Raw genomic sequence first — 48,160 nt, forward strand, 5'->3', positions numbered from 1 at the left:
GCCGCGTCGGAGTCGACCGCGCCGGTGCAGGACATGTCGCCGACCGTGCGGTAGCGCACCAGGCGCCGCTCCACCGGCTCGCCCTCCCGGGGGCCGCCCCACTCGCCCGCCGTCAGCCACATGCCGGCCCGCTCGAACACCTCGCGCTCGTGGGCGAAGTAGATCTGGGGCAGGTCGATGTGCTCGCGTGCGATGTACTGCCACACGTCCAGCTCGGTCCAGTTGGACAGCGGGAACACCCGCACGTGCTCGCCGGGGGCGTGCCGGCCGTTGTACAGCTGCCACAGCTCGGGGCGCTGGCGGCGCGGGTCCCACTGCGAGAACTCGTCGCGCAGCGAGAACACCCGCTCCTTCGCGCGGGCCTTCTCCTCGTCGCGCCGCCCGCCGCCGAACACCGCGTCGAACCGCTCCGACTGGATGCGCTCGGTCAGCGGCAGCGTCTGGAGCGGGTTGCGGGTGCCGTCGGGGCGCTCGCGCAGGGTGCCGGCGTCGATGTACTCCTGCACGGAGGCGACATGCAGCCGCAGCCCGTGCTCGGCGACCACCCGGTCCCTGAAGTCGAGCACCTCGGGGAAGTTGTGCCCGGTGTCGACGTGCAGCAGTGCGAACGGCACGGGGGCGGGCGTGAACGCCTTCAGCGCCAGATGCAGCATGACGATCGAGTCCTTGCCGCCGGAGAAGAGGATCACCGGCCGCTCGAACTCGCCCGCGACCTCGCGGATGATGTGCACCGCCTCGGACTCCAGCGCGTCCAGGTGGCTGAGTGCGTACGGCGCGCCGGTCTCCTCCTGCGCGCCTCGTACGGTCGTCGTCACGCGAGACCCCTCTCGGTGAGCAGCGTGTGCAGTGCCGTCGCCGACTCCTGCACGGACTGGGTGTGGGACGCGAGGCGCAGATCCGGTGCCGCGGGCTCCTCGTACGGGTCGTCGACCCCGGTGAGGCCCGCTATCTCGCCCGCCGCCTGCTTCGCGTACAGGCCCTTCACGTCGCGTGCCGAGCAGACCTCGACGGGCGTGGCGACGTGCACCTCCAGATAGGCGGTGCCCTCGGACTCGTGCCGCTTGCGCACCGCTTCGCGGCTGTCCGCGTACGGCGCGATCACCGGCACCAGCGCCTTCACGCCGTGCGAGGCGAGGAGTTCGGCGACGAACCCGATGCGCTGCACGTTCGTGTGCCGGTCCGCGCGGCTGAAGCCGAGGCCCGCGGAGAGGAACTCGCGGATCTCGTCGCCGTCCAGCACCTCGACGCGGTGCCCGTCGTCGGCGAGCCGCGCGGCGAGCTCTCTCGCGATGGTGGTCTTGCCCGCGCTGGGCAGGCCGGTGAGCCAGACCGTGGCGCCCTGGTCCGTCACGCTCAACTGGGTCTCCTGGTGGTGGTCGGTTTCGTCGGTGCGGTGGCCGGTGCGCTCGCCGGTCATCCGTGGATGCCGCATTCCGTCTTGCCGCGGCCCGACCAGCGTCCGGCGCGGCTGTCCTCGCCTTCGAGCAGCCGGCGGGTGCAGGGGGCACAGCCGATCGAGCCGTAGCCGTCCATGAGCAGCGGGTTGGTCAGCACCCCGTGCTCGGCCACGTACTGTTCCACGTCTTCCTGTGTCCACCGTGCGATCGGGGCGATCTTGACCTTGCCCCGCTTCTCGTCGAAGCCGACGACCGGGGTGCCTGCGCGGGTCGGGGACTCGTCGCGGCGCAGTCCTGTGGCCCAGGCGTCGTATCCCGCGAGGCCCCGGTCGAGGGGCGCCACCTTGCGCAGCGCGCAGCACAGGTCGGGTTCGCGGTCGTGCAGCCGGGGCCCGTACTCGGCGTCCTGTTCCGCGACGCTCTGGCGCGGGGTCAGCGTGACGACGTTCACGTCCAGCACGGCGGCGACCGCGTCCCGGGTGCCGATCGTCTCGGGGAAGTGGTAACCGGTGTCGAGGAAGACCACGTCGACGCCGGGCAGGGCGCGGGACGCCAGGTGGGCGACGACGGCGTCCTCCATCGACGAGGTCACGCAGAAGCGCCTGCCGAAGGTGGCGGCCGCCCAGTCGAGGATCTCGGAGGCTGGCGCGTCCTCCAGGTCGCGTGCCGCCCGCTCGGCGAGGTCCCTGAGCCGGTCGGCCCCGGTCGCCGTGGTCATGTCCGCTCCCCTCCGCTCGTTTTGCGTCCTTCGCGCGCCGCCGCCCCGCGGGCGAGCAGCCCGGTGAAGCTGAGCCGGAACGCGCGGCTGCACGCCACGCACTCCCAGGCCCCGTGGCCCTCCTCGCCCGGGCGCAGGTCCTCGTCGCCGCAGTAGGGGCAGTAGAACGGCGCGGCGCGGCCCGTCACGACAGGGCTTCCTCGCCGGCCCGGGCCGCCCAGGCGGCGAAGCGCTCGCCGTTCTCGCGCTCCTTCGTGTAGCGGGTCAGCACCCGCTCGACGTAGTCGGGCAGTTCGGACGCGGTGACCTTGAGCCCCCGCACCTTGCGGCCGAAGCCCGGCTGGAGGCCGAGCGCGCCGCCGAGGTGGACCTGGAAGCCCTCGACCTGGTTGCCGTCGTCGTCCAGCACCAGCTGGCCCTTGAGGCCGATGTCCGCGACCTGGATGCGGGCGCAGGCGTTGGGGCAGCCGTTCACGTTGATGCTGATGGGCTCGTCGAAGTCCGGGAGCCTGCGCTCCAGCTCCTCCACGAGGTCCATGCCGCGCTGTTTCGTCTCGACGATCGCGAGCTTGCAGAACTCGATGCCCGTGCAGGCCATCACGCCGCGCCTGAAGGGCGAGGGGCGCACCTGGAGGCCGAGCGCGTCGAGCCCGTCGACCAGCGACTCGACCCGGTCCTCGGCGACGTCGAGGATGAGCATCTTCTGCTCGACCGTGGTGCGCAGCCGGTCGGAGCCGTGTGCGGCCGCCAGGTCGGCGACCTTTGACAGGGTCGCGCCGTCGACGCGGCCCACGCGCGGCGCGAAACCGACGTAGAAGCGGCCGTCCTTCTGCGGGTGCACGCCGATGTGGTCGCGCCAGCGGGAGACGGGCTCGGCGGGGGCGGGGCCGTCGAGCAGCGCGCGCCCGAGGTACTCCTCCTCCAGCACGCGGCGGAACTCCTCGGAGCCCCAGTCGGCGACCAGGAACTTCAGGCGGGCGCGGGTGCGCAGCCTGCGGTAGCCGTAGTCGCGGAAGATGCCGACGACGCCGGCCCAGACCTCGGGCACCTCGGCGAGCGGCACCCAGGCGCCGAGCCGTACGCCGATGCGCGGGTTGGTGGAAAGGCCGCCGCCGACCCACAGGTCGAAGCCGGGGCCGTGCTCGGGGTGCTCGACGCCCACGAAGGCGATGTCGTTGATCTCGTGGACCACGTCGAGTACGGGCGAGCCGGAGATCGCGGTCTTGAACTTGCGGGGGAGGTTCGAGAACTCCTTGGAGCCGATGTACCGCTCGGTGATCTCGTCGATCGCGGGCGTGCCGTCGATGATCTCGTCCCGCGCGACCCCGGCGACCGGGGAGCCGAGGATCACCCGGGGCACGTCGCCGCACGCCTCGGTGGTGCTCAGGCCGACGCCTTCGAGGCGGCGCCAGATCTCCGGCACGTTCTCGATCTCGATCCAGTGCAGCTGGATGTTCTGCCGGTCGGTGAGGTCGGCGGTGCCCCGCGCGAACTCCTCGGAGATCCCGCCGATGACGCGCAGCTGCTCGGCCGTCAGGCGCCCGCCGTCGATCCGGACGCGCATCATGAAGTAGCGGTCGTCCAGCTCCTCCGGTTCGAGGATCGCGGTCTTGCCGCCGTCGATGCCGGGTTTGCGCTGGGTGTACAGGCCCCACCAGCGCATCCGGCCGCGCAGGTCCGCGGGGTCGATCGAGTCGAACCCGGCATGGGCGTAGATCGTCTCAATGCGTGTCCGCACATTGAGACCGTCGTCGTCCTTCTTGCTCTGCTCGTTGCCGTTGAGCGGAGTGAAGTGGCCCTTGGCCCACTGGCCCTCGCCGCGGTGGCGGCTCACCTTGCGGCGCGGGCGTGCTGGGGCGGGCTTTTCCGGCATGGCGGCCATGGCGATTACGTCCTTCGGGACTGCGGGAGGGCGGCTCTCGGCCGCACGCGTGCGCGGGTGCGGCGCTGCGCGCGGCCGGGGAACGCGTGGTGATCGAAAGCGGGTGCGCTGGGACTCTCAGCCCGCCGAACAGATGGCGCTGGACATGCGTCCGAGGTCGACGTGGAGCCGACTCACCAGGGCGGTACCAGCACGAGACATGGAGAAAGCGTGTCATGGCGCGATCCGGCGAGTCCACCATTATCCGAGATGTGGACTCACGGGTATCGTATGGTGAGACACTATGATCCGGGTCACGCACCGTCCGACGGCCGCGCGAAGGCGCCGGGCCACGGTCCGGGAGTGACCGCGTCCCGCTCCTCGGCGACCCGGGTGTCGTACACGGAGAAGCCGCGCCGCAGGTAGTTGGCCTTCGCGTGGGGGCCGTCCTGCGAGCAGGTGTGGAGCCACACCGTCCGGGTGGCGCCGAGCCCCGGCCACCGTTCGCCCAGGTCCCAGGCGCGCGCCGTCGCGTACGACAGGAGGTGGCCGCCGATGCGCCGGCCGCGGAACGCGGGCAGCAGCCCGAAGTAGACGATCTCCACCGCCCCCTCGGCCCCGGCCGCGAGCTCCGCGTACCCGGCGGGCGTGCCGTCCTCGTAGGCGACCCAGGTCTCCGTGCCGGGCGCCGAGAGCAGCGCGCGCCACTCCTCGTGGCCGAGCCCGAGGCGGTCGGTCCAGCGCACGTCGCCGCCGACCGCCGTGTAGAGGAAGCGGCTGAACTCCGGCGACGGCACGCCCGCGCGCGCGATCCGCACGTCCCCCGCGGGCGCCGCCGCTCTGCGCAGGTCGGCGGGGGCGGTCTGCCGCAGGAACCAGGTGGTCACGGTGGTCGTGCTCATGGCGCAAGACAATCACGCCGCGCGCCGAGCACCGCGGGTGCCGTCGAGTGCGGCAGCAGGTCCGAGGGGTCGGCGGGCGCCACCACCTCCACCTCGACCTCCTCGCGGAAGCGGTACGGGCGGTGGTCGAGCACCCCCGAGAGGTGCCTGCGCACCCGCGACATCTCCGCCCGCACCGTCACCGCGCGCGAGGGGTCCCCGAACACGTCGGCCGCCAGCTCGGCCGCCGTACGGCCCGTCCGGTGCACCGCGAGCACGTACAGCAGCTCCGCGTGGCGCGGCGTGAGCTCCTTGCGCCAGCCGCCCGCCGACCCCGACACCGCGACCCAGCAGCGCCGCGCCCCGCTCACGTCGAGCACCACCCGGCTCGCCGCCTCCGGCGGCCGCTCGGCCGCCACCCGCAGCAGCCAGCCGCCCGGCAGCGGCTCGGCCGTGCACACCCCGAGCACCGGGTGCCACAGCCGCCCCGCTCCGAACGACTTCGGCAGCACGACCCGGTCGACCGGGGCCATGCCCGTCACCGCGGCCGTCCAGCCGTGCGGGTCCACCACGACGGCGCGCCCGCGCACCCGGCTCAGCAGCGGCGCGGCCACCGACCGCAGCCGCTCCACCGCTGCCCTGTGCCGCTCCCGCAGATCGCTCTCGGCGAGCCGCGCCACCGAGGCGACGAGCGGCAGCGTCGACGGATGGAAGCCCCGCGCGGGACCGGACACGTCGACCGTGCCGAGCAGCCGCCCGTCCCGCGGGTCGCGCACCGGCGCGGCCGCGCACGTCCAGCCGGCCAGCGCTCCGACGAAGTGCTCGGCCGCGTGCACCTGGAGCGCCTTGCGGGCGGCGATCGCCGTGCCGATCGCGTTGGTGCCCGTGGCGTGCTCGCCCCACACCACGCCCTCTTCGAGACGTATCCCCTCGGCCCTGCGCAGCACGCCCGCGTCGCCGGTGCGCCACAGCACCGTGCCGTCGGCGTCGGTGACCGCGACCATCTGCGCCGTCGTCTCCGCCAGTCGGGTCAGGGCCGACTCCACGGTCGGCTTCGCCCCGCCGAGCGACGAGGAGCGCCTGCGGTGCTCCAGTTCCTCGATCCCCACCTCGAGCCGCTCGCCCTGCCGGTCGGGCAGCACGCCGAGCCGCGCCATGCGCTCCCACGAGGCGCCGATCTCCGGCCGGGGGGCCACCGGCGGGCGCCCGCCGGTGAGTTCGGCCTCCCGCACCCGGTGCAGCAGGCGCAGGGCCTGCTCCGCGTCCTGGGCGACGAGCCTGGCCAGATCGAGCGGTGCGTCCTTCATCATGTCCCCTCGGCGACGACGGCACGGCCGGGCGGCGGGCCGCGGAGCACCTCCGCGGCGCACCCGTACGTACCGGCAACGATTTCCATGCTGCAACGGTGTGCAACCCTGGCGTACCCGGGCTCCCGTGTAAGAGAGTTGAGGGTGCGTCAGGGGTGGTGCCGTGTCGGCGCGGCACCACCCCTGACGTCTCTCTCGCCCCCCTGCCGTGCCCGGCCGCTCAACCGGCCGCGGGAGCCGCCCGGTCCACCACCGGCGCCAGGTCGAGGCCGTGCGGCAGCGTGCCGAACGCCGCGCCCCCCTCGCCGCCGAGGCGCGCGGCGCAGAACGCGTCGGAGACCGCCGCGGGCGCCCACCGCACGAGCAGCGAGCCCTGGAGAACCAGCGCCATCCGCTCCACCACGCGCCGCGCCCGGCCCTCCACGCCCTCCAGATCCCCGAGTTCACCGAGGATGCCCTTGACCGCGGCGTCCAGCCGGTGGTCGCCGCCGCGCGCCGCGCCCAGCTCCGTCAGGAACGCGTCGAGCGCCCCGGGCTCCCGCTGCACCGCGCGCAGCACGTCGAGCGCCTGCACATTGCCCGAGCCCTCCCAGATCGAGTTGAGCGGCGACTCGCGCAGCAGCCGCGGCATGCCCGACTCCTCCACGTACCCGTTGCCGCCCAGGCATTCGAGGGCCTCGGCGACCAGCGGCGTACAGCGCTTCGTCACCCAGTACTTGGCGACCGGCACCGCGATCCGCAGGAACGCGCGCGCCCCGGCCGCCCCAGGGCCGCCGGAGTGCGCCGTGTCGTAGGCGGCCGCGAGCCGCAGCGCGAGCGCCGTCGCCGCCTCCGACTCGACCGCGAGGTCCGCGAGCACGTTGCGCATCAGCGGCTTGTCGATCAGCTCGCCGCCGAACGCCCGCCGGTGGGCGGCGTGGTGGACGGCCTGCGCGACCGCCTGCCGCATCACCGCCGCCGAGCCCAGCACGCAGTCGAGCCGGGTGGCCGCCACCATCTCGATGATGGTGCGCACGCCCCGGCCCTCCTCGCCGACCCGGCGCGCCCAGGTGTCCTCGAACTCGACCTCCGACGAGGCGTTGGACCGGTTGCCCAGCTTGTCCTTGAGCCGCTGGATGCGGAACACGTTGCGCGCCCCGTCCGGCAGGACCCGGGGCACCAGGAAGCACGTCAGGCCGTCGGCGGCCTGCGCGAGCACCAGGAACCCGTCGCTCATCGGCGCCGAGCAGAACCACTTGTGGCCCGTGAGCAGGTACGCGCCCGCCTCGTCCAGCCCTCTGGCCGCCGTGGTGTTCGCCCGGACGTCGCTGCCGCCCTGCTTCTCCGTCATCCCCATGCCGAACAGCGCGCCCGGCTTGCGCTCGGCGGGCACGAGCCCCGGCTCGTACGCGTGGGCCGTCAGCCGCGGCTCCCACACCGCCGCGAGCTCGGGCTCGGCGCGCAGCGCGGGCACCGCCGCGTGCGTCATCGACACCGGGCAGCCGTGGCCCTGCTCGGCCTGCGACCAGACGAAGAACCCGGCCGCGCGCCGCACATGCCCCGCGGGCCTGCCCCAGGCGTCGGTGAGCCCGGCGGAGACCGCGTGCCCGAGCAGCCGGTGGTACGAGGGGTGGTAGGCAACCTCGTCGATCCGGTTGCCCCAGCGGTCGTGGGTGCGCAGCACAGGCGGGCTGCCGTTCGCCTCCGCCGCCCACTCCTGGGCCTGCGCGGAACCCGCGGCGGCGCCGAGCGCTCCGAGCTCCTCGCGCACCTCGCCGAGGAGCTCCGCAGGGGTGTGCCGCTCGACCGCGTCGGCCAGCGCGCGGTCCGTGCCGAACACGTCGTACCCCACCAGGAGCGGAACCTGGTTGGTCACTGTGTGGGTGCTGGGTGCCATACGGATACGGTAAGTAGGTGCAGGCAGCAAAAGAAACACCCGAGCCGCCATCCGGGCGGCTGCGCCGGGCCCGTGTGCTCTACCGCAATGTGCCGAAGCGGAAGATGGCCTGGCATCTCCTCAAGGACACGGTCAACTCCTGTATGGAGTACCGGATCCTGGGGCTCGCGGCGGAGGCGGCGTTCTGGACGCTGCTGTCGTTGCCGCCGCTGTTGCTGGCGCTGATCGGTCTGCTCGGCTACGTCGACGCGTGGACCGACACCCACACCGTGGCGTCGATCGACAAGAACATCCTCACCGCCGTCGGCACGGTCCTCTCCGACCGGGGCGTCAACCAGATCGCCAAGCCGCTGCTCCAGGACGTCACCGAGGGCGGCAGACCGGACGTCGTCTCGATCGGCTTCGCGATCTCCCTGTGGTCGGGCTCCCGCGCGGTGAACGTCTTCGTCGACACCATCACCGTCATGTACGGCCTCGACGGCAGGCGCGGCATCGTCGCGACCCGCATCCTCTCCTTCCTGCTCTATCTGGCGGGACTGGTCATCGGCGCGATCGTGCTGCCGCTCGCCGTGGTCGGCCCCGACCGGCTCGTGGAGCTGCTGCCGTGGGGCACCGAGGTCGTCAGCGTTCTGTACTGGCCCGTGGTGATCGTCCTGTCGATCGCCTTCCTGACCACGCTCTACCACGTGTCCGTGCCGGTCAGGGCGCCGTGGATCGAGGACGTGCCGGGCGCGCTGATCGCGCTCGCCATGTGGGTGCTCGGCAGCTTCGTGCTGCGGATCTACGTCACCAGCCAGATCGAGGGCCCCACCATCTACGGCTCGCTCGCCGCGCCCATCGCGGTGCTCCTGTGGATCGGCGTGTCCGCGTTCGCCGTCCTGGTGGGGGCCGCCGTGAACGCGGCGATCGACCGGGTCTGGCCGTCCCTGGCCACCGCCGCGGCCCGCGCCTCGAACGAGCGGCTGCGCGCCGCCCACTCCGCGGAGCTGATCTCCCGGGCCGCCGCCGCCTCGGCCCGCGCCCAGGACGCGAGCGACCCCGACATGCCGTCGGAGTTCCCCGAGCGCTGGTCGCGCTTCCTGCCGCCCGACGACCTCAAGAGCCGGCTGCGCGCCCAGGACAGGGACAAGGACCGCGACCGGGACAGGCCGCACGGCCGCCACCGGGACCGCGGCGACTTCGACGGCTGACCGCTTCGACGGCCGACCGCGGAGTCCCCGCGGGCGCCGGGCGCCCGCGGGGACGCACGTCACCGATACGTAAGGGGCGGCGCGGCCCGGCAGGACCCCGCGTGCGGGGACACTGGAGGGATGCACACCATCCTCGTCGTCGACGACGACCCGACCGTCGCCGAGGTCGTCACCGCCTACCTGGAGCGCGCCGGGTTCCTCGTCGACCGCGCGGCCGACGGCCCCGAGGCGCTGCGCCTGGCCGCGGCACACGAGCCCGCGCTCGTCGTCCTCGACCTGATGCTGCCGGGCATGGACGGCCTCGACGTCTGCCGCAGGCTGCGCGAGCGCGGCCCGGTGCCGGTGATCATGCTGACCGCGCGCGGCGACGAGGACGACCGGATCCTGGGCCTCGAGATCGGCGCCGACGACTACGTCACCAAGCCGTTCAGCCCGCGCGAGCTGGTCCTGCGGGTCGAGTCGGTCCTGCGCAGGCGCCTCGGCGAGCCACCGCAGGGGGCCGAGGGCGTGCTGCGCCTCGCCGGCCTCACCCTCGACAGGTCCGCGCGCAGCGCCGCCAAGAACGGCCGCCCGCTCACGCTGACCCTGCGCGAGTTCGACCTGCTCGCGCACCTGATGCGCCACCCCGGCGTCGCCATCGGCCGGGAGCAGCTGATGCACGACGTCTGGGGCTGGGAGTTCGGGGACCTGTCCACCGTCACGGTCCATGTCCGCAGGCTGCGCGGCAAGATCGAGGACGACCCGGCGAGCCCCCGGCTGATCAGGACGGTCTGGGGCGTGGGCTACCGCTTCGACGTGCCCGACGACACGGTCGGGAACGCCGGGCAGGGCGCGGGGCCGCTGGAGGCGGGGTCGTCATGAGCATGTTGGTGATCGCCGCCTACGCCTTCTGCGGCGCGGCGGCGGCGGGGCTGCTGGGGGCGCTCGCGCTGCGGCTGCTGCGCGGCCGCAGCGTCGCGGTCGCGCTCACCGTCGTCGCCGCTGTCGCCGTCACGGCCATGCTGGCGGGCACGCTCGCCGTGGCGGAGGCGATGTTCCTCTCCGGGCACGACCTGTCCGTGGTCACCACCGTGGTGGCGATGGCCGCCGTCGTGTCGATGGCGACGGCGCTGCTCCTCGGCCGCTGGGTGGTCGCCCGCAGCCGTGAACTCACGCTCGCCGCCCGGTCCTTCGGGGAGGGCGGCTCCTTCGCCGCGCCCGGCGGCGCGTCCACGGCCGAGCTCACCGCGCTCGGCGACGAGCTCGCCGCCACCAGCGAGCGCCTGGCGCGCTCCCGCGAGCGCGAGCGCGCCCTGGAGAGTTCTCGGCGCGAGCTGGTCGCCTGGATCTCGCACGACCTGCGCACGCCCCTGGCCGGCCTGCGGGCGATGTCGGAGGCGCTGGAGGACGGCGTGGTCCAGGACCCCGCGCGCTACTTCCGGCAGATCACGGCCGAGGTCGACCGGCTGAACTCGATGGTGGGCGACCTGTTCGAGCTCTCCAACATCCACGCGGGCACGCTGCCGCTCTCGCCGACCCGGATGTCGGTGTACGACCTGGTGGGGGAGGCCCTGGCGGGCGCCGACCCGGTGGCGAGGGAGCACGGGGTGCGGCTCGTGGGGGACAGGGTCGACGCCGTGCCGGTCGAGGTCGACGGCAAGGAGATGACGAGGGTCCTGGCGAACCTGCTGGTCAACGCGATCCACCGGACGCCGGCGGACGGCACGGTCGCGGTCGCCGCCGAGCTGCGCGACGACAGCGTGGTGCTCTCGGTGACGGACGGCTGCGGCGGCATCCCCGCAGAGGACCTGCCCCGGGTCTTCGACACCGGCTGGCGCGGCAGCCAGGCGAGGACGCCTCCCGCGGGCGCCGGGCTCGGGCTCGCGATCGTGCGGGGGATCGTGGAGGCGCACCAGGGCCGCGCCGCCGTGCGCAATGTGACGGGCGGCTGCCGGTTCGAGGTCACGCTCCCCGCCGCCTCACCGGCAGGCGGCTGACGACGGGCGGGGGCGGCCCTGTGCACCGGGCCGCCCCCGCACGCGGGCGCGCCGCGCGGCCGTCGCCGCGGCCCGCGCGCCCCTGACGCCTGCTAGAAGACGCTCAGGCCGTACGCGTTGAGCGCCTCGGTCACGGGCTGGAAGAACGTGGTGCCGCCGGAGGAGCAGTTGCCGCTGCCGCCCGAGGTCAGGCCGAGGGCCTTGGAGCCGTCGAACAGCGGGCCGCCGCTGTCGCCGGGCTCGGCGCAGACGTTGGTCTGGATGAGGCCGGAGACGGTGCCCTCCGCGTAGCGGACGGTGGCGTTGAGCGCCTGGACCGTACCGGTGTGGACGCCCGAGGTGGAGCCGCTGCGGGTGACGCGCTCACCGACGGTGGCGTTGCCCGAGGTCGTGATGTCCTGGTACGAGCCGTTGTAGAGGTCGACCCGGCCGTCGTTGGCGGTGGCGGCGCTGCTGAGCTTGATCAGGCCGTAGTCGTTGCCGGGGAACTGCGAGTCCGCGGTGGTGCCGACGCGGGCACCGCTCGTGGTGGACCAGGTGGTGCCGCCCTCCGCCGTGCAGTGGCCTGCGGTCAGGGCGTAGTACGTGCTGCCGGTGCGCACGTTGAAGCCGAGGGAGCAGCGGAACTCGGAGTTCTGGATGGCGTCGCCCGCCGCGACCAGCGGCTTGAACTGGCCGGACGCGTGCTTGACGGTGAGCTTCGAGGTGTCGGGGACGGCGCTCTTGAGCTTCGCCACCTCGCTGGGCGTCACCGTGCTGTCCACGGTGACGACGACCTTGCCCGACGCCGGGTCGGTGTACCAGGCCGTGCCGGCCGAGGCCGTCCGGCCGACCGCGGTGCTGGTGGCGGCGAGCGCAGCGGCGGTCGCGCTGGGGGTCGCGACGGGGGCGGTCTCGGCGAGCGCGGAGGGCGCGGCGAGCGCGGCCACGGCCACGGCCGCGGCGGCGACGGCGGTGTAGCGGACGCGTCTGGAGACGGTGGAGCGGCTGGTGAGGCGGTTGCTGGTCACTGAGATCCTCCAGGGTGGGGGTGCTGACGGCCCGTCGGGTGGTCGGGCCGCGGAGGCGCGATCGTCCGCGGCCGTTCGGTTTTTGGCCGTGAACCTGTCAATCGCATGGACTGAATCTTTGGGTCCGGTTGCCGCGGTGACAAGGCCGAGAACCGGACCCGCGCGGGCGCACCGGCCGGCGGGGCGCCAGGGAGCGACCCGCGCACCGCGGCCGGGTGCGTGGTGTGCGGAGAGCCGGTGCGGCGGCCGCGGGGCCGCCCTGCGGGGCGGCTGTCCGTGACGAGGCGATTGCGGGGCGTATCGGAGCTTTGCTCGATCGGTGATCTTGGCCGGATCGGCGCGCCCGCGGTCTACGCGCGCTGACGCGGCCGCGCCGACCTGGGTGCCGCCGGCGACCCGCGATTCGTGTGCTGTGACGTGCGTCACTCCGGGAATGCGCGCACGTCGTTTATGTTTGAACCAATTGGTTGAAGCGTCATCCACTTGGGTGGCGCGTCTCCCGCTGACCACTGGGCTGAGAAAGGCACTACGACATGACCGACCCCGTCAGGCTCGCCGTCGTCTACTACTCCTCCACCGGCACCAACGCGGAGGTGGCAAGGGCGCTCACGGAGGCGGCCGAGAAGGCAGGAGCTCAGGTGCGCCTCCGCCGCGTCGCCGAGCTCGCCCCGCAGGCCGCCATCGACTCCAACCCGGCCTGGGCCGCGCACCACGCCGCGAGCGCCGACATCGCCGTGGCCGCGCCCGAGGACGTCGAGTGGGCGGACGCCGTGATCTTCGGCGGGCCCACCCGCTTCGGCAACATCCCCTCCCAGCTGAAGCAGTTCATCGACACGCTCGGCGGGCTGTGGGCGCAGGGCAGGCTCGCCGACAAGGTCTACAGCGGCTTCGCGTCCTCCGCGACCCTGCACGGCGGCCAGGAGTCCACGCTGCTCGCGCTGTACAACTCCTTCCACCACTTCGGCGGCATCGTCGTGGCGCCCGGCTACACCGACCCGGCGAAGTTCGCCGACGGCAACCCGTACGGCACCTCGCACGTCGACGCGCAGGGCAGCATCCCGGTGGGCGACGAGACCCGCGAGGCCGCCCGGGTGCAGGCCGAGCGCGTCGTCCGCATCGCCGGGCGGCTCAAGGCCACGGCCGGCGAGTGAACAGCCGTACGCCGCTGCCGCGTTGAGCCGCGGCGGCGCTCCGGCCCGCGAGGGGCCGGCCGGTCGTGGCGACCGGCCGGCCCCTTTCGCGTGCCGCGCGGCGCCCGCCGTGCCTGAGGCGTACCTTCCGGGGTATCCGGCAGGCGAGCCGGCGGAAGGGGCAGCCCGTGAGCGGCATCGGCAGTGCGGTGGGCGCGGGGAGCGCGGACGGCGGCATCCTGCTCCTCGCGGTGCTCGCGGCGCTGGCCGCGGCGGCCATGTTCGCCGCGGCGGTCGTCCTCGCCGTACGGCTGGTGCGGGCGCGCCGCGCGCTGCACAGGGCGGGCCTGCCCGCGGGGCGGCGCTGGGTGTTCTGGGCGGCCCTCGTCTACCTCGTGCTCCCCACCGACCTGCTGCCCGACCCGGTGTACCTGGACGACATCGGGGTGCTGCTGCTCGCGCTGCGCTCCCTGGCCGCCGACGCGCCGTCCGGCGCCGCGGTCCGCGCCGCTGCCGCCGCCCCGGTGCGGGCCCGGCGCACGCCGCGCACCTAGAGCCGCTCCCAGCGGTCGCGCGCACGCGCGGGATGTGCCGATGATCGGACGTGGAGCAGACGACACGGGACGGCCCCCTGTTCGTACGGCCCATGCTGGCCGTCCCCGCGCCGGTCCCCGAGGGCGGCGGATGGGCGTTCGAGGTCAAGTGGGACGGTGTGCGGTGCGTGGCCGGCGCGCCGGGCGACGGCACGCTCCGGCTCGCCGCGCGCACCGGCACCGACATCACGGAGCGCTATCCCGAACTGGCGCCCCTCGGCGCGCTGCTCGGCCGCAGGACCGCCGTGCTCGACGGCGAGATCGTCGTGCCCGACGCGTCGGGAGTCCCGGACTTCGGCCTGCTCCAGCGGCGGATGGGCGTCACCGACCCGCGCCGCGCCGCCGCGCTCGCCCGCACCCTGCCCGTACGGCTCGTCCTGTTCGACGTGCTGCGCCTCGACGGCAGGCCGCTGCTGCGCGTCCCGTACGAGGAGCGGCGCACGCTCCTCACCGGGCTCGGCCTCGAAGGCCCGCACTGGTCCGTACCCGCCCACCTCGCGGGCCGCGGCCGCGACGCGTGGCGTGCCACCCGCGAGCACGGGTACGAGGGCGTCGTCGCGAAGCGGCTCGACTCCCCGTACGCGCCCGGCGTGCGCTCACCCCACTGGCGCAAGGCACGCCACCTCGTCACGCTCGACGTCGTCATCGGCGGCTGGAACGCGGGCCGCGGCGGCCTCGGCGGGCTGCCGGGATCGGTCCTCGTGGGCGTGGACGAGGGCGCGGGCCTGCGGTACGCGGGCGCCGTGGGCTCCGGGCTCTCCGGCGCGGAACGCGACGAACTCGCCCGCTACTTCCAGGTGCTCGCCCGCTCCGCCTCCCCCTTCGCGGGACCGGTGGACGTGCCGGCGCCGCACTGGGTGGAGCCCCGGCTCGTCGCCGAGATCACCTTCTCCGGCTGGACCGCTTCCGGGCTCGTGCGCCAGCCGGTCTGGCACCGGCTGCGGCCCGACCTCACCCGGCTCGGCTGACCCGGCGGGTTTCGATCCGCGATTCGGGGTGACGCGGTGGGTGACAGCACCTCTCCGACACAGGTCAGGACGTGAGCGGCATGAGCGGCAACGAGAAGTCGCAGGCCAAGGGCGAGCAGGCCAAGGGCAAGGCCAAGGAGGCCATGGGCCGCATGGTCGGCAACGAGCGGATGACGGCCGAGGGGCGCGCGGAGAAGACCAAGGGCGACGCACGCCAGGCCAAGGAGAAGGGCAAGGACGTCTTCAAGGACTGACTCCGCCGGAGCGTACGGCCTCAGCGGCCCGCCCCGAGGACCGGCAGGGGACCGTACGTCCCCTCTCCGGTGACATGGCTCGGCGCCCGCCTTCGTGGCGGGCGCCGAGCCATGTCGCGGCCCGTGCCGCCGCCGCGGGCGGGCCACCCGGTGACGCAGCTCACCAACTGCCGCGGGCCAAGGGGCGCATGGCATCCCCCGGGGCGGGGCACCCGGCGCATCGAACGCTTCGCCCGCCACCTCTTCTGCCTCGGAGACCACCGTGCTGATGGCCCACCCCGCGATCCTGCGCAACCTCGTCGAGCAGTACCAGACCCTCCGCGCACTGCACGCGGAGAAGGGCACCGCGGAGTCCCGCAGGCGCCTTGAGGACGTCACCTACACCCTGTGCGTCTCCACCGGCACCCGTACCCCCGAGGAGGCCCTGGTCGTCGCCCACCGGCGCCTCGCCCAGGAGCTCGCGGAGGCCGCGGGCCCGGCGGCGGCCGCCGAGCCCGCGGCCTGACCGCCCTGCGGACCGGCCGGGGCGGCGGGCACGGCCCGCGACGGCCAGGAGGGGACGTCAGTTGAGGGTGTCCGGGTCGGGGCCCGTGCGCAGGCCCCGGTCGAGGGCCGCGAGCGCGTCGAGTTCGGTGGGCGACAGCTCGAAGCCGAAGACGTCCAGGTTCTGCCGGATGCGCTCGGGCGTCACGGACTTGGGGATGACGACGTTCCCCAGCTGGAGGTGCCAGCGCAGCACGACCTGGGCGGGCGTCCTGCCGTGGCGCTCTGCGATCCGGGTGACCGCCTCCTCCCCGAGGAGTGCGCCCTGTGCGAGCGGGCTCCACGCCTCGGTGGCGATCCCGTGCGCGGCGTGGAAGGCCCGCAACTCGCGCTGCTGGAGCCCCGGATGGAGCTCGATCTGGTTGACCGCGGGCACGGTGCCCGAGCCGCTGATCAGCCGGTCGAGGTGCGCGGGCTGGAAGTTGGAGACGCCGATCGCGCGCACCCGGCCGTCGGCGAGCAGCTTCTCGAACGCCCGCCAGGTGTCCTGGTAGGCGTCCTTGGCCGGGGCGGGCCAGTGGATCAGGTACAGGTCGGCGTAGTCGAGGCCGAGCTTCTCCAGCGAGGCGTCGTACGCGGCGAGCGCGGCGTCGTGGCCCTGGTCGGCGTTCCACAGCTTGGTGGTGACGAACAGGTCCTCGCGGGCGATGCCCGAGGCGGCGACGGCGCGGCCCACGCCGCGCTCGTTGCCGTAGACGGCCGCGGTGTCGATGCTGCGGTAGCCGGCCCGGAGCGCGGCGGTGACCGCTGCGTCGGTCTCGTCGTCCGGCACCTGGAAGACGCCGAAGCCGAGCTGCGGCATCGTGACGCCGTTGTTGAGGGTGATCGAGGGGATGTCCGTGGACACGTGTGCTCCTTCGGGGAGAGAGGAAACGGGGGAGTGGGGGGCGGGGGCCCTTCGGCCCTGCGGGGCCGTGGCTCCTCGGGTCCCGCGCGCTGGGAGCTCGCGGCGGCCCGCGGGTCAGCCGGCCGCGCGGGCCGGGGCCCGGTCCCGCCGGCCGGCCGCCGGGTCCTGGGCGGTGGCAGGGTGGTCCTCCGCGGCCGGCCGGGCGCCGGGCCCCCGCCCGGCGGGGCGGCGTTCGATGAGCGCCGACACCACGGCGAGCACCAGCGCGGCGGCCGCGAGTGCGGCGCCGACCCGGTTCGGGGCGGTGTAGCCCGCGCCCGCCGAGATGACGAGCCCGCCGAGCCACGCGGACAGCGCGTTGCCCGCGTTGAAGGCGCCGATGTTCACGGCGGACGCCAGGGTCGGCGCGCCGTGGGCGTGGTCCAGCACCCGCTTCTGGAGCGGCGGCACGGTGGCGAAGCCGAGCGCACCGATCAGGAACACCGCGACGGCGGACGCGGTCTTGTCGTGGGCGCCCACCGTGAACAGGGCGAGCACCACGGCGAGTCCGCCGAGCGCCGTGTACAGCATCGGCATCAGCCTGCGGTCGGCGAACCGGCCGCCGACGAGGTTGCCCACGACCATGCCGAGCCCGAACAGGACCAGCAGCCAGGTCACGGACGACTCGGCGTACCCGGCGACGCGGGTCATCATCGGCGCGATGTAGGTCACGGCCGCGAAGACCCCGCCGAAGCCGAGGACGGTCATCGCCATGGCGAGCAGCACCTGCACGTTCCCGAAGGCGGCGACCTCGTGCCGCAGCCGCACGCCGGCGGGCTTCGGCACGTCGGGCACGAGCTTCGCGATGCCCGCGAGGCCCACCACGCCGAGCGCGGCGACGATCAGGAAGGTGACGCGCCAGCCGGCGTGCTGGCCCACGAGGGTGCCGAGCGGCACGCCGACGACATTGGCGACGGTGAGCCCGGTGAACATCATCGAGATGGCGCCCGCCTTCTTCTCGGGGGCCACCAGCTCCGCCGCGACCACGGAGCCGATGCCGAAGAACGCGCCGTGTGCGAGCGACGCCACGACCCGGCCCGCGACCATCAGGCCGAAGGACGGTGCCAGGGCCGAGAGCAGATTGCCCGCGACGAACAGCACCATCAGCAGCATCAGCATCCGGCGGCGGGAGATCCTCGTGCCGAGGACCGTCATCAGCGGCGCGCCCAGCATCACGCCGAGCGCGTAGCCGGTGACGAGGAAGCCGGCGGTCGGCACGGACACGCCGAAGTCGCCCGCGATGTCGGGGAGCAGCCCCATGACGACGAATTCGGTGGTGCCGATCCCGAAGGCCCCGATGGCGAGGGCCAGGAGCGCGAGAGGCATGGCGGACCTTTCTCCGGCGTGAGCGTCTTACGTGCGTTGACAATAATTGCGCACGCTGGCTAATGCAAACGCGGAGTAGCCGTGCCCGCCGACAGTGCGTGGGCGTCGGCAATACGGGGTCCCGACGCCTCCGCGGCGGCTTGACGTGCCTCCATCCAGATGTCCGAATCCCGCTCGCCGGGACGCGTGGGCGGAGTCACACTGGACGGCATGGCGCATACGGCGATGGACGAGGACACCCGGTACGAGGCGGTCACGGGCCGCGACGCGCGGTTCGACGGCGTGTTCTTCTTCGCCGTGGAGACCACCGGCATCTACTGCCGCCCGAGCTGCCCCGCCGTCACCCCCAAGCGGCGCAACGTGCGGTTCTTCCCTACGGCCGCGGCCGCCCAGGCCGGCGGCTTCCGCGCCTGCCGCAGATGCAGACCCGACGCCGTGCCGGGGTCGGCCGAGTGGAACGTGCGCGCCGACGTCGTCGGCCGCGCCATGCGCATGATCGGCGACGGCGTGGTGGACCGCGAGGGCGTCCCCGGGCTCGCGGACCGGCTCGGCTACAGCACCCGCCAGGTGCAGCGCCAGCTCACCGCCGAGCTGGGCGCTGGGCCCATCGCGCTCGCCCGCGCCCAGCGCGCGCACACCGCGCGGATCCTGCTCCAGACCACGGGCCTGCCGGTCACCCAGATCGCGTTCGCCGCGGGCTTCGCCAGCGTGCGCCAGTTCAACGACACCGTCCGGCAGATCTACGCCCGCACCCCGAGCGAGCTGCGCGCCGACGCGGGCACCGGCACCCCGCGGACCGGGGCGGGCGCGGGCATCCCGCTGCGCCTCGCCCACCGCGGCCCCTACGCCGCCCGCGCCCTCTTCGACCTGCTGGCCCGCGAGGCGCTGCCCGGCGTCGAGGAGGTCGCGGGAGCGCCGGGCTCGCGCACGTACCGCCGCACGCTGCGGCTGCCGCACGGGCCCGCCACGGCCGCTGTCGAGGAGCGGCGCGAGGCGGGGCGGCACGGGGCGCCGGGCCCTTCAGGCTGGCTCGAAGCCCGCATCCACCTCGCCGACCTGCGCGACCTCACCACCGCCGTGCAGCGGCTGCGCCGCCTGTTCGACCTGGACGCCGATCCGTACGCGGTGGACGGCCGGCTCGCCGCCGACCCGAGGCTCGCGGCCGCGGTCGCCGCGACGCCCGGGCTGCGCTCGCCGGGAGCCGCCGACCCCGAGGAGTACGCGCTGCGCGCCGTGCTGGGGCCCGAGGCGGCGGCCGCGGCCGTGCTGGCACACCGCGAGGACGTGCCCGCGCCCGGCGGCGGGCCCGCCCGCCTCTTCCCGACGGCCGCGGCGCTGCGCGCCCACCCGCCGGCAGGACCGCTCGCGACGGCCCTCGCCGACGGCACCGTACGGCTCGACCCCGGCGCCGACCGCGACGAGACGGAGCGCGCGCTGCGCGCGGTGCCAGGGGTGGACGCGCACACGGCGGCGCTCATCCGGATGCGGGCGCTCGGCGATCCCGACGTGTGGCCCGCGGAGCCCGAGGCGGACCGGGCGCACGAGGCGTGGCGGCCCTGGCGGTCGTACGCGGCACACCACACCGGCCTGGTGTGACCCGCACCGGGACCGCGGTCCCGGCCTCGCACAGCGGCACGCGGTGCGCGTCCCGTGCACCGGTCCGCACCCCCGGGCCCGGCGCCGCATGACGTTCCGTCAGGAGGCGGCGCGAGCCGCGCCCGTGGTGTACACCTGCCGTCCGGCGAACCAGGTCTGGAGCACCTGCGTCGCATGGACCTCCTGCACCGGGATGTCGAACAGCGGCCGGTCCAGGACGATGAAGTCGGCGGAGAGGCCGGGCCTGATCCGGCCCGTCTCGTGGGAGAGGCCCATCGCCTCCGCGGCGTCCACGGTGTGCGCGGCCAGCGCGGTCGCCAGGTCCACGGCCTGTTCCGGCGCGAGGCTGCCGGGGAACAGCGGGTCGGGGCTGCGGCGCGTCACCATCGTCTCGATGCTCAGCCACGGGTCGGGCAGCGCCGCCCCCACCGGCCAGTCCGAGCCCGCCGCGATGCTCGTGCCCGCCTCGTGCAGCTCCCGCAGCGGCCAGACGCGCTCCATGGAGCGGTCCCCGACCTGCCCGAACACACCGTTCATCGGGTTCGGGAACCACAGCACGGGCGACGCGTCGGCCACTACGTCCAGCTCCCGGAAGCGCGGCACGTCGTCCGGGTGCACGGACTCCGGGTGCGCGAGGTGGAACACCGGCCCCGCGCCGTGCCGTTCGCGCATCAGCCGGACGGCGTCAAGCGCCTGGCGCACCGTGCCGTCCGCCGTCGCGTGCAGCTTGACGTGCAGCCCGCGCTCCACCGCCGCCTCCAGCAGCAGCGCCAACTCCTCGTCCGTGAAGAGGCTTTCGCCGGTGAAGCCATTGAGCACCGCCTGCACGAAGTCCGGCCGCACATGCGGCGAACGGCGCAGCGGCGCGCTGTCGAACAGCTCCGTGCCCACGGGCCCCGACTCGACGAACTCCCGCGCGGGCATCGACGCCACGACCCACGCGGACAGCTCGCCCGCCCGGTCGAGCTCGGTGAGCACGTCGAGCCACGCGCCCATCGTCGCCGCGTCCTGGGTCGCCGTCACCCCGACCGAGTTGAGGATCTGCACCGCCGTGCGGGCGGAGCGCAGGTCGCGGCCGCGCGGGTCGGCCACCGCGCGCCGCGCGGCCAGCTCGGCGTCCGTGGCGGGCGCGCCGAGCAGCAGCCCCACCGCGCGTCCCGCCGCGTCCCGCACGTACCTGCCACCCGGCGGGTCGGGGGTGGAGTCGCCGACGCCGAGGATCTCCAGCGCCCGCGAGTTGACCCACCGGTTGTGCAGCGAGTCGTCCCGCAGCATCACCGGGCGCCCCTCGGCCACCTCGTCGAGCGCCGCCAGCACGGCGGTGCTGCCCACGGCCTGGAACACCGGGCCGACCACTGTGCCCCCGACGACCCACTCGCCCGGTCCCAGCGTCCGCGTCAGGTCGCGCACGGCGCCGAGGATCTCCGTCACACCGGACGCGGGCGGCAGCGTGAGCTCCCACGCCGCCGCCTGCCCGCCGGGCCCGAGGTGCGTGTGCACGTCGACCAGGCCGGGCAGGACCATGCGGCCCCCGGCGTCCACGACCCGGGTGCCGGGGCCCACGAGCCGCTCGATGTCCCAGTCCGTGCCGACCGCCACCACCCGGCCGTCCCGCGCCGCGAACGCCGACGCGCGGGGCCGCTCGGCGTCGAGTGTGCGGACGTCCGCGTCCCGCACCACGAGGTCGATGCGGTGGTCCGTGTCCCGGGGCGGGGAGGCGGTGGCTTCGGGCATGGCGATCCCTCGGTTCTGCGCGAAGGCGGCACGGCTGACACTTGTCCTCTCCGGCGAGCGTAGGACAGCGCGGGGCGGCGCGCGTGTCGTGCGCGTGCCCCGCCCGGCAGGCGGCGCGCGGCGCGTCCCCGCGCGCTGCGCCGCTCACCGCGCGACGAGCACCACGAGCCACGCGGCGACCGCGAGCAGGCACGCGTACAGCTCCACGAGCAGCGGCAGGCCGGGGCCGCGCAGCACCGCACGCGTGGCGCCCCAGCCGTTGCCGTGCCCGCCGAGGCGGTGCCGCTCCGCCCCGTACACACCGCCCACGAAACCGACGACACCGCCCACCACGGGCAGCACGAAGAACCCGGCGACCGCCCACGCGCCGCCCACCGCGAGCGTTCTGCGGGGCGCGCCCGCGCGGCCGGGACGGCGCGACGGCAGCAGCGGGCGCAGCGCCTGGTTCACCAGCAGCAGCGCCGTCGCCGCCATCAGCACCACCCACGCCGCCCGCGAGACGTCCGACAGCGCCCACCACAGCACCGCGGCCCACACGATCGCCTGGCCGGGGACGCCGGGGGTGAGCACCCCGACCAGACCGAGCAGCATCACCAGACCGACCAGGACCAGCTGCCACACGTCCATGCACCCAGCGTGCAGGAAGCGGAGCGTTCCCGCAGATCAGCGGCCCGGACCCGGCCGCACACCGCCCCGGGGCGCGTCCCGCGCCACCCAGCCGCGCTCGTACGCGTGCCAGCCGAGCTGGAGCCTGGTGGTGACCCCGCTCATCTCCATGAGGCCCTTCACCCTGCGCTGCACGGTCCGCAGCCCCAGGTCGAGCTGCTTGGCCACACTGGCGTCCGTCATCCCGGCCAGCAGCAGCGAGAGGACCCGCAGGTCCGTCGCGTCGGGCTCGGCCCGCCCGGCGGACCGTACGGACCCCCGGGTGTCGAGGGCCAGCGGCATCGACTCCCGCCACACCGCGTCGAACAGCGCGTACAGCGACTCCAGCACGCCGCTCGCGTGCACGACGAGCGCGGTCGGCTCGGTGTCGGCGCCGGTCAGCGGCACCATCGCGAGAGCCCGGTCCGCGATCACCAGCTTCGTCGGGACCCGGTCGGCCACCCGCACCCGCTCCTCCCTGCCCAGCGCCGTCGTCAGCTCCTCGACCCCGCCGGGCGCCGCGAGCACCTCCTGCTCGACGACGACCCGGTAGCGCACACCGCGGGTCGCCGCCTCCTCCTCCGCCGTGTTCTCCTGGCCGGTCACCGCGATCGGCGCGCCGGTGACCAGGGCGCACACCTCCTCCGCCGCGCCGAGCTGCAGCTGCCTGAAGCGGTGGGAGACCGCGCTCGCCCCGGTGACGACCTCCACCAGGTCGTGCACGGCGGCCTCCCCGCTCTCCGCGCGGTACTCCTCGGCCAGCAGCACGGCGGCCAGCTCCGCCTGCTCGAGCTCGTGGCGGTGCTGCGTCAGCAGCGCACCGAGCGCGAGCGCGGGCGGCGCCGCCACCCACCGGCCTGCCCGGGACGACGACTGCGCGGCGAGGCCGTGCCGTTCGAGGCGGCGCAGCGCCGCCTCCATGTCGCGCTCAGGCAGCGCGAGCCGGTGGGCGAGCTCCGCGACCTCCGCGGCGCCGATGGCCACCAGCGCGCGGTACGCGGACTCCTGTCTCTCGTCGAGCCCTATGGCACCCAGCACCCGAAATCCCTCCCCTTGTCCTGGCCCCGTGCTCGCGCACAGTTCTACGCCCCGCCCCGTGGCGGAAAGCGGCCACGGCGTAAAACCGCCGCGCACGGCGTGCCTGTACAGCCGGTAATTCTGCCAAGGTGGGCGGGTCGGAGCAGCAACAGACCACGGTCATATGCCTCTCCGCGTGCGTCTGCCGCGCGTCCTTCCCGTGGGGGGTGGGGGTGCGACGGCGGACTTCGACCGGCCGGCCGCCAAGCGGCGCCGGGGTCGGCGACGGCCCTCGCCGACCCCGTGCGCGTCCGCGCGTCCCGGCCGGTCCTCATTTTTCCCGATGCCCGTTTTCGCACCCGGCGCGCGGTCGAAGATAGGGGCATGGACAACGAGGGGGAGCGTTCCGCTCCGGATGCCGGCGACGACTGGTGGAACCGGCTGTACGACGACACGTCAGCGGACACAGCGGCGGGCGCGCAGGCCGCGCCCGACACGCTCGACGACCGCTTCGCCTCCGCCTCCCGCACCCTGTCCTCGCCGCCCCCGCCCGACGCGCCGCCCCCCGAGGCGTACGGCCCCGCGGCGCGTGACGCGCCCGCGGCGACGCCCCGCCGGGCCCCCGCGGGAGAGGGGCAGCGGGACGCCCGCGACCCGCGTCCCGCGGGAGCCGGCCCGGGCGTCGGCCCGGTGCCCGCCGCGCCCGCGCGTGCGGCCGGGCCGCTCGACGGCGCCCGCAGGCCGCGCGCCTGGTGGGAGCACGCGCCCGGCGCGCCCCGGGAGGCGCCGCCCTGCGCCCCCGCGGACGCCGTGCCGCTGCCGTCACCGGGCTCCGGTGCCCCGGCACCCGAGCCGCCGGAGCCCGACCCCGCGGACGCGGAGGGCCCCGCGCCCGACCGCGCAGGACCCGGTGGCTCCGCGCCCGGCCCGGCGGACTCCGGCGGGGCCGGGGCCGCGCCCCGGGACACACCCGAGCCCGCGGCCGAGCCGGACCCGGCACCCGGGCACGCCGGACCGCGGGACGCCCAGGACGCCGGGGAGCGGGTGCCGCCGCTGCCGCGCCGCCCCGCGCCGCCCGCCGTGGGGCACGGGGCCGCGCCGGTGCCCGCGCGCCCGTGGGATGCGCCCCGGCACGCCCCCGCACCGCAGGACCCGCCCGCAGGCCCCGGCCCCCGCGCGGACACCGCCCTGCCGCCCAGGACACCCGCCGCCGCCCCGCCCCAGGAGCCGCGCCCCTGGATGCCGCCCGCGCCTCCGGAGACCGCGCCGCCTGCACCGACGGCCTCGTACGCGCCGCCCGCGCCCCCCGGGACCGCGCCCGCGCTGACAGCCCCGTACGCGCCGCCCGCGCCGACAGCCGCCCCCGCGCCGACGGCCCCGCCCGGCGTCGGGCATCCCGCGCCCCCGGCGGACACGGCGGCGCCCGCCCGGCCGGGCGCGGGCGCGGGCGCGCCCGCAGCCCCCGCCCCCGCGGGCGGGCCCGCCGCGCCGATCGAGGCGCAGCCGCGGCCGCGGGTGGGGTTCGTGGGGTTCAGGCCGCCGACGTACGACCCCGAGCCCACCGCGCTGCCGCTGGCCTCCTCGGGGACGCTCGACCGGGTGGTGCCCGACACCGTGCTCGACGGGGCCAGGTACGGCACGTACACGCTGCGCGCCGCCTCCGTGCGCGGCGACTCGGCGCGCTACCGCGGCGAGCCCCGCAGGGACGCGCTGCTCACCGCGCGGTTCGGGGCGGGGGCCGACGCCCTCGTCCTGGTCGCCGTCGCGTCCGGCGCGCGCGCCGCCGACGAGGCGCACCGGGCGGCGGCCGACGCCTGCCACTGGATCGGCGAGGCCGTCTGCCGCAGCCACCCCCGGCTCGCCGACGACATAAAGGACGGACGGGCCGACGCCCTCAAGTCGGGGCTGCACCGGCTCACCGACCGCACGTACGGCAGGCTGCGCGCCCGCGCCGCAGAGCGGGACCTCGACCCCGCCGCGTACACCGCGAGCCTGCGCTGCCTGCTGCTCTCCGCCGACCCCCGGGTGCGGCTGCGGGTCTTCTTCGGGGTGGGCACCGGCGGACTCTTCCTGCTCAGGGACCACGAGTGGCGTGACCTCGAACCGGGCCTGCCGACCTCCGCCGCCCGCCCGGCGGCCGCGGACGAGTCAGGACCTGACGAGCCCGAGGCCGCGGGTCCGCTCGCCCCCCGGCCGGGCGACGCCCCCGGCACCCTCGGCCCCGGCGTCCCCACCGCCCGCACACCGCGCGCCGAGGCGGCGGCCCCGGCGCCCGACCAGCCGTTCCGCTTCCACGCCGCTACGGCACGCGCGGGCGACACCCTGCTGCTGTGCGGCGACGGGCTCGCCGAGCCGCTGCGGGGCGAGCCGGGGCTCGCGGGCGCGCTCGGCGCGCGCTGGTCCGCGCAGGAGCCGCCCGGCCTGGTGGAGTTCCTCGCCGACGTGCAGCTCAGGACGAAGGGGTACGCGGACGATCGCACGGCTGTCGGCGTCTGGGAGGCGTAACGGCGCAGGCCGTGGGTTTGATGGACGTGCCCCGAGGAAGTCCCCTCCGTGACACCCGTGAGGAAAGGCGCACCGCCATGGCCAAGCAGAACGTCGCCGAGCAGTTCGTCCAGATCCTGGTGAGGGCGGGGGTCGAGCGGATGTACGGAGTCGTCGGCGACAGCCTCAACCCCGTCGTCGACGCGATCCGCCGCACACCGGGACTCGACTGGGTGCACATGCGCCACGAGGAGGCCGCCGCGTTCGCCGCAGGCGCCGAGGCGCAGGTCACGGGGAAGCTCGCGGCGTGCGCCGGATCCTGCGGCCCCGGCAACCTGCACCTGATCAACGGCCTGTACGACGCACACCGCTCGATGGCCCCGGTGCTCGCCCTCGCCTCCCACATCCCGTCGGCGGAGATCGGCACCGGCTACTTCCAGGAGACCCACCCCAGCGCCCTGTTCGAGGAGTGCAGCCACTACAACGAGATGATCTCCAACCCGCGGCAGATGCCCCGGGTCCTGCAGACCGCCATCCAGCACGCCGTCGGCCGCCAGGGCGTCAGCGTGGTCACCCTGCCCGGCGACATCGCCTCGGCCCCCGCCCCCGACCACGCGCCCGAGCACGCCCTGGTCACCGGCAGGCCCACCGTGCGGCCTGGCGAGGCGGAGATCGAGCAGCTGGCCCGCATGGTCGACGCGGCCGACCGCGTCACACTGTTCTGCGGCAGCGGCACCGCGGGCGCGCACGCCGAGGTGATGGAGTTCGCCGAGAAGGTCAAGTCGCCCGTCGGACACGCCCTGCGCGGCAAGGAGTGGATCCAGTACGACAACCCCTTCGACGTGGGGATGAGCGGGCTGCTCGGCTACGGCGCCGCCTACGAGGCCACCCACGAGTGCGACCTGCTGATCCTGCTCGGCACGGACTTCCCGTACAACGCCTTCCTGCCCACGGACGTGAAGATCGTCCAGGTGGACATCAGGCCCGAGCACCTCGGCCGCCGCTCCAAGCTGGACCTCGCCGTCTGGGGCGACGTGCGGGAGACGCTGACGGCGCTGATCCCTCGGGTGCGGGAGAAGCGGAGCCGCCGCTTCCTCGACCGGATGCTGAAGAAGCACGCGGACGCGCTGGAAGGCGTCGTCAAGGCGTACACCCGCAAGGTCGAGAAGCACACCCCGATCCACCCGGAGTACGTGGCGTCCGTGCTGGACGAGGTCGCGGACGACGACGCCGTCTTCACCGTCGACACCGGCATGTGCAACGTCTGGGCGGCCCGCTACCTCACCCCCAACGGACGCCGCAGGGTGATCGGCTCGTTCAGCCACGGATCGATGGCGAACGCCATGCCGCAGGCCATCGGCGCACAGTTCACCGACCGGCGCAGGCAGATCGTGTCCATGTCGGGCGACGGCGGGTTCGCCATGCTGATGGGCGACTTCCTCACCCTGGTCCAGCACGATCTGCCGGTGAAGGTCGTGCTGTTCGACAACGCTGCGCTCGGCATGGTCGAGCTGGAGATGCTGGTCGCGGGGCTGCCGTCGTACGGCACCGCCAACACCAACCCGGACTTCGCCGCGATCGCCACCGCGGCGGGCGCGTACGGTGTGCGCGTCGAGAAGCCCAAGGAGCTGGAGAAGGCGCTCAAGGACGCCTTCCGGCACAAGGGACCCGCTCTCGTCGACATCGTCACCGACCCCAACGCCCTGTCCATCCCGCCGAAGATCAGCGCGGAGATGGTGACGGGCTTCGCCCTGTCCGCGAGCAAGATCGTGCTCGACGGCGGGGTGGGCCGGATGGTGCAGATGGCGCGCGCGAACCTGCGCAACGTGCCGAGGCCGTGACCGAGGGGCGCGGTGTGGGTCGGTGTGTCCCGCGGGCGGGCCCGCGGTGTGTCGCGCGGTTCAGCTGCCGCGGACGAAGCCCGTCGCGATCGCCACGGCGATCACAACGGCCATGGCGATGATCCAGGTGGTGTCCATGCGCAGACCGTAGCCCCCGTCCGGCCGAAAACAAACCCCCGCAGGGGAATCCGGTGGGGGCGCACGGCCCCGGTGACATCGCGGCGCGGCCACCGCCCACGGCACAACGGCGGGCCGGTGTGACGTGACTGCGTCACACCGGCCCGCCGTTGCCTTCGAACGCGGCGGGCGGCCGCCGTCCGGGCGGCGGGCCCGGTCGGGTCAGCCGAACTGCTGCTCCAGATCGGCCAGCTTCCGCTCCAGCGAGTCCAGCCGCGGCAGCGCCTGGGTGTCGTCCTCGGCCGTGAGGTCCACGGTCCGTGCGGCGGCCGCGGGCGCCGCCGTCTCCGCGCTGTTCTTCACGGGCTCCAGCGGAGGCCGCGCGGGCGTCGCCGCGCCCTGTTCCGTGAGGTCGGCTAGAGCAGGCTCCGCGGTCGAGGCGACGGCCTGCTGCTGGCCGCCCGGCGCGCTGAGCGCCGGGACCTGCCGGCCACCGCCGCCGCCCCTCGGCCACGAGCGGTGCTGCCGGTTGAGCGCCTTGATCTGCGCCCTGTCCAGCTTGCCCTGCTCGCGCCTGCGGTACTTGGCCTGCTCCTTCTGCCGCTTGTCGTCGCGCACCTCCTCGACCGCCTCGTCCAGGGTGCGTACCCCTTCGAGCAGCATCAGCGACCAGGCGCCGAACGTCTCGCGGGGGGCGCGCAGCCAGCGCACGATGCGGATCTGCGGCAGCGGGCGCGGGACGAGCCCCTGCTCGCGCAGGGCGGCGCGGCGCGTCTGCTTCAGCGCGCGGTCGAAGAGGATCGCCGCCGAGAGCGACATCCCGGAGAAGAACTGCGGCGCGCCCGCGTGGTCGATGCCGCGCGGCGCGTGCACCCAGTTGAACCAGGCGGCCGCACCGGCGAACAGCCAGACGAGCAGCCGGGAACCGAGCGCCGCGTCACCGTGGCTGGCCTCGCGCACGGCCAGCACGGAGCAGAACATCGCCGCGCCGTCGAGCCCGAACGGCACCAGGTACTCCCAGCCGCCCGACAGGTTCAGGTTCTCCTGGCCGAAGCCCACGAGGCCGTGGAAGGAGAGCGCGGCCGCCACCGCGGCACAGCAGAAGAGGAGGGCGTAGGAGGCGATGCCGTACACCGTCTCCTTGCGCCTGCGGCGCTCCTCGGAGCGCTCCCAGGAGTCCTCGGTGGCGGGCTTGTCGGTGCGCTTGCGCGTGATCAGGGCCACCGCCACCAGGATTCCGACGAGCAGCACGCCGCCGGGGAGCAGCCAGTTCAGCGATATGTCGGTCAGTCGCATGCGGTGTTCCTTGCATCGCAGGAGGAAGTAACGGGCGCCATAGTGGCGTAAACGAGGTGTCCCGAAGGTGTCGTCGGGACAAGTGCACGCCAACGAGGCGTCAAGATACGCATAAAGGCGTGTTCAGTGAGAACTGCCGTTCGGTGACCGGCTGTCATGTTCGATTAATATCACCCTTCGGGGTGGGTTCAGCGCTCGGGATGACGCGCTGTCAGGTGTTCTGACGCGCCGTCAGGAGCCGTCCCCGTGCCGGGAACCGTCAGGCCGAGGCGCGGAGTCTCCGCACCCGCTCGCCGTCACCTGTGCGGGGGCAGGTGACGCACGTGTCGTCAGGACGCAGAGTGTAGAACAGGCAGCAGGTGGTGCGGTCCCGGGTGGGTACCGTACGCCCGTCCGCGGCCGTCAATTGGCGGAAACCCGCGCCCCCCGCGTACGGCGAGGACCCGGCGGGCAGCAGGAGTTCCAGCTCCGCGACGGCGCGCTGCTCCTCGCCGAGCAAATGGCCGATGTACCAGAGGCTCTCGACGATCTCGTCCGACGCCATGCCCCACAGCGCACGCCGGCGCCGCCGCATCCGCGGGCCGAACGCGGCGAGCACCGGGGCGAGATGGTCCGCGACCGCCGCCCGCACCTCGGCGCGCAGGGCCTCCTCGTCCGGGACGACCCGCGCGCCCGGCGCCCCCGCCGCCGGGTCGTCGGGCAGGCACGCGAACTCCCCGGTGCACACGGACATCCGGCCCAGTGTGCGCGGGAACGACACGGCGTCCGCCGGGAGTCGGGGCACTCTGCGCTCAAGGAACCAGGGGAGTGTCACCAACAGGCAGGCGGGCCAGGCATAGCGGTGCAGGGCGAGGCCGGCGAGCACGTCGGGGCGTGCCGCGCGGCCCCCCTCGCGCTCGATCCGCAGGGCGTCCCAGGAGAGGAAGGCGTCGAGCGCCCCGGCGTCGGTCGCGAGCTCCTGCGCGGTCATCCAGCCGCCGCCCGTGCGCGGCGGCCCGCCCGGCGCCCGCACCTCGACGTGGAGGGAGGGGAACACCTCGGTCAGCCGCCGGTAGGTCCCGGCGAAGGACGGCGCGGGGCCTGCGGCCACGGAGGCGGGGGAACGGCGCATGCGGGCAACCACCGAATCGCGATCGTTTCAGGTAAGCCTTACCTTATCCGAACTCCGCGAGGTGGGGGCGCGACCCTCCCTGCGCCTATCGTGCACACCACGACCCCGCGCCGCCACCCGGCGGGCGGCAGCCGGAGGGAGGCGGAGTGGCACAGCGCGACACGCGCGGGAGCGCGGCACCGCGCCCGTACGGCGCCAGGGGCGGCCCCGCCCGCACCCGGGCGGACGGCGACGACGCCGGGCGTACGCACCCGGCGGCCGCCGCCGAGGCGCCCTCGGTGCCCGCGCAGGTGCGGCGCCACTCCGTGCGCGGGCAGGTGCTCGACGCCCTGCGCGCCGCCCTCGCCGAGGGCGAACTCGCGCCGGGCGAGGTCTACTCGGCGCCCGCGCTCGGCCGCAGGCTCGGTGTCTCCGCCACGCCCGTGCGGGAGGCCATGCTCCGGCTCGCGGCCGAGGGCAGTGTGGAGGTCGTCCCCAACCGGGGCTTCCGGGTCGCCGGGCGCGACCCCGCCGCCCTCGCGGAACTCGCCGAGGTGCGCGCCCTCGTGGAGGTGCCCGTACTGCTGCGCCTCGCCCGCCTCGACCCTGCGCCCGACTGGCCGGCGCTGCGGCTCCTCGCCGAGCGGTGCGCCGCGGCCGCCGCGCGGGGCGAGCGCGCCGCGTACGCGGCGGCGGACCGCGCGTTCCACCGGGCCCTGCTCGCACTCGGCGGCAACCGCCAGCTCGTGCTCGTCGCCGACGACCTGCACCGGCGCGCCCAGTGGCCGCCGGCGCCGGGCCCTGCGGCCGGGCGCGCGGCCCTCGTCGCGGACGCCGCCGAGCACACCGCGCTCCTCGACGCGCTCGCCGCCCGCGACCTGCCTGCCGTCGCCGCGGTCCTGCGGGACCACTTCACGGGCGCGCGGGGCTGACCGCAGGGGGCGCCGCGGGCGGCCGGGCGCGGGCCGTCCAGACTCGTGGGCATGACCCAGGACACGGCACGCGTGGGCATGACCGAGGATGCGGCAGGGATCGGCGGTCCCGAGGGCACGCGGCCGCCCGACCACCGGGGCCCCGTGCGGTTCCTGTGGTGGCTCGTCGTCAGCCAGCGCCGCCGCACCGCGCTCGCCGCGCTGCTCGGCAGCGTGTGGATGGCGCTGCTCGCGCTGCCGCCCTACCTGCTCTCCCGCGCCGTGGACGACGGGCTGCGCGCGGGCGACGGCGGCGCCCTGCTCCGCTGGAGCGGCGCCCTGCTCGCCGTGGGCCTCGTGGAGGCGTGGCTGTCGATCCTGCGCCACCGCACCATGACCCGGGTGCGCAACGACGCCGCGGTGCGCACCGCGCGTGCGGTGGCCGGCCAGTCGGTCGGGCTCGGTGCGAGCCTGTCCCACCGCGCGGCCGACGGCGAGGTGCTCGCCATCGGCCTCGGGGACGTCGCGACCGTGGCGCAGTCCATGACGGCCGTGGGTCCCGGCGCGGGCGCCGTGGTGTGCTGCCTCGCCGTCGCCGCCGTGCTGTTCTCGGTGTCGCCGCTCATCGCGGTCGTGGTGCTCGCCGGCGTCCCCGTGCTGGCGCTCGCCGTGGGCCCGCTGCTCGGCCGGCTGACCGGAGCGCTCACCGCCTACCGGGCCCGGCAGGGTGAACTGGCCCTGCAACTGGCCGACTTGGCAGGAGGGCTGCGAGTACTCGCCGGACTGGGCGGCAAGGAGGCGTACGCGCGCCGGTACGACAGGGCCTCCGCGCGCCTGCTCGACGAGGGGTACCGCGTCGCGTCCGTGACCAGCTGGGTGGACGCCTGCGGCACGGGCGTGCCCGCGCTGTTCCTCGCCGTGGTGACCTGGCTCGGTGCGCGGTCGGCCGCGGAGGGCGCCATCAGCGTGGGCGGCCTCGTCGCCGTGTACGGGTATGCCGCCGTGCTGCTGGTGCCCGTCGCGGCCTTCATCGAGAGCGGCGGCGACCTCAGCCAGGCCCTCGTGGCGGCGCGCCGGATCGTCGCGTTCCTCGCCCTGGAACCGGAGTCGGCCGCCACCGCGCGTACCGGCAGGGCCCCGGACGGGCCTGCCGAGCTCTACGACCCCGCGTCCGGCGTGCGGATCGCGCCCTGCGCCTTCACCGCGCTCGCCTCCGAAGGGCCGGCAGCGGCGGCGGTGCTCGACCGGCTCGGCGGGTTCACCCCGTCCGGGGCGACCTGGGGCGGCGTCCTGCTCGACGGCGTGCCGCCCGGCGCCGTACGCGCCCGTGTCCTCGTCGCCGACAACGAGTCGCACCTCTTCGCCGGGCCGGTCCGCGACACCGTCGAGGGCCGCGTGCCCCGCGACCCGGCGGCCGTGCGCGGCGCCCTGCACACCGCGGCCGCCGAGGACGTCGTACAGGCGCTGCCGCGCGGGCTCGACACGCCGCTCGACGACGGGGGCCGCAACGTCTCGGGCGGCCAGCGCCAGCGGCTGCGGCTGGCGCGGGCCCTGCTCGCCGAGCCCGAGGTGCTGCTCGCCGCGGAACCCACCTCGGCGGTCGACGCCCACACCGAGGCGCTGCTCGCCGCCCGGCTGCGCGCCGCGCGCGACGGCCGCACCACGGTCGTCACCACCACCTCGCCGCTCGTCCTCGCCGTCGCGGACACCGTCTGCCACCTGGTGGACGGCCGCCTCGCCGCCACCGGCACCCACCGCGCGCTGCTCGCCGCGGACGCCGCGTACCGCGCCCTGGTCTCCCGCACGGCGGAGCCACCCGCAGGGTCCGCCGACGGCGCGCAGGGGACCGCCGGGCCCGCCGCCCGGGCACCCGGAGCCGCCGACGGCGGCCTCCCGGACGGGATCGCGGCACCGGAGGGCACCCGATGACCGGCAGGGACTGTCCCGAGGACCGGGATCGCTCCGAGGGGCGGGACGGCTCCGAGAGCCGGGGCCGTGAGCGGGACCAGGCTCCCGGCCGCCGGGGCGCAGGGGATTCCGCGTCCCGCCGTGCCGCCCTGCCGCCGCAGCGTGATGAGGCCCTGCCGGGTCCTGGTGGCGTCGGTCTGGCGCCGGGGCCCACGGCGGAGCGGGGCCATGGCGTGGCGGGGAGCGGGGAGCAGGGCGAGAGCGCCGCAGGTCGGGCGGGCGGCACTGCGGGGCCGGAGGGTGGTGGTCGTGCGGCGCCCGGTCGTGCGGGCGCGTCGGGCGCTTCCGCGGGCGGCGCGGCGGAACGCGTCGGCGGTAGGCTGCCCGTGGCCGGGGTGCGGGCCGTGCGACGGGCCGGGTTCGGGCTCGTGCGGGCCGACCTGGCGGTGTTCGCCGGGGTGCTGGGGCTCAACGCGGCGGTCGCGGCCGCCGGGCTGCTCGCGCCCTGGCTGCTCGGCCGGGTCGTCGACACGGTCGTCACGGGCGGCGGCGGTGTGCCCGCGGTCGACCGGCTCTCCCTCGCCGTCGTGGCCTGCGCGGTGGGGCAGCTGCTGCTGACCCGCTGGGGCAGGCTCCTCGCGCACCGCTTCGGCGAGCGCGCCTCGGCCCGGGTGCGCGGGCAGTTCGCCGCGCGCGCCCTCGCCCTGCCCGCCGCGGCCGTCGAGCGCGCCGGGAACGGCGACCTGGCGGCCCGGGGGACAGGCGACGTGCCCGCCGTCGGCGCCGCCCTGCGCGACGTGGTGCCCGAGGTGCTGGTGGCCTCGCTCCAGGCGCTCGCCGTGCTGGCGGCGACCCTGCTGCTCTCACCGGCGCTCGGCGCCCTCGGCATCGTCTTCCTGCTCGGCATCCCCGCCGCGGCCCGCTGGTACCTGCGGCGCGCCCGCGCCGCCTACCTCGCCCAGGGCGAGGCGCAGTCCGCGCTCGCCGGGACCCTCGCCGCCACGGCGGCGGGGGCCCGTACCGTGGAGGCGCTCGGCCTCCAGCGGCGGCGCGCCGAGGCCATGGAGGCCGTCGCCGGCACGTGGGTACGCAGCCGCGAACGCACCCTCTTCCTGCGCAGCGTGCTGTTCCCCGCCGTCGACGTGTCGTACGTCCTGCCGGTCGTCGCCGTGCTGCTCGCCGGGGGCGCCCTGGCCCGGCACGGCGCGGTGAGCCCGGGCACCGTCGTCACCTGCGTGCTGTACCTGCGGCAGCTGTCCGCACCGCTCGACGCCGTGCTCCAGCGGATGGAGGGCCTGCAGGGCGGCCTCGCGTCGTTCGCGCGGGTGGAGGGGCTCGCCACCGCGCCCGCGGCCTCCGCGCGCGCGGGCGCCGAACCCCGGGGCGACCTGGTCGAGGTGGCGGACGCGCACTACGCGTACCCCGGCGCCGACCGTGATGTGCTGCACGGCGTCAGGCTCTCGGTGCGGCCGGGGGAGCGGCTCGCGGTCGTCGGCCCGTCCGGCGCCGGCAAGTCCACGCTCGGGCGGCTCCTCGTCGGCATCGACAGGCCGCGCGCGGGCGAGGTCACCGTGGGCGGCGCCCCGGTCGCCGACCTCGCCCCCGAGCGGCTGCGCCGCCAGGTCGTCCTCGTCACCCAGGAGCACCACGTCTTCCGGGCCGGTGTGCGCGACAACCTGCTGCTCGCCGCCCCGGACGCGGACGACCCCCGGCTCCTCGCGGCCCTCGAAGCGGTCGGCGCCGACTGGGTGGCCGCGCTGCCGGACGGGCTCGGCACCGAACTCGGCGCCGGGCGCTACGAGGTGGACGGCGCGCAGGCCCAACAGCTGGCGCTCGCCCGGGTCGTACTCGCCGACCCCGCGGTCGTCGTGCTCGACGAGGCCACCGCCCTCCTCGACCCGGCGGCCGCGCGGAACGCGGAGCGGGCGCTCGCCGCCGTCCTCACCGGCCGTACGGTCATCGCGATCGCGCACCGCCTGCACACGGCGCACGACGCCGACCGGGTGGCCGTGCTCGACGGCGGCCGGATCACCGAACTCGGCACCCACGAGGAGCTGGTGGCGGCCGGCGGCCCGTACGCGGCGCTCTGGGCGGCCTGGCACGGCACCGGGGACGGGCCTGCCGGGCCGCGGCCCGGGCGGGTCAGGCCGGGGACGGCGGGCTGAGCGGGAAGGGCGGCACGAGCCGCTCGGCGAGCCACGTCGGCACCCCGCCGAGCAGCCGGACGAGCCGGCCCGCCTCGGCGCGCAGCCGACCGGCCTCCGGCTCCTGCTCCGTCTCCGCGAGGGAGACGAGCGCGGGCGCCGTGCCCACGAGGAAGCCGAGCTCCTCCCGGATGCGCAGCGACTCGGCGAAGCCGTGCCTGGCCTCCGCCACCTCGCCCCTGCGCAGCGCGAGCCCGGCGAGATGGCGCCAGGTGAAGGAGAGCAGCAGGGTGTCGCCGCGGTCGGTGGCCGTCGCGTGCGCCCTGGTGTACGCGCCGCGCGCCGACTGCGGCGAGCCGGAGAGCTTCTCCGCCACCAGGCCCCTGCGAAAGTCGAGCAGGGCGCGCCCCCGGGCGCCCGGCGCCAGCAGGGCCGCGGCCCTGCCGAGCGCGGCGCGCGCCTCGTCGGTGCGGTCGTGCGCGCCGAGCAGCGTGGACACGTACGCGAGGTGCCCCCGCTCGCAGGCCGCCTCGCCCCGCTCGTCGTCGGCGTGCGCCGTCGCCTCCGCCGTGCGCAGCGCGTCCTCCGCCTCCTCCCAGCCCTGCCCCGTGTACAGGCAGCGCTCGACGAGGAGGGAGGCGCGCTGGAGCGCGGGGCCCGCGGCGTCCGCGCGCGGGGCGAGCAGGGCCGCGGCGTCGACCCAGCAGCCCCGCGAGCGCAGCCGCCACACCGCGGTCTGGAGCGGATCGTCACCGGCAGTGCTTCCGGAACCAGACATCGCGGTGTACGCCACGGAGCCCTCCCCTTGCGCGCCATCGTGCCGAGTGTGAGATGCATCTCAGCACGGATGGGCCGCCGGGCCAATACTTCTGGTGAAAGTTTTCACAATCTCGCGGGGGCCGGGTGGCGCTCAGCTCATCCGCAGCGCGAGGAAGAAGTCGAGCTTGTCCTCAAGGCGCGCCAGGTCACGGCCCGTCAGCTGCTCGATCCTGCCGATCCGGTACCGCAGCGTGTTCACGTGCACGTGCAGCCGGGAGGCGCACCGCGTCCAGGAGCCGTCGCAGGCGAGGAACGCCTCAAGGGTGGGGACGAGTTCGGCCCGGTGGCGCGCGTCGTAGTCGCGCAGCGGGTCGAGCAGCCGCGCGGTGAACGCGCGCCGCACGTCGTCGGGGACGAACGGCAGCAGCAGGACGTGCGAGGCCAGTTCGTGGTGGCCGGCCGCGCACACCGCGCCCTGCCGCGCCGCCGCGACCCGCCGCGCGTGCCGCGCCTCCTCCAGCGCGCCCCGCAGGCCCTCGGCCGAGTGCACCACGGCGGACATCCCGAGCGTGAGCCGCCCGTCGGCGCCGAGCCCCGCGGCGAGCGGCTCGCGCACCGCCGCCGCGACCTCGTCGGCGAAAAGCCCGTCGCGGCGGCTCCCCGCGCGTCCGTCCGCCCCCGCGTCCGGCCGGGACGCGCCGGGCGTGCCGGGCGCGGCTGTCGCACCGCCCGCCCGCACGGCGTCCGCGGCGCCTGACGCCCCCGCCTCGTCCGTACGCCCGGTGCCCGCGGCGCCGCCCGTACGCGCCGTACCCGCCGCCCCGTGCGCACCCGCGGCGCCGCCCGCGCCCGCGGCGCCCGCCGCCCCGTACGTGCCCCGTGCGGCCGGGCCCCCGGCGCCCGGAGCGCGGCTCGCGCCCGGGGCCTTGGCCGGGTCCGCCGGGCGGGGCGCACCTGCCCCGGGGGTGCCGTCCCCGTCGCCCGGCGCGTCCGCGTCCGGCGGTGCGTCGCCCGGGGGCAGCGGTACGAGCGCCACGGCCTCGTCGCCCGCGTACGCCACCGCCATGCGGTCGGACGCGCGGCCGTCCGGGTGGCCCGCGGTGGCGAGTACCTCTTCCAGGAGCGACTGGGCCGCCGCAGCGTCGCCTCGCGCCGGGCGCGGCCGCGACCACTCCAGGGACGCGACGGCGATCTGCCAGTTCGGGGCGGGCCCGCCGCCGGGCAGCAGCACCGGCGCGGCGACCCGCAGCCGCGCCGCGATCTCGGCCGGCGCCGCGCCCGCCTGGACCAGTTCGAGGATCTCCTGCGCCAGTCTGCGGCGCACCGCGCGCGCCGCGTCCCTGCGGTCCCGCTCCACCGCGATCAGCTGGGTCACGCCCTGGAGCAGGTCGACGCGCTCCGCCGGCCAGTCGCCCGGGTCCGCCTCGACCGCGAGCAGCCACTCCGCGAGCGCGGTCTCCCGCGGCTCGCGCGCCATGTGCTCGACGGGGTCGGCGCCCCGGCCGAGCGCGTGCACCGCGAACAGCGCGTACACCGTCGAGCCGAGCACCACCCGGTACGGGCCCCTGCGCCCGGTGCGTGCCACCGCGAGGTGCGCGGCCGCGAGCTCGGCGGCGCGGCCCTCGGCCAGCGGCGCGCCCGACCCCGCGATCCGCCGCCCGGTGGGTGAGAGCACCCAGGCCCGCAGGTCGAGGTCGGAGCCGAGCAGGTCGAGCACCGCGTCGGGGCCGCCGCCCGCGGGGCCGGGCGTCATGAGCCTGCGGTGGCGGTCCACCACGGCCGCCAGATCGCCCGCGCGCTCCCCGGAGACCTGGCGCACCACGTACTCCGTGACCGTCGCGAACGACACCGCCGTGTCCACGGCCAGCAGCGGCAGCCGGTGCCGCGCGCACGCCGCGACCAGGTCGTCGGGAACGGTGCGCATCTCGGCCTCGCCGACCGCGAGCGCCGTCACGCCCGCCGCCGCGAGCAGCCGCACGAACGGCTCAGAGTCGGCGGCGCCCCGGTGCCACACGAGACCCGTCAGCACCAGCTCGCCCCCGGACAGGTAGCGGCTCGGATCGCGCAGGTCCGTCGTCATCACCCCGCGCACCGGACGGTCGAGCTCCGCCCCGCCGCCCAGCAGCCTCAGGCCGAGCCCCTCGGTCTCCAGCAGTGCGCGCAGCCGCATCGTCTCGCCGCCGTTTCTCTCTGGTCGTGCGTCGTGCGCCGGTGGCCCCCGGGCTCCCCGGGGCAGGCATGGGGGACGGGGAAGGAAGGCACCGCACGGCGCCGGGTCTGCCGGGGGCCGTGTGGCGGCCGGGGCCCGTGGGCTCGGCATTTGTTCGAATCTACAAGACGGGACGGCGCCCCGGCCAACCGCTTCATGGTTTCCGTGACTGCACCGGACGGAGCAGGGCTTGTGTACTGGGGCCACTCAGCGTGAACAGCTCATGAACACCCACCGGGTGTTCCCCGCCGGGCCCACCGCCCGCCGGGCCGGCCGTCCCCGGACAGCGTTCGACCGACCACGAGGATTCGACCGACCACGAAGATGAGGAAAGAGCCCTTCATGGACTTCCTTCGCCCCGCAACGTGGGAGGAGGCGCTCGCAGCCAAGGCGGCGCATCCCACCGCGGTGCCCATCGCAGGTGGCACGGACGTCATGGTCGAGATCAATTTCGATCACCGCCGGCCCGCCCAGCTGCTCGACCTCAACCGCATCGCGGACCTGACCGAATGGGAGGTGGGCGAGGACTCCGTGCGCCTCGGCGCCTCCGTCCCGTACGCGCAGGTCATGGAGCACCTGCGCGCCGAGCTGCCCGGCCTCGCGCTCGCTTCGCACACCGTCGCGTCCCCGCAGATCCGCAACCGCGGCGGCGTCGGCGGCAACCTCGGCACGGCGTCGCCCGCCGGCGACGCCCACCCCGCGCTGCTCGCCGCAGGCGCCGAGGTCGAGGCCGAGTCCGTGCGCGGCAGCAGGCGTATCCCGATCGACGCCTTCTACACCGGCGTCAAGCGCAACGCACTCGAACCCGACGAGCTGATCAGGGCCGTGCACGTCACCAAGGCCGCGGGCCCGCAGCAGTACTCCAAGGTCGGCACCCGCAACGCCATGGTCATCGCGGTGTGCGCCTTCGGCCTCGCCCTGCACCCCGACACCAGGACCGTGCGTACCGGCGTCGGATCGGCCGCGCCCACGCCCGTACGCGCCAAGGCCGCAGAGGAGTTCCTCACCGCGGCGCTCGCCGAGGACGGCAGCTGGGACAGCGGCGCGCCGCTCGCCCCCTCCGTCGCCGCGCGCTTCGCCGAGCTCGCCGCGGGCGCCTGCAACCCCATCGACGACGTCCGCGGCACCGCCGCCTACCGCCGCCACGCCATCGGCGTCCTCGCGCGCAGGCAGCTGGGCTGGACCTGGGACCAGTACCGGGGCGCCCGTACTCTCGAAGGAGCTGCATAACCCGTGCGAGTGACATTCACCGTCAACGGCAGGCCCCACGAGGCCGACGACGTCTGGGAGGGCGAGAGCCTCCTGTACGTGCTGCGCGAGCGCATGGGCCTGCCCGGCTCGAAGAACGCCTGCGAGCAGGGCGAGTGCGGCTCCTGCACCGTACGGCTCGACGGCGTGCCCGTCTGCTCCTGCCTGGTGGCCGCGGGCCAGGTCGAGGGCCGCGAGGTCGTCACCGTCGAGGGCCTCGCCGACCAGGCCGCCAGGCGGGGCGACGCTCCCGGCGCCCCGCAGGACGGCATCCCGCTCGACGCCGCACGCCGCTGGCAGGCGCGCCCCGGGCTGCCCGCCGACTCGCGGACCGGCGAGGGCCTGCCGCTCTCACCCGTGCAGCAGGCGTTCATCGACGCGGGTGCCGTCCAGTGCGGCTTCTGCACGCCAGGCCTGCTCGTCGCCGCCGACGAGATGCTGGAGCGCACCCCCTCACCCACCGACGCGGACATCCGCGAGGCACTCTCGGGCAACCTCTGCCGCTGCACCGGCTACGAGAAGATCCTCGACGCCGTGCGCCTCGCCGCCGCCCGCCAGACCCAGGGGAGCTGACGATGCCCCAGCAACCGCGCGTCACCCCGGCGGGACTCGTCCAGGGCACCGGGGCCGAGGGCGGGATCGGCGCGTCCACGCTGCGCCCCGACGGCACCCTCAAGGTCACGGGCGAGTTCGCCTATGCCTCCGACATGTGGCACGAGGACATGCTCTGGGGCCACACGCTGCGCTCCACCGTCGCGCACGCCGAGATCCGCTCCATCGACACCTCCGAGGCGCTCGCCACGCCCGGTGTGTACGCGGTCCTCACCTACGACGACCTGCCGACCGAGGTCACCCACTACGGCCTGGAGATCCAGGACACCCCCGTGCTCGCCCACGGCAAGGTGCGCCACCACGGCGAACCGGTCGCGCTGATCGCCGCCGACCACCCGGAGACCGCGCGCCGGGCCGCCGCGAAGATCAGGATCGACTACGCGGAACTGCCGCTCGTCACCGACGAGGCGTCCGCCACAGCGCCCGGCGCCCCGCTCGTCCACGAGCACCGCGACGACTACCACTCGGGCCACGTCCCGCACCCCAACATCGTGCACCGGCAGCCCATCAGGCGCGGCGACGCCGACGCGGCCGCGGCGCGCGCCGACGTGATCGTCTCTGGCGAGTACTTCTTCGGCATGCAGGACCAGGCGTTCCTCGGCCCCGAGTCCGGGCTCGCCGTGCCCGCCGAGGACGGCGGCGTCGACCTGTACGTGGCCACGCAGTGGCTCCACTCCGACCTGCGGCAGATCGCGCCGGTCCTCGGACTCCCGCCGGAGAAGGTCCGGATGACGCTCTCCGGCGTCGGCGGCGCCTTCGGCGGCCGCGAGGACCTGTCCATGCAGATCCACGGCTGCCTCCTCGCGCTCCGCACCGGCAAGCCCGTCAAGATCGTCTACAACCGGTTCGAGTCCTTCTTCGGCCATGTCCACCGCCACCCGGCCCGGCTCTGGTACGAACACGGCGCCACCCGCGACGGCAGGCTGACGCACCTGCGGTGCCGCATCGTCCTCGACGGCGGCGCCTACGCCTCCGCGTCGCCCGCCGTCGTCGGCAACGCCGCCTCCCTCTCCGTCGGCCCCTACGTCGTCGACGACGTCGACATCGAGGCGCTCGCCCTCTACTCCAACAACCCGCCGTGCGGCGCGATGCGCGGCTTCGGCGCGGTCCAGGCGTGCTTCGCCTACGAGGCGCAGATGGACAAGGTCGCCGCGGCGCTCGGCATGGACCCGGTCGAGCTGCGGCAGCGCAACGCCATGAGCCAGGGCGCCGTGATGCCCACGGGCCAGCGCGTCGACTCGCCCGCGCCCGTCGCCGAGCTGCTGCGCCGGGTCAAGGCGCGCCCGCTGCCGCCCGAGCGCCAGTGGGAGAGCGCGGGCGAGGCGGCCGATGTGCGCGCGCTGCCCGGCGGCCTGTCCAACACCACCCACGGCGAGGGCGTCGTACGGGGCGTCGGCTACGCGGTCGGCATCAAGAACGTCGGCTTCTCCGAGGGGTTCGACGACTACTCCACCGCCCGGGTGCGCCTCGAAGTCGTCGGGGGCGAGGCCGTCGCCGTGGTGCACACCGCGATGGCCGAGGTCGGGCAGGGCGGCATCACCGTGCACGCCCAGATCGCCAGGACCGAACTGGGCGTCTCCCAGGTCACCATCAGCCCCGCCGACACCCGCGTCGGCTCCGCGGGCTCCACCTCGGCCTCCCGGCAGACGTACATGACGGGCGGCGCCGTCAAGAACACCTGCGAGCACGTGCGCGAGCGGGTGCTTGAGAGGGGGCGGCGCGCGTTCGGCACGTACCACCCGGCGTGGGCCACGGCCGAGCTGCTGCTCGAAGGCGGCAAGGTCGTCACCGACGCCGGCGAGGTGCTGGCCGACCTGGTGGACGTCCTCGGGGACGAGGCGGTCGACCTGGAGCTGGAGTTCAGGCACCGCCCCACCGAGGCGTTCGACCTGCGCACCGGCCAGGGCGACGGGCACGTCCAGTACTCCTTCGCGGCCCACCGCGCCGTCGTCGAGGTCGACACCGAGCTCGGCCTCGTCAAGGTCGTCGAGCTGGCGTGTGCCCAGGACGTCGGCAAGGCGCTCAACCCGCTGTCCGTGGTCGGCCAGATCCAGGGCGGCACCACCCAGGGGCTCGGCGTCGCCGTGATGGAGGAGATCGTCGTCGACCCGAAGACCGCGCGGGTGCGCAACCCGTCCTTCACCGACTACCTGATCCCCACCATCCTCGACACCCCGACGATCCCCGTCGACGTGCTCGAACTCGCCGACGACCACGCCCCTTACGGGCTGCGCGGCATCGGCGAGGCGCCCACGCTGTCCTCCACGCCCGCGGTGCTCGCCGCGATCAGGGAGGCCACGGGCCTCGCGCTCGACCGCACCCCGGTCAGGCCCGAGCACCTCACCGGCACGGGCCCCGCCGCCTGACGGCCCGGCCCCCGGGTCGCGCCCGCCGGGCGCGGTCCGTCCCGGGCGGCGCACCCGCGGCGCCGCCCCGGTGCCGGGCCCGGCCACCGTTGCGGCCGGCAAGCGCAGGCGCCCGTGCCCGCCAGGCACGGACCCACCGCACCACACCGGCACACCAATCCGCGGCACACCGTCCTGTGCCGCGCCATCCGGACGCAGTTCGCCTCGGGCCGTCCCCCGGGTCGTGCAGCCGTCATCCCAAATCCCGTACCCCGCACGGCGGTCGCGCCTGCGGGGCGGGTGCCCCTGTGAACCTTGGGAGCAGGCATCATGACCCCCTCGCACGTCGCCACGACCACGCCCGAGGACGCGGGCACCGGCTCGCGTCCGCCCGCCGGCCGGTCCTGGCTCGACCGCTACTTCCACATCTCCGACCGGGAGTCCACCGTCGGCCGCGAACTGCGCGGCGGTCTCACGACCTTCATGGCGATGGCCTACATCCTCCTGCTCAACCCGCTGATCCTCTCCGGCAAGGACGTGGCGGGCGACACCCTCGGCCAGCAGGCCCTGATCACCGCGACCGCCACCGGCGCCGCCTTCACCACCCTGCTCATGGGCTTCGTCGGCAGGGCGCCGCTCGCGCTCGCCGCCGGGCTCTCCGTGTCCAGCGTCGTCTCCACGCAGGTCGTGCCCGTGACGACCTGGCCGCAGGCGTTCGGCATGTGCGTCATGTACGGCGTCGTGATCATGCTGCTCGTCGCCACCGGGCTGCGGGAGAAGGTCATGAACGCCATCCCGCTGCCGCTGAAACACGCCATCACCATGGGCATCGGGATGTTCATCGCGCTGATCGGCCTGGTCAAGGCGGGCTTCGTACACCCGGCGCACGGCGGCAACCCGCTCTCCCTGGGGCCCGCAGGCCAGCTCACCGGCTGGCCCGTGCTGATCTTCTGCGTCACCCTCCTGGCGATCTTCATGCTCCAGGCGCGCCGCGTCCCCGGCGCGATCCTGATGGGCATCGTGGCGGGCACCGTCGTCGCCGTGGTGCTCAGCGCGTCCGGGGTGGTCGACCCGAGGCAGTGGGGGAGCGGTGCGCCCGCCCTGCACGGCAGCGCCGTGTCGATGCCTGACTTCTCCCTCTTCGGCGACCTCAGGTTCGGCGGCTGGGGCCAGGTCGGCGGCCTGACCGTCGGGATGATCGTGTTCACCCTGGTGCTCGCCGGGTTCTTCGACGCGATCGCCACCATCATCGGCGTCGGCAACGAGGCCGGGCTCGTCGACGCGAGGGGCCGCATGCCGGGCCTGTCCAAGGCGCTGTTCATCGACGGCACGGGCGGCGTCGTCGGCGGCGTGGTCGGCGGCTCGGGCCAGACCGTGTTCGTGGAGTCCGCGACCGGCGTCGGCGAGGGCGCGCGCACCGGCCTCGCCTCCGTCGTCACCGGGCTCCTCTTCGCCGCCTGCCTCTTCTTCACCCCGCTCACCCGGATCGTGCCGGGCGAGGTCGCGGCCGCGGCCCTCGTCGTGATCGGCGCGATGATGATGCAGAACGCGCGCTTCGTGGAGTGGGGCGACCGCGCTGTCGCGCTCCCCACGTTCCTCACGGTCGTCCTGATGCCGTTCACGTACTCCATCACCGCGGGCGTCGCGGCGGGCACCGTCTCCTACGTCGCCATCCGCGTCGCCCAGGGCCGGATACGCGAGATCGGCGCCTTCATGTGGGGCCTCACCGCGATCTTCAGCGTCTTCTACGCCCTGCACCCCATCGAGTCCTGGCTCGGCGTCTCCTGACGCCGGGCCGGCCCTCCCAGGGCCACCTGACAACTTACGGAGAACCACCATGCTGGACATCGCCGAGCAGCTCCACCGGTGGGTCGGGCAGGGGCGCGACTTCGCCGTGGCCACCGTCGTGGCCGTCGGCGGCAGCGCGCCCCGCACCCCGGGCGCCGCACTCGCCGTCGACCGGGCGGGCACCGTCGTCGGATCGGTCTCGGGCGGCTGCGTGGAGGGCGCCGTCTACGAGCTCGCCACCGAGGCGCTCACCACCGGCGAGAGCGTCGTCGAGCGCTTCGGCTACAGCGAGGACGACGCCTTCGCCGTGGGCCTGACCTGCGGCGGTGTCATCGACATCCTCATCACACCGGTACGGGCCGACGCGCGGGACCGCCCCGTGGTCGCCGCCGCCCTCGCCGCCGCCGCGGCCGGGGAAGCGGTCGCCGTGGCCCGGGTCGTCGACGGTCCGGCGGACCTGCTCGGCCGCGCCCTGCTCGTACGGCAGGACGGCAGGAGCGAGGGTTCGCTCGGCGGCCACCCCGTGCTCGACCGTACGGCGGCTGCCGAGGCCCTCGCCCTGCTCGCCGCCGGACGCACCGGCACGGCCGTGATCGGCGCCGACGGCTCGCGGTGCGGCAGGCCCGTCACCCTGCTCGTGGAGTCGAGCGTCCCGCCGCCCCGGATGATCGTCTTCGGCGCCGTCGACTTCGCGGCCGCCCTGGTGCGCGCGGGGAAGTTCCTCGGCCACCACGTCACCGTCTGCGACGCCAGGCCCGTCTTCGCCACCGCCGACCGCTTCCCCGGCGCCGACGAGGTCGTCGTGGAGTGGCCGCACCGCTACCTCGCGGCCACCGCCACCGACGCGCGGACCGTGCTGTGCGTGCTCACCCACGACGTCAAGTTCGACGTGCCGCTGCTGGAGGTCGCGCTCAGGCTGCCCGTCGCGTACGTCGGCGCGATGGGCTCCCGTCGCACCCATGAGCAGCGGCTCGGACGGCTGCGGGACGCCGGGCTCACCGAGCGCGAACTCGCCGCGCTGCGCTCGCCGATCGGCCTCGACCTCGGGGCGCGGACCCCCGAGGAGACCGCGCTGTCGATCGCCGCCGAGATCGTCGCCGTACGCCACGGCGGCACCGGCGCGCCGCTCACCGCCGGCAGGACGCCGATCCACCGCGCGGGGCGGGCACGGCGGCGCGCCGGCTCGATGGCGTGACGCGTGGTGCGCGGGGGCACCACGCGCGGGGGCGTGTGCGCCGGGATCACCACGGGTGCGCACATGTCTGGATTCCGTAACCCGTTCCCGTACTTTTCACCACCGCCGCACACGGTCCCGCACAGTGTGAGCGTGTCCGGCGACGGGCCGGACGCAGGCACTGTAGGCGCCCTTCAAGGGCGCCGTATGCAGGAGGTTCTCCATGTTCAGCTCCGCACCCCGCACCGCAGCGGTCCTCATCGGCGCGGCCGCCGTCACGGCGTCGGCCGTCCTCCCGGCCGCAGCCGCGGGGCACGCGCCCCACCACCGCGCGCCGCACTCGCCCGTCGTCATCGGGGCCGTCCGGTACGACAGCCCGGGACGCGACGACCGCTCCAACCGGAGCCTCAACGGCGAGTGGGTCACCGTCTCCAACACCGGCAGGAAGCCGGTCGACCTCAAGGGCTGGACGCTCGCCAAGGACGGCAGCCACGTGTACCGCTTCAAGAACGTGCGCCTCGCCGGGCGTTCCTCGGTGCGCGTGCACACCGGAGTGGGCCGCGACACGGGCCGCGACGTCTTCCAGGACAGCCGCCACTACATCTGGGACAACAACGACACCGCCACCCTGCGCGACAGCCGCCACCGAGTGGTGGACGTGAAGCACTGGTCGGGCCGCAGGGAGCGCTGACCCCGGACATCGCGGCCCCCGTGGCGGCCCGCCAGGGCCCCCGGGGGCCGTTCCGCGCCGTGACCCCCCACGGGCACGGCGCGGAACGGATACGGCGCCCCGGCGTGGGAGCGCTCCCGGGGAGTGTCCCGCGCACACCGGGCACGGGCAAGGGGCGGGACGCGATCCTCCCCGCCCCGATCCCCCCGCGGCTGCCCCGCCCCGGCCGCACGGACCGGCCGCCCCCGCGGCCCGGACACACCGTCATGAAAAACTGACGGGCCGTCACCTCGCGTTTTGGCCCGGCTGCCCGATGTCACTATCATCCGGCGATGATCATAAGAAAACGGTCGGCGGCCGCCGCGAGCGCGCTGCTGGCCGCCCTGTCCCTCGGCCTCCTCGCGCCCGCGACCGCCGCGGCCGACGACAGCGGCCCCGGTGCCATGGCGCCCGACAAGGTGCCCACAGCCAAGGTCGACCTCGTGCTCGACGTCAGCGGGTCGATGAGCACCCGCGACATCGACGGGCAGACCAGGATGACCGCGGCGAAGCAGGCGTTCGACCAGGTCCTCGACGGCGTGCCGCAGGGCGTCGACCTCGGCATCCGCACCCTCGGCGCCACCTACCCGGGCAAGAGCCTCGCGCTCGGCTGCAAGGACACCAGGCAGCTCTACCCGGTGGGCCCGCTCGACCGCGACGAGGCCAAGACCGCGGTCGGCACCCTGGAGCCCACCGGCTGGACGCCCATCGGGCCCGCGCTGCTCGCCGCGGCCGACGACCTCGCGGGCGGCGAGGCGAGCCGCAGGATCGTCCTCATCAGCGACGGCGAGGACACCTGCTCACCGCCCGACCCGTGCGACGTGGCGCGGGAGATCGCCGCCAAGGGCATCCACCTGACCATCGACACCCTCGGCCTGGTCCCCGACGCGAAGACGCAGCGGCAGCTCTCCTGCATCGCAGAAGCCACCGGCGGCACCTACACCTCCGTCAAGCACCGGGCGGAACTCTCCGGCCGGGTGGGCCAGTTGGTGCACCGCGCGGCGGACCCCGCGGCCACCCCCGTCGCCACGCACGGCACCGACGACTGCTCGTCCGCGCCCGCGCTCGCCCCCGGCCTCTACAGCGACCGCGAGGAGTTCGCCCAGCACCGCTTCTACCGTGTCGCCGTCGCGCCGGGCCAGGAGCTGCGCGCCTCGGTGAGCGTCGCGGACGACCGGGCCGTCAACCCCGACTACGGGGTGCTGCTGCGCGCGGTCACCACCCACGGCCGGGAGATCGTACGGGGCACGGAGGCGGGCAGCGGGCGCACCGACGCCGTCTCGACCGGCCTGCGCTACCCGAGGCCCGGCGGCGGCTCGTCGGACGACGGCGCCGCGTCCGCCGCCGAGACCGTCTGCCTCGAAGTCAGCAACTCCTACTCGGCGCCCGCCTCGGTGAAGACCGCGCCAGGACTGCCGGTCGAGCTGGCCGTGGGCCTGGTCGACGCGCCGCACGACGCCTCGGACGCCGCGTCGTTCGGGCTCGGGCGCGGCTGGTGGCTGATCGGCGCCCTGATCGTCGTCGGCTTCGCCGCCGGCGTCGTATGGGGCTGGGTCTCGCGGTGGCGTGTGGCGATCTGGAGGTCCAACTGATGAGGTCGGCACGCACGACACGCACCGCACGCACCGCACGCACGACACGCACCGGCGCCGCGCTGCTGCTCGCTGCTTCCGCCCTGCTGCTCGGCGGCGCGGGCGCGGCGGCAGCCGACGACGCCTCGCCCTCGCCCGGCGCGTCGGACGACGGCGGGCAGGGCCCCACGGAGGCGGGCACGTCCTTCCGCACGGCCCAGCTGTTCCAGGCGGGGCAGCACGCCACGGCCGACGCCTCGTCGGGCGACTACCTGTACTGGCGCGTGCCCGTCGACGCGGGGCGGCGGCCGACGGTGACGGCGAAGGTCACCTTCCCCGCCTCGTCCGTACGCTCGGGCGACACGACCTGGCAGGTCGACGTCTACGACGGGCTGCGGCGCCGCCAGCCGTGCCGGTACGGGGCGCAGACGAAGACCCTCGCGCCCGACCAGGACACCGTCGAGCTGCGCTGCGCGCTGCGCACCGTACGGGCCTGGGCCGAGCCCTGGTCGGACGACCCGCTGCCCGGTGACTACTACGTCAGGCTCACGGCCGTCGGCGCGGCCCAGGGCGACCTCGGCCTGCCGATGACGGCGGACGTGACGCTCGACGCGCCCTCGGCAGGCGGCGCTTTCGCGGTGGGCGGCAGGCTCGGCGCCCCGCTGGTGCCCGGCGCGGCGCTCTCCGGCGACGGCGACGACTCGGCGAGCGCCGACAGCACGGACTCCGCGGGCCCGGGCAGCGGCGACCCGGTCGTCGGCGGCTCGGACGACGGCTCGGACGCCTCGTCCTCGCCCGCCGTGGAGACCGTGGCGCAGCCCGCCGACGCGCCGGACGGCGGCTGGTCCTCCGGCTGGTGGACCGACCGCTGGCTGTGGACGGGCGGCGGCGCGGTCGCCGCGGCGCTCGCGGGCATCGGCGGCTACCACGTCACCCGCCCCCGCAGGCGGCCCACCCCGCCGCCCGGGTACTGACCCGACCCCCCCCGGGGGGGGGGGGGGGGGCCCCCGCCCCCCCCCCCCCCCCCCCCCCCCCCGCGCGCCGGC

The 48,160-nt window shown here is 75.3% G+C and carries 40 protein-coding genes and 1 pseudogene (1 of these 41 only partly in view); 22 read left to right on the forward strand and 19 right to left on the reverse strand.

Going from position 1 to position 48,160, the window contains the following annotated elements; translation table 11 throughout:
* The 9 genes and pseudogenes from cysD to AB0910_RS22255 all read right to left on the reverse strand — a co-directional run.
* Window positions 1-815: the 5' portion of a sulfate adenylyltransferase subunit CysD gene (gene cysD / locus AB0910_RS22215; protein WP_366746347.1), read on the reverse strand. It extends 124 nt beyond the left edge of the window; the window shows 815 of its 939 coding nt (coding positions 1-815); the start codon lies at window positions 813-815; its stop codon lies beyond the left edge, outside the window.
* On the reverse strand, window positions 812-1,417 hold the full coding sequence (gene cysC / locus AB0910_RS22220; RefSeq protein ID WP_366746348.1) for an adenylyl-sulfate kinase: 606 nt from the start codon (window positions 1,415-1,417) through the stop codon (window positions 812-814). Before cysC ends, cysD begins: the two co-directional genes overlap by 4 nt.
* Window positions 1,414-2,115: a phosphoadenylyl-sulfate reductase gene (locus AB0910_RS22225; protein ID WP_366746349.1), complete on the reverse strand. Its 702-nt coding sequence runs from the start codon at window positions 2,113-2,115 to the stop codon at window positions 1,414-1,416. The genes cysC and AB0910_RS22225 overlap by 4 nt, the downstream gene beginning before the upstream one ends.
* Window positions 2,112-2,303: a hypothetical protein gene (locus tag AB0910_RS22230; protein ID WP_366746350.1), complete on the reverse strand. Its 192-nt coding sequence runs from the start codon at window positions 2,301-2,303 to the stop codon at window positions 2,112-2,114. The genes AB0910_RS22225 and AB0910_RS22230 overlap by 4 nt, the downstream gene beginning before the upstream one ends.
* Window positions 2,300-3,997: a nitrite/sulfite reductase gene (locus AB0910_RS22235; protein WP_366746351.1), complete on the reverse strand. Its 1,698-nt coding sequence runs from the start codon at window positions 3,995-3,997 to the stop codon at window positions 2,300-2,302. Before AB0910_RS22235 ends, AB0910_RS22230 begins: the two co-directional genes overlap by 4 nt.
* 117 nt (window positions 3,998-4,114) lie before the next feature.
* Window positions 4,115-4,186, reverse strand: a pseudogene (locus AB0910_RS22240) (putative leader peptide); the annotation flags it as partial.
* Window positions 4,187-4,290: 104 nt separating this feature from the next.
* Window positions 4,291-4,878: a GNAT family N-acetyltransferase gene (locus AB0910_RS22245; protein ID WP_366746352.1), complete on the reverse strand. Its 588-nt coding sequence runs from the start codon at window positions 4,876-4,878 to the stop codon at window positions 4,291-4,293.
* Window positions 4,875-6,164, reverse strand: coding sequence for a GAF domain-containing protein (locus tag AB0910_RS22250; protein ID WP_366746353.1), 1,290 nt, complete (start codon window positions 6,162-6,164; stop codon window positions 4,875-4,877). Before AB0910_RS22250 ends, AB0910_RS22245 begins: the two co-directional genes overlap by 4 nt.
* A gap of 220 nt (window positions 6,165-6,384) precedes the next feature.
* On the reverse strand, window positions 6,385-8,040 hold the full coding sequence (locus AB0910_RS22255; RefSeq protein ID WP_366746354.1) for an acyl-CoA dehydrogenase family protein: 1,656 nt from the start codon (window positions 8,038-8,040) through the stop codon (window positions 6,385-6,387).
* A 17-nt stretch (window positions 8,041-8,057) separates the two neighbouring features.
* Between AB0910_RS22255 and AB0910_RS22260 the strand changes: the two genes are divergently transcribed.
* The 3 genes from AB0910_RS22260 to AB0910_RS22270 all read left to right on the forward strand — a co-directional run bounded on the left by AB0910_RS22260 (window position 8,058) and on the right by AB0910_RS22270 (window position 11,206).
* Window positions 8,058-9,230: a YihY/virulence factor BrkB family protein gene (locus tag AB0910_RS22260; protein WP_366746355.1), complete on the forward strand. Its 1,173-nt coding sequence runs from the start codon at window positions 8,058-8,060 to the stop codon at window positions 9,228-9,230.
* A gap of 120 nt (window positions 9,231-9,350) precedes the next feature.
* Entirely contained in the window at window positions 9,351-10,091 is a 741-nt protein-coding gene (locus tag AB0910_RS22265) for a response regulator transcription factor (RefSeq protein WP_366746356.1), read from the forward strand.
* Window positions 10,088-11,206, forward strand: a complete 1,119-nt coding sequence (locus AB0910_RS22270) for a HAMP domain-containing sensor histidine kinase (protein WP_366746357.1) — start codon at window positions 10,088-10,090, stop codon at window positions 11,204-11,206. The genes AB0910_RS22265 and AB0910_RS22270 overlap by 4 nt, the downstream gene beginning before the upstream one ends.
* Before the next feature lie 92 nt (window positions 11,207-11,298).
* Here AB0910_RS22270 and AB0910_RS22275 read toward each other — a convergent pair whose 3' ends face one another.
* The gene (locus AB0910_RS22275) at window positions 11,299-12,216 is read right to left on the reverse strand and encodes a S1 family peptidase (protein ID WP_366746358.1); all 918 of its coding nucleotides are present in this window, start codon (window positions 12,214-12,216) and stop codon (window positions 11,299-11,301) included.
* Window positions 12,217-12,749: 533 nt separating this feature from the next.
* Here AB0910_RS22275 and wrbA point away from each other — a divergent pair.
* The 5 genes from wrbA to AB0910_RS22300 all read left to right on the forward strand — a co-directional run bounded on the left by wrbA (window position 12,750) and on the right by AB0910_RS22300 (window position 15,666).
* Window positions 12,750-13,367, forward strand: a complete 618-nt coding sequence (wrbA, locus tag AB0910_RS22280; RefSeq protein WP_366746359.1) for an NAD(P)H:quinone oxidoreductase — start codon at window positions 12,750-12,752, stop codon at window positions 13,365-13,367.
* A gap of 257 nt (window positions 13,368-13,624) precedes the next feature.
* Window positions 13,625-13,900: a YkvA family protein gene (locus tag AB0910_RS22285; protein WP_366746386.1), complete on the forward strand. Its 276-nt coding sequence runs from the start codon at window positions 13,625-13,627 to the stop codon at window positions 13,898-13,900.
* 92 nt (window positions 13,901-13,992) lie between these two features.
* The gene (gene ligD, locus AB0910_RS22290) at window positions 13,993-14,907 is read left to right on the forward strand and encodes a non-homologous end-joining DNA ligase (protein WP_366746387.1); all 915 of its coding nucleotides are present in this window, start codon (window positions 13,993-13,995) and stop codon (window positions 14,905-14,907) included.
* Between the two features lie 80 nt (window positions 14,908-14,987).
* The gene (locus AB0910_RS22295) at window positions 14,988-15,161 is read left to right on the forward strand and encodes a CsbD family protein (RefSeq protein ID WP_366746360.1); all 174 of its coding nucleotides are present in this window, start codon (window positions 14,988-14,990) and stop codon (window positions 15,159-15,161) included.
* Window positions 15,162-15,423: 262 nt separating this feature from the next.
* Window positions 15,424-15,666 (forward strand): DUF5133 domain-containing protein, encoded by a 243-nt coding sequence (locus AB0910_RS22300; RefSeq protein WP_366746361.1) that lies wholly within the window; start codon window positions 15,424-15,426, stop codon window positions 15,664-15,666.
* A 57-nt stretch (window positions 15,667-15,723) separates the two neighbouring features.
* Here the strand turns inward: AB0910_RS22300 and AB0910_RS22305 are convergent, their stop codons facing one another.
* Window positions 15,724-16,506 (reverse strand): aldo/keto reductase, encoded by a 783-nt coding sequence (locus AB0910_RS22305; RefSeq protein ID WP_366746388.1) that lies wholly within the window; start codon window positions 16,504-16,506, stop codon window positions 15,724-15,726.
* A gap of 159 nt (window positions 16,507-16,665) precedes the next feature.
* Entirely contained in the window at window positions 16,666-17,916 is a 1,251-nt protein-coding gene (locus AB0910_RS22310) for an MFS transporter (protein ID WP_366746362.1), read from the reverse strand.
* A gap of 225 nt (window positions 17,917-18,141) precedes the next feature.
* Between AB0910_RS22310 and AB0910_RS22315 the strand changes: the two genes are divergently transcribed.
* Entirely contained in the window at window positions 18,142-19,512 is a 1,371-nt protein-coding gene (locus AB0910_RS22315; RefSeq protein ID WP_366746389.1) for an AlkA N-terminal domain-containing protein, read from the forward strand.
* Between the two features lie 99 nt (window positions 19,513-19,611).
* Here the strand turns inward: AB0910_RS22315 and AB0910_RS22320 are convergent, their stop codons facing one another.
* The 3 genes from AB0910_RS22320 to AB0910_RS22330 form a co-directional block, all read right to left on the reverse strand.
* Window positions 19,612-21,246: an amidohydrolase gene (locus AB0910_RS22320; RefSeq protein ID WP_366746363.1), complete on the reverse strand. Its 1,635-nt coding sequence runs from the start codon at window positions 21,244-21,246 to the stop codon at window positions 19,612-19,614.
* Window positions 21,247-21,390: 144 nt separating this feature from the next.
* On the reverse strand, window positions 21,391-21,873 hold the full coding sequence (locus tag AB0910_RS22325; protein ID WP_366746364.1) for a DUF456 domain-containing protein: 483 nt from the start codon (window positions 21,871-21,873) through the stop codon (window positions 21,391-21,393).
* A gap of 36 nt (window positions 21,874-21,909) precedes the next feature.
* Window positions 21,910-22,929, reverse strand: coding sequence for a helix-turn-helix domain-containing protein (locus AB0910_RS22330; RefSeq protein ID WP_366746365.1), 1,020 nt, complete (start codon window positions 22,927-22,929; stop codon window positions 21,910-21,912).
* Between the two features lie 363 nt (window positions 22,930-23,292).
* Between AB0910_RS22330 and AB0910_RS22335 the strand changes: the two genes are divergently transcribed.
* Together AB0910_RS22335 and AB0910_RS22340 are read left to right on the forward strand one after the other, a co-directional pair.
* Window positions 23,293-25,413: a protein phosphatase 2C domain-containing protein gene (locus AB0910_RS22335; protein ID WP_366746366.1), complete on the forward strand. Its 2,121-nt coding sequence runs from the start codon at window positions 23,293-23,295 to the stop codon at window positions 25,411-25,413.
* Window positions 25,414-25,490: 77 nt separating this feature from the next.
* Window positions 25,491-27,233, forward strand: coding sequence for a pyruvate dehydrogenase (locus AB0910_RS22340; protein ID WP_366746367.1), 1,743 nt, complete (start codon window positions 25,491-25,493; stop codon window positions 27,231-27,233).
* 339 nt (window positions 27,234-27,572) lie between these two features.
* On the opposite strand, the gene AB0910_RS22345 is transcribed toward AB0910_RS22340, so the two are convergent.
* Both AB0910_RS22345 and AB0910_RS22350 read right to left on the reverse strand, forming a co-directional pair.
* Window positions 27,573-28,646, reverse strand: coding sequence for a DUF2637 domain-containing protein (locus tag AB0910_RS22345; RefSeq protein ID WP_366746368.1), 1,074 nt, complete (start codon window positions 28,644-28,646; stop codon window positions 27,573-27,575).
* A gap of 259 nt (window positions 28,647-28,905) precedes the next feature.
* Entirely contained in the window at window positions 28,906-29,757 is an 852-nt protein-coding gene (locus AB0910_RS22350; protein ID WP_366746369.1) for a (2Fe-2S)-binding protein, read from the reverse strand.
* Between the two features lie 146 nt (window positions 29,758-29,903).
* Between AB0910_RS22350 and AB0910_RS22355 the strand changes: the two genes are divergently transcribed.
* The 3 genes from AB0910_RS22355 to AB0910_RS22365 all read left to right on the forward strand — a co-directional run bounded on the left by AB0910_RS22355 (window position 29,904) and on the right by AB0910_RS22365 (window position 34,720).
* Window positions 29,904-30,668: a GntR family transcriptional regulator gene (locus AB0910_RS22355; protein WP_366746370.1), complete on the forward strand. Its 765-nt coding sequence runs from the start codon at window positions 29,904-29,906 to the stop codon at window positions 30,666-30,668.
* Window positions 30,669-30,746: 78 nt separating this feature from the next.
* Window positions 30,747-32,576 (forward strand): ABC transporter ATP-binding protein, encoded by a 1,830-nt coding sequence (locus AB0910_RS22360; RefSeq protein WP_366746390.1) that lies wholly within the window; start codon window positions 30,747-30,749, stop codon window positions 32,574-32,576.
* Between the two features lie 383 nt (window positions 32,577-32,959).
* On the forward strand, window positions 32,960-34,720 hold the full coding sequence (locus AB0910_RS22365; protein WP_366746371.1) for an ABC transporter ATP-binding protein: 1,761 nt from the start codon (window positions 32,960-32,962) through the stop codon (window positions 34,718-34,720).
* Here the strand turns inward: AB0910_RS22365 and AB0910_RS22370 are convergent.
* Window positions 34,698-35,492 (reverse strand): hypothetical protein, encoded by a 795-nt coding sequence (locus AB0910_RS22370; protein WP_366746372.1) that lies wholly within the window; start codon window positions 35,490-35,492, stop codon window positions 34,698-34,700. The genes AB0910_RS22365 and AB0910_RS22370 overlap by 23 nt on opposite strands.
* A 117-nt stretch (window positions 35,493-35,609) precedes the next feature.
* Window positions 35,610-37,628 (reverse strand): PucR family transcriptional regulator ligand-binding domain-containing protein, encoded by a 2,019-nt coding sequence (locus tag AB0910_RS22375; protein WP_366746373.1) that lies wholly within the window; start codon window positions 37,626-37,628, stop codon window positions 35,610-35,612.
* A 381-nt stretch (window positions 37,629-38,009) separates the two neighbouring features.
* Between AB0910_RS22375 and AB0910_RS22380 the strand changes: the two genes are divergently transcribed.
* The 8 genes from AB0910_RS22380 to AB0910_RS22415 all read left to right on the forward strand — a co-directional run bounded on the left by AB0910_RS22380 (window position 38,010) and on the right by AB0910_RS22415 (window position 48,088).
* Window positions 38,010-38,897 (forward strand): xanthine dehydrogenase family protein subunit M, encoded by an 888-nt coding sequence (locus tag AB0910_RS22380; protein ID WP_366746374.1) that lies wholly within the window; start codon window positions 38,010-38,012, stop codon window positions 38,895-38,897.
* A 3-nt stretch (window positions 38,898-38,900) separates the two neighbouring features.
* The gene (locus tag AB0910_RS22385; RefSeq protein WP_366746375.1) at window positions 38,901-39,488 is read left to right on the forward strand and encodes a (2Fe-2S)-binding protein; all 588 of its coding nucleotides are present in this window, start codon (window positions 38,901-38,903) and stop codon (window positions 39,486-39,488) included.
* A 2-nt stretch (window positions 39,489-39,490) separates the two neighbouring features.
* The gene (gene pucD / locus AB0910_RS22390) at window positions 39,491-41,893 is read left to right on the forward strand and encodes a xanthine dehydrogenase subunit D (RefSeq protein WP_366746376.1); all 2,403 of its coding nucleotides are present in this window, start codon (window positions 39,491-39,493) and stop codon (window positions 41,891-41,893) included.
* A gap of 309 nt (window positions 41,894-42,202) precedes the next feature.
* The gene (locus tag AB0910_RS22395) at window positions 42,203-43,660 is read left to right on the forward strand and encodes an NCS2 family permease (protein WP_366746377.1); all 1,458 of its coding nucleotides are present in this window, start codon (window positions 42,203-42,205) and stop codon (window positions 43,658-43,660) included.
* A gap of 49 nt (window positions 43,661-43,709) precedes the next feature.
* Window positions 43,710-44,855, forward strand: coding sequence for an XdhC/CoxI family protein (locus AB0910_RS22400; RefSeq protein ID WP_366746378.1), 1,146 nt, complete (start codon window positions 43,710-43,712; stop codon window positions 44,853-44,855).
* Between the two features lie 202 nt (window positions 44,856-45,057).
* Complete coding sequence (locus AB0910_RS22405) at window positions 45,058-45,525, forward strand: lamin tail domain-containing protein (protein WP_366746379.1); 468 nt, start codon at window positions 45,058-45,060, stop codon at window positions 45,523-45,525.
* A 311-nt stretch (window positions 45,526-45,836) separates the two neighbouring features.
* Entirely contained in the window at window positions 45,837-47,135 is a 1,299-nt protein-coding gene (locus AB0910_RS22410) for a VWA domain-containing protein (RefSeq protein WP_366746380.1), read from the forward strand.
* Window positions 47,135-48,088, forward strand: coding sequence for a hypothetical protein (locus tag AB0910_RS22415; protein WP_366746381.1), 954 nt, complete (start codon window positions 47,135-47,137; stop codon window positions 48,086-48,088). Before AB0910_RS22410 ends, AB0910_RS22415 begins: the two co-directional genes overlap by 1 nt.
* The last annotated feature ends 72 nt before the right edge of the window (window positions 48,089-48,160 follow it).

Origin of the sequence: Streptomyces sp. NPDC047002, from assembly GCF_040704505.1 — a bacterium.
In the GTDB taxonomy this organism is placed as follows: domain Bacteria; phylum Actinomycetota; class Actinomycetes; order Streptomycetales; family Streptomycetaceae; genus Streptomyces.

What these genes read in the sequence shown, in the direction of transcription:
- cysC (WP_366746348.1), bottom strand. Translation starts at nt 1,417, where the DNA reads ATGACCGGCGAGCGCACCGGCCACCGCACCGACGAAACCGACCACCAC.
- AB0910_RS22225 (WP_366746349.1), bottom strand. Translation starts at nt 2,115, where the DNA reads ATGACCACGGCGACCGGGGCCGACCGGCTCAGGGACCTCGCCGAGCGG.
- AB0910_RS22235 (WP_366746351.1), bottom strand. Translation starts at nt 3,997, where the DNA reads ATGGCCGCCATGCCGGAAAAGCCCGCCCCAGCACGCCCGCGCCGCAAG.
- AB0910_RS22245 (WP_366746352.1), bottom strand. Translation starts at nt 4,878, where the DNA reads ATGAGCACGACCACCGTGACCACCTGGTTCCTGCGGCAGACCGCCCCC.
- AB0910_RS22250 (WP_366746353.1), bottom strand. Translation starts at nt 6,164, where the DNA reads ATGAAGGACGCACCGCTCGATCTGGCCAGGCTCGTCGCCCAGGACGCG.
- AB0910_RS22255 (WP_366746354.1), bottom strand. Translation starts at nt 8,040, where the DNA reads ATGGCACCCAGCACCCACACAGTGACCAACCAGGTTCCGCTCCTGGTG.
- AB0910_RS22265 (WP_366746356.1), top strand. Translation starts at nt 9,351, where the DNA reads ATGCACACCATCCTCGTCGTCGACGACGACCCGACCGTCGCCGAGGTC.
- AB0910_RS22270 (WP_366746357.1), top strand. Translation starts at nt 10,088, where the DNA reads ATGAGCATGTTGGTGATCGCCGCCTACGCCTTCTGCGGCGCGGCGGCG.
- wrbA (WP_366746359.1), top strand. Translation starts at nt 12,750, where the DNA reads ATGACCGACCCCGTCAGGCTCGCCGTCGTCTACTACTCCTCCACCGGC.
- AB0910_RS22285 (WP_366746386.1), top strand. Translation starts at nt 13,625, where the DNA reads ATGTTCGCCGCGGCGGTCGTCCTCGCCGTACGGCTGGTGCGGGCGCGC.
- ligD (WP_366746387.1), top strand. Translation starts at nt 13,993, where the DNA reads ATGCTGGCCGTCCCCGCGCCGGTCCCCGAGGGCGGCGGATGGGCGTTC.
- AB0910_RS22295 (WP_366746360.1), top strand. Translation starts at nt 14,988, where the DNA reads ATGAGCGGCAACGAGAAGTCGCAGGCCAAGGGCGAGCAGGCCAAGGGC.
- AB0910_RS22305 (WP_366746388.1), bottom strand. Translation starts at nt 16,506, where the DNA reads ATGCCGCAGCTCGGCTTCGGCGTCTTCCAGGTGCCGGACGACGAGACC.
- AB0910_RS22310 (WP_366746362.1), bottom strand. Translation starts at nt 17,916, where the DNA reads ATGCCTCTCGCGCTCCTGGCCCTCGCCATCGGGGCCTTCGGGATCGGC.
- AB0910_RS22315 (WP_366746389.1), top strand. Translation starts at nt 18,142, where the DNA reads ATGGACGAGGACACCCGGTACGAGGCGGTCACGGGCCGCGACGCGCGG.
- AB0910_RS22320 (WP_366746363.1), bottom strand. Translation starts at nt 21,246, where the DNA reads ATGCCCGAAGCCACCGCCTCCCCGCCCCGGGACACGGACCACCGCATC.
- AB0910_RS22325 (WP_366746364.1), bottom strand. Translation starts at nt 21,873, where the DNA reads ATGGACGTGTGGCAGCTGGTCCTGGTCGGTCTGGTGATGCTGCTCGGT.
- AB0910_RS22335 (WP_366746366.1), top strand. Translation starts at nt 23,293, where the DNA reads ATGGACAACGAGGGGGAGCGTTCCGCTCCGGATGCCGGCGACGACTGG.
- AB0910_RS22340 (WP_366746367.1), top strand. Translation starts at nt 25,491, where the DNA reads ATGGCCAAGCAGAACGTCGCCGAGCAGTTCGTCCAGATCCTGGTGAGG.
- AB0910_RS22345 (WP_366746368.1), bottom strand. Translation starts at nt 28,646, where the DNA reads ATGCGACTGACCGACATATCGCTGAACTGGCTGCTCCCCGGCGGCGTG.
- AB0910_RS22350 (WP_366746369.1), bottom strand. Translation starts at nt 29,757, where the DNA reads ATGCGCCGTTCCCCCGCCTCCGTGGCCGCAGGCCCCGCGCCGTCCTTC.
- AB0910_RS22360 (WP_366746390.1), top strand. Translation starts at nt 30,747, where the DNA reads ATGACCGAGGATGCGGCAGGGATCGGCGGTCCCGAGGGCACGCGGCCG.
- AB0910_RS22375 (WP_366746373.1), bottom strand. Translation starts at nt 37,628, where the DNA reads ATGCGGCTGCGCGCACTGCTGGAGACCGAGGGGCTCGGCCTGAGGCTG.
- AB0910_RS22380 (WP_366746374.1), top strand. Translation starts at nt 38,010, where the DNA reads ATGGACTTCCTTCGCCCCGCAACGTGGGAGGAGGCGCTCGCAGCCAAG.
- pucD (WP_366746376.1), top strand. Translation starts at nt 39,491, where the DNA reads ATGCCCCAGCAACCGCGCGTCACCCCGGCGGGACTCGTCCAGGGCACC.
- AB0910_RS22395 (WP_366746377.1), top strand. Translation starts at nt 42,203, where the DNA reads ATGACCCCCTCGCACGTCGCCACGACCACGCCCGAGGACGCGGGCACC.
- AB0910_RS22400 (WP_366746378.1), top strand. Translation starts at nt 43,710, where the DNA reads ATGCTGGACATCGCCGAGCAGCTCCACCGGTGGGTCGGGCAGGGGCGC.
- AB0910_RS22405 (WP_366746379.1), top strand. Translation starts at nt 45,058, where the DNA reads ATGTTCAGCTCCGCACCCCGCACCGCAGCGGTCCTCATCGGCGCGGCC.
- AB0910_RS22410 (WP_366746380.1), top strand. Translation starts at nt 45,837, where the DNA reads ATGATCATAAGAAAACGGTCGGCGGCCGCCGCGAGCGCGCTGCTGGCC.
- AB0910_RS22415 (WP_366746381.1), top strand. Translation starts at nt 47,135, where the DNA reads ATGAGGTCGGCACGCACGACACGCACCGCACGCACCGCACGCACGACA.